Raw genomic sequence first — 51,997 nt, 5'->3', positions numbered from 1 at the left:
CTTTTGCGCGACAGGCTGTAACATTCGGCATCCCCCTCTCCTTCGGCATCGTCGCCGGCGATCATCCGAGCATGGATGACCCGGACGAGCGCCGAAAACTTATCCCGCCTTTCGGCCGGCCGGCGCATTTGCCCGCAAGAGCGCCATCAACATCGGGCCGATCGCGAATTCTCCCTTTTCGCTTCGCCGCGTCAGGTCGCGAAGATAGCCGCCGGCGGAATTGATGTGGCCCCCGCGCTCCAGGATGCACGCCATCACGGTCGCGGCATTTTCCGCGCCCATCACACTTGCCGCCTCCTCATAGGCGGACGGGCTGACGCCCAGCATCGATCGAACTGTGACGGCTGCCGTCATCAGGTCGCGCCAGTTTCGGATCACGCCATCCGGCCCGTAGGCAAGGATCTCGGGGCAGGCCTGCAGAACCAGGCCGAGCGGGAAGGATTTCAATCCGCCGGCATCATCACGGCCGCCGGGTCGTCCAGCCTGCCGTCCCGGCCGATTGTCCGAACGGATCGCCTCGCTCCTCCCCTCTTCCGGCGTCACGACGCCTCGCCCGTTGTCTTGCTCCGGCCTCGCGCCCTGCTTCGTGTCGAAGCTTGGTTCAAGTTCAGAGGTGGAGTCGGAGTTTGAATTCTGTATGTGACGCTCGATATGAGAGGCATTGCCGCGCTGTTTTTTCGATTTAACACGAATTTCCAGCCGGTTAAGGATATCCGTCCGAAGCGCCGTCAATCCGTCCAGCAATTGTTCGAGCTGTGCAGTCGTCGGCGACCGTGGCAGGCCTTCGATCATTTCCCGGAACTCCAGGTGAAGGCTCTGCCAATCCCCTTCAACGTCCTCTTCGATGGCCGCTTCGATCAGCTTGGCGATATCACGACGGCAAAGCGTGATGCGTTCGCGCAGGCGCTGGACATGCAGCCGCTCGGCCATCACCTCGGCGGCCAGTTGTTCGACCTCTTCCGCGCGAGCAAGCAGCGGCGCCAGCGAAAAGCCGAAGGCGTCGTTGACCTCCCCTGCCCTGTCCCTGCGGACATAACGCTTGCCGTTGGGACTATCCTTGCGCAGCAGAAGCCCCGCCTCGACGAGTGCCGCAAGATGGCGCCGCACGGTCTGCTCGGCCATGCCGTGCGTTCTCAGCGAAAGCTGGACATTGGACGGGAATACGATCAACCCGTTTTCCTCGGCCAGTTCGTTCTTGGGATAGAAGCTCAAGAGCGCATTGAGCACCGCTAGCGCCCGGTCGCTGATGCCAAGCAGCGGCTTTGCTTCGCACAGCGCACGAAACAGCTTCCATTTGTCAACCGATTGATCAGGCTTGATCTCACCCGCCATCACCTGGCTTGTGAGCATGCCAAGCGTCATCGGCCGCCGCCCGAAGGGCGTCGTTATACTTCCGGTTTCCATCTCTTCCACCTCGACGAGGCAAAAGAAATCCGCTCGCCAAAACGGCGCCAAAAACTCTTGACAGCGATTCTCGGAAGTGCGATTCTCGGAGGTGTTCAAGACTACGAGGAAAGCTTCCGTGACGGTGACGTTCGGGGGCTTTTTTCTTTTGCGCGTTATCTCCTGTCCGAATTGTCAGCTGACAATCGGTCTAACTGCCTCATTTTCCCTCATTTTCCTCTTCGAACTCAGCGGCGAGGCCTATCAACCGCCGGGCCAGGAATTCCGAAAACGCCGCTGATTTGGCGGCGATGCGAAAGCTCTTGCCCGAGCGGCTCACCGAAGCAAGCGTCCCGCCGCTTTGCGTGCGAAGCGTCTGCTCGACCCGCTGCGGCGCGCTCTTCTCCTCCAGTGCCTTCCAGATGACATCGAAGCGGCTATTGCTCTCCAGCGTCTGGAAAGCGGCGCCAGCGATTGCGGCCTGCACCTTCTTTCGCCCGCCTGTCTCCCTGAATTTCTCGGCAAAGGCCAACCAGCGGGGACGCCCCACCTTCGGCGCCGGTCCGATGGCAAGAATGATCTCGGGATCGATCGTCTGCGCTACCTGCAGCAGCCGTGACGTTTCCGGTTTATCCGTCGCCAGCGCCTGAGCAATCATGTCGCGACTGAAGCCATGTTCATCCATCCGTCGCGCAAACAGCGCCCGTTCGATGAAGCTCAAGTCGACACGCGGGCCGTTCTCCTGACCCTGCGCGAGAATCAGCTCTTCATCCGTGAGCTTGCGGACCACGGCCTTGACGGGAACACCGATCTCCGCGGCCGCACGCAAGCGCCGGTGGCCATAGGCGGCCTGGTAATACCCAGCCTTTACCGGGTCCGGACGCACAAGGATTGGAACCTGCTGTCCGCTTTCCTGGATCGACTGCTTCAATCGCTCGAACTCAGGATCCTTGTCGACCGGGATGCGGTCGCGGATAAAGGACATTTCGACGGCAGCCGCATCGATCTCCAGCACTTTGTCGCCAGAGGCGAGGGACTCACGCAGGGCCTTGGCGGCGGCTGCTTCCTCTCCCAACCGTCCCAGCGACAAGTTCATCGCCTTGACCGCACCCGATGGTCGATGCGGCGGCGGCGCGCTTGGCGTCTCCGGTCGTGCCGGTTCGACAGCGCCAACCATGCTCTTCAGGATATCGCGACCTTTTGGGCTCATGTCCTGCTCCATGCACTGCGGATGAGTTGCTCGACCTCGGCATTGACATTGTCGACGGATTCGACGCCGCGGTCATAGGTCTGGCGATGCATCGTCTCGCGGCCCGCCTCGTAGATCGTCTGCTTGGACAGGCCAGCGTCCGAAACCGCCGTTGACTTCACCATCATCGAGGTCAGCACACGCTCGCCGAACAGGCTGCGCAGGAAGGCGACGATCTGCGCCTGCGGACCGTCATTGGACTCATAACGGGTGATCAGATAGCGCATCCAGTCATATTCGAGATTGCCGCCTGCCTGCTTGACGACGGCCAGAAGGTCGGAGGTCATCGTCAGGAACTGGTTCATCGACGCCACGTCGAGCATCTGTGGATGGACGGTGATCAGCACGGCAGTCGCAGCGCAGAGAGCAGACAGCGTCAGAAAGCCGAGGGTAGGGGGGCAATCGATGATGACGACGTCGTAGCTCTGTTCCAGCGAATGCAGCGCATTGCCGACCCGCATGAAGAACATGTCTTTGTCGTCGCGATTGCTGTCGGCCAGCGCCTTCGGGGTATCGTGCTCAAACTCATGCAGTTCGAGATTGCCCGGAATGAGATCGAGACCGGGGAAATAGGTCTGGCGGACGATGTCGGCAACGTCGCGGCGCGTCTCGTCATATTTGATGGCGCCGTAGAGCGTCTCGTTTTCACCGACATCGAACTCCGGCTGATATCCGAGCATCGCCGACATCGACGCCTGCGGGTCGAGGTCGACCGCGAGCACACGATAGCCGCGCAGCGCCAGGAACTGCGCCAGATGGATCGACGTTGTCGTCTTGCCGGATCCGCCCTTGAAATTGGTGACGGCGATCACCTGGAGGTGGTCGCCCGGCCGGCGCGTCGGCAGATAGGAGGGTTTGGTGCGCCCCAGATGCTGGCGCATCGCATGGATTTCTTCGAGCGAGAAGACACGGCGGCCGGCCGCCGTCTTTTCGGGATTGATGCTTTCCACCTGGGCGGTGAGGTGGCGAACATAGCTGTCGGTGACCCCGAGCAGCTTGGCGGCCTCGGTGCTGCTGAACCGCCGCAGCGATTTGCGGGCATCGGGCGAAAATAACCGCTCGAACAGCACCTGGAGCTGGCTGCTGAGCATCGTCGAGTCCTGCGCAATCGTCTCGTCGATCGAGACTTGACTCGCTCTTCTGGCTTTCTCAACAATCGCGGCCTTGGTCGGCATTCACGCAAATCCTGATAAATCGGGCAATTTTGCGCAAATGATCGTGAGTCTGGCGATTCCGTCAAGCGATTTCTTGGTTTGCCAATATATAACAAACTGAATTCGTCAAAAAAATTGCGTGGAATTCCGGAATCTTAGCGCAATTGTCAGCTGACAACGGCGGCGAACCCGCATCGCCGGCGCCGGCCATTCTCGACGGACGTGAAAGCCACCGCCGACTCGTCGCAGGGTAACTGCGCTTGGCACAGATCGACCAGGCAAATGCCGCTTCTTATTTATAGGCAGAGGAACGGCAGAGGCTTTCGGCCTCCAAGCCGCGGACGGGCTCGACGCCGGAGGCCTTGACATTTCCATCTTGGGATTCGGGATCGCGGCGTGACGGGGCAAGGCCGAGCATTTGTTCGAGACGGCCGGCATTGAGCGGAGCGCTTATTCCCTTGAAGTTCATCTTCCATCTTTCGTCTGCATGTGAGCTTGCGTGAAGGAGAGATAAGCGCAATTTGAACCGGCGGAGAACCGCCCGGCGACTTTATCACCATCTTTTCCATGTGCGGCGAAAAAGGAGAGGGGCTCAATCAAGCATCGGTCCCGAGATGGCGCTTGCGACAGCGACAATGCGACGGCATGCCCGCGAATACGACGGCCGTGTTCTGTCCGGACCATGCGTATTCCAGGAGTCGCGAACAGCGGCCGCAGCTGAGCTGCGCGCAGACGGCAACAGTCGCATGTGACCATCGACTGTAAGGATTGCAGACGCTCGCGCTATGCGAATCATGTCTAGAGAGATATGATCAAAATCGTTGAACGGTCCCATGCCGACCTGCTCCTCCCATCTCCTGCCTAACGGAACCTACGGGGGAATTTGCTTCCGTCTACGGAATTCCTCGTTGTTTACCTGTTGTTTACCATAAGGTGACACAGCGCCCGCCGACTCCATTTTTGCGGTCCACGCGCGCAGGAGGGGCGACATGATCATTGCTTTGCCGGCCGCTTTCCCGCTCTTGGTCGGGGCTACCGCGCTTTCATTCCCTCACGATTGGTAAAATGGGCATTGCCCAACCCTGTTCCGATGGTCAGCACCGCCCATGTCGATACGTCCTCGATGAATGGGATCTGCGACAAGCCCTGCACGACGGCGTCATTGTGCATCATCACGAATGTGCTGTGATCGCCGATTGCGGGAATGGCCTTCATCAGTGCGGCGGGAAGGTTGAAGCTGTCGCTTTCCCAATTGCCGCCTGGCAGGTTCTGTCCGCCGCGTTCGATCGAACCGTCTGCTTTGATGATACCGGGACAGCCGATCCCGATGATCGGGGCCGGCTTCAGATTGGCCTTTTCTGCCTTATCGATCAGCTCCTGCAACATCGCCGCCAGCCTTTCTATCGTCGCACTGCGGCTCGGCTCGTCGTCGGCGTGACGCCAGATGGTCGATTCCCAGACACTCGCATCGGCAAAGTGCGGTTTTTTTTCCTTTCCGAACTCGACGACTCCGGCACGGACGTTCGTGCCGCCGATATCGACGGCCAGCATCGCCTCATAGCCTTTGAACATCCAGGACGGCATGAGGTGGACGGAACCGATCAGTCCAGCCTCGTCGGGATGGTGGACGATCGGGATGACCTCGATATCGATACCGGCCGCCTTGAGCAGAACCATGGTCCTGGCGATCGTCAGCTCCCCGAAGCGGCTTTGCCTGAAGCCGCCGCCGACGACGATGCGCTCGGTCTTGGACCAGCGCTCGTCCTTGAGGAATTTTTTGATGACCTCGGCAAAATCCTGTGCGAAGTCCTCCACCGCGCCCATGATCAGTGCGGCGGCCTCCATGTCGTCTCCCTTCAGCAGAGACTCGATCTTTTTCTTGGAAAGCTTCGTCGTCTCGACCCTGCCGAGCGGATCGTCTCCGAACTTGCGGACATGATTTCTCCAATCCTCAAGCTTCTGCTGAAAGGTCTTCTTGTTGGCGTTGTCGCCAACGAAGCCGTTCTTGTCACGCAGCTCGTTGTTGTAGTCGTCGATCGTTACCAACGGCAGGACCATCGCGCCATGCGCTAATGGGGCACTCGCCCCGTCACGGGGCTCCGAATTGCGTTTGGCCATCGATGTCCCTTTCCGGCCGCGAGGGGTCGAACAGGCGGCAAAATAAAACGCCGACCAGCCTCTGGATGTTCCGGAGCTTATTAACTCATCTTGCCCTCGTCCGCCGGCGACCTAGCTTCAATGATTGCAGAATTTGGAGAATGCCGTGCAGGACGACACCACTACGCAGGAAATGCTTTCATTGGTGCTGGGGGAACCGGAGCACTGGGCGATGTTTCTCGACATCGACGGAACGCTGCTTAACCTTGCGCCTACGCCGGATGCGATTGAGGTCCCAGAAGACCTGCCTGGACACCTTCATCGCCTTTCGAACAAGCTCGGCGGCGCCTTGGCGCTGGTCACCGGGCGCTCGCTTGCCTATGCAGACGAGCTGTTCAAGCCCTTTGCATTTCCAACCGCAGGCCTGCATGGCGCCGAGATCAGGAGCGCCGCCGGAATGCATACGGTCGAGGCGACCCCCGAATTCCAGGCGCTGAAACATGCATTGACCGCCGAAGCCGAACATTACCCGGGTGTTCTGATAGAGGATAAGGGTGCAGCCGTTGCCGCGCATTACCGGCTGGCGCCGGAATATGAAAAAGTCATTGAAGAGCGCATGCACTACTATGCGGAGCTTGCCGGACCGAACTGGGCGCTGCAGCTCGGTAAAAGGGTGTTCGAGCTCCGACCGGCACGGTCGAGCAAGGGCGATGCGCTGGAGCGCTTTTTTCAGTCAGATCCTTTCAAGAACCGCTGCCCGATTACCATCGGGGATGATTTGACCGACGAGTCGATGTTTGCGATCGCCAATGCGCGCGGCGGCGTCTCCGTGCGTGTCGGGGCCATCGGTGCCCCGAGCTGCGCCACGAGCCGGCTGTCTTCGGCTGCACTGGTCAGGAATGTCATTGCCGCCCTTGCCGCCTGAGATGAATTTCAGATTGCCGTCATCTTTGCGCCGCCGGCGTAGCGTCAATCATCAAAAAAGTATCGGTTTTGGCCGGGAATCGTGGTGGCGGGCATGAAGCGAGCCCACTACACTCGTCATAATAATAAAGCCGAAGGGAATTTGGCAGGCGGACGTAGAATCGCCCCTCGGAGGAGGAAACGATGGAACCCGACTTGGAAGTCGTTCAGATCAGACCGGGCGAATCCTTCGCAACGAAGGCGCATGGTTATCCCTATCACACCGTTCGCTGGCACTTTCATCCGGAATATGAACTGCATCTCGTCGTGGCGACCACGGGACGCTATTTCGTCGGCGATTTCATCGGGGAGTTCGAACCCGGCAATCTGGTGCTGGCCGGCCCCAATCTGCCTCACAACTGGATCAGCGACGTCCCGAAGGGATCGAGTATTCCGCTTCGATGCCAGCTCATCCAGTTCAGTGAGAATTTTATCAGCGACACGATGAAGGTGCTGCCCGAGCTCAATCCCTTCGAGCCGGTCCTCGAAGCGTCGCGCCGGGGCGTGCTCTTCGGCACTGAGACCAGCCGGCAGGTGGCGCCTCTAATGAACGAGGTGCAGCAGGCCCAGGGCGTACGTCGCATCGAGCTCTTCATGATGATCGTCGGGCTGCTCAGCCGGGCGCAGGATGCCCAGCTTCTCGCAAGCCCCAGCTATCTGCCCGATCCCTCGGGCTATATGTCGGCCGGCATCAACCAGGCGCTCGCCTATATCAGAGAAAATCTGACGAAATCCTTCGACGAAACCGATCTCGCTGCGATTGCCGGACAGTCCACAGGCGCCTTCTCACGCGCTTTCCGCCGCCATACCGGCATGTCGCTCGTGCAATATGTGAAACGCCTGCGCATCAATCTCGCCTGCCAAATCCTGATGAGCGACGACCATGCGTCGATCACCGACATCTGCTTCGAGGTCGGCTTCAACAATCTGTCCAATTTCAACCGCCAGTTCCTCGCGGAAAAAGGCATGACGCCGTCCCGCTTCCGGCGATTGTTGGGTGACAATATCAACGTGGCAAAGGCGGCATAAGGTCCGCCGAAGACGGCAATAGGGGAGGACAAGGAGGAGGAACGAAAACTGACGCAGGCTTGAACGTGAGCGCGCGAGGAGCGGCTCGCGAGAGGAGACGCTTGTCCTCAGAAACAGCAAACCGCTGGGACAGGCACAGCCGCTCATTCAGCCGAACGGCACAGCAGAACACTGCAATCACGCACTACACGATTTTTTCCAATGGGAGGAGATGGAAATGATGAAATTTTCGACAAAAGCGGCAGGCGCCGCGGCACTTATGCTGTCCTTGCTCGGCGGGACTTCCGCCTTTGCACAAAGCGCGGTTGCGGATGCAACCGTCGCGTTCCTTATGCCCGACCAGGGCTCGACCCGTTATGAAGAGCACGACCATCCGGGCTTCGTCGCCGAAATGACGAAGCTTTGTGCGTCCTGCAAGGTCATCTATCAGAATGCCGATGCCGATATCGCCAAACAGCAGCAACAGTTCAATTCGGCCATCACTCAGGGCGCCAAGGTCATCGTGCTCGATCCGGTGGATTCGGCAGCGGCCGCCTCTCTCGTCCAGCTCGCCCAGAGCCAAGGCGTCAAGGTCATCGCCTATGACCGGCCGATCCCGAAGGGCAAGGCCGATTTCTACGTCTCCTTCGACAACAAGGCGATCGGCAAGGCGATCGCGGAATCGCTGGTTCAGCATCTGAAGGCCAAGAACGTGCCGACCGACGGCGGCGGCATTCTGCAGATCAACGGTTCGCCGACCGATGCCGCCGCCGGACTGATCAAGGACGGCATTCACGAGGGTCTGGCGAGCGGCGGCTACAAGACGCTTGCTGAATTCGATACGCCGAACTGGCAGCCGGCGAATGCCCAGCAATGGGCGGCCGGACAGATCACGCGTTTTGGAAAGCAGATCGTCGGCGTCGTCGCCGCCAATGACGGCACCGGCGGCGGCGCCATCGCCGCTTTCAAGGCAGCCGGCGTCGATCCCGTGCCGCCGGTGACCGGCAATGACGCGACGATCGCCGCGCTGCAACTGATCATATCGGGGGATCAGTACAACACGATCTCCAAGCCGAGCGAAATCGTCGCTGCTGCCGCTGCCGACGTCGCCGTGAAGCTCTTGGCAGGCGAGACGATCAAGGCCGAGATGACGCTTTACGATACGCCGGCGCAGCTTTTCGTGCCGGCTGTCGTGACCGCCGAGAACCTGAAGGCCGAGATCATCGACAAGAAGATCAACACCGCCGAGGAGCTGTGCACCGGCCGTTACGCCGACGGCTGTAAAAAGCTCGGCATTATCAAGTAATCCGCCAGGGAAGCGCGGCCGCCATCGGTCGCGCTTCCGCTTCGCTTTTCGGAAAGGCCAGGCGATGTCTGACACCTCTCACACTTTTGACTCGCACCAGCCGGTCCTCAGCCTGCGCGGAGTTTCGAAGAATTTCGGAGCGGTGTCGGCGCTGACCGACATCGACCTCGACGTGCATTCCGGCGAGGTCGTGGCGCTGGTGGGCGACAATGGCGCCGGCAAATCGACACTGGTCAAGATTCTGGCCGGCGTCCACCAGCCCACCTCGGGCACCATCCTATTCGAGGGTCAACAGGCAGATTTATCGAGCCCCAGCGCTGCGCTCAATCTGGGCATTGCGACCGTGTTCCAGGATTTGGCGCTTTGTGAAAATCTCGACGTCGTCGCCAATATCTTTCTCGGAAAGGAGCTCAACCCCTTCCAGCTCGACGAGGTCGCGATGGAGATCCGCGCCTGGAAGCTGCTGAACGAACTTTCCGCGCGAATCCCAAGCGTGCGCGAGCCCGTGGCCTCGCTATCCGGGGGCCAGCGTCAGACCGTGGCGATTGCCCGGTCGCTGTTGCTCGAACCAAAACTGATCATGCTCGATGAACCCACGGCCGCACTCGGCGTTGCCCAGACGGCCGAGGTGCTGGATCTGATCGAGCGCGTGCGCGAGCGCGGCCTCGGCGTTATCATGATCAGCCATAACATGGAGGACGTGCGGGCCGTCGCCGACCGTATCGTCGTGCTTCGGCTTGGCCGCAACAACGGCACCTTCATGCCCGACGCATCCAACGAAGAGCTCGTCAGCGCGATTACCGGCGCATCCAACAATTCCGTCTCCCGTCGCGCGATGCGCCGCAAGGCGCAAAGCCAAGAGAATGAGGAGGGCAGGCCATGATGAAGACCATTCAGAACGAGCCGGCAACACCCGCGCTTCTCGATCGGCGCGACGAAAGAGTGCGCCATGACGACAGCTTTGCCGGGTGGGTTCGGTCCTTCTGGGATCGCATCCGCTCCGGTGACCTCGGATCGTTGCCAGTCATAGTCGGCCTGGCGATCATCTGGACGGTCTTCCAAGCGCTCAATCCGGTGTTTCTTTCCAGCGCCAACCTCGTCAACATGCTGTTCGATTGCTCGACGGTCGGCGTCATCTCGCTCGGCATCGTCTGCATTCTGATCGTTGGCGAGATCGATCTCTCCGTCGGCTCGGTCAGCGGCTTCGCCTCGGCGCTCACCGGCGTCTTCTGGATCAACCAGGGCTGGCCGGTGGTACTGGCCATTCTTGCCGCCATGGCGGTGGGCGCCTTGATCGGCTCGCTCTACGCCTTCCTCTTCAACCGCTTCGGCATGCCGAGCTTTGTCTCCACCCTGTCGGGACTGCTCGCCGTTCTCGGGCTGCAGCTCTATATCCTCGGGGCGACCGGTTCGATCAATCTGACCTATGGCTCGTGGCTCGTAAATTTCGGGCAGATCATGGTCATGCCGGATCCGGTCGCCTATGCGCTGGTTGCCCTTGCCGGCTTCGGTTTCTTCTTCGCGAGCTACCGCACGGCGGCGCGCCGGCGGGCCGCCGGGCTGTCGTCGAAATCGGTCGGCGGGCTGCTCCTGCGCGCCGTCATCATTACCCTCGCCCTGGAGGCGGTCGCCTTCTATCTCAACCAGTCACGCGGCATTCCCTGGATGTTCGGACTTTTCGTCGGCCTCGTCGCAGCGATGAACTATGCGCTGACCCGCACGAAGTGGGGACGCTCCATGCATGCCGTCGGCGGCAACAGGGAGGCGGCCCGCCGCTCGGGCATCAACGTCTCGCGCATCTATGCGAGCGCCTTCGTCATGTGCGCCCTGCTGGCCGCGACCGGCGGCGTGCTCTCGGCGGCGCGATTGGCGACGGCCAGTCAGCAGGCCGGCACCGGCGACGTCAATCTCAACGCCATCGCTGCGGCGGTCATCGGCGGCACCAGCCTGTTCGGCGGGCGCGGCAGCGCCTATTCGGCCCTTCTCGGCATCATCGTCATTCAGTCGATCGCGAGCGGTCTGACGCTCCTCGATCTGTCGTCGTCGCTTCGTTACATGATCACGGGGGCCGTTCTTGCCGTCGCCGTCATCGTCGACTCGCTGGCACGCCGATCGCGCATTTCGCACGGCCGGGCCTAAATCAACAGGAAAGCAGAGGAAGAAAATGGGACAGGATCTGTCTGGAAAAGTCGCGGCCGTCACTGGGGCGGCGTCGGGTATCGGCCTGGAGTGCGCCAGGACCATGCTTGCAGCAGGCGCCCGCGTCGTGCTGATCGACCGCAACGAAGAGGCGTTGAGGGATGTCTGCTCGAAACTCGGCGAAAAGGCCATTCCCCTGGTCGTCGATCTCTTGGATCCAAAAAGCGTGGCGCAGATGATGCCTGCTATTCTGGAGAAAGCGGGCCAGTTGGACATTTTCCACGCCAATGCCGGCTCCTATATCGGCGGTGAAGTGCTTGACGGCGATCCCGACGCCTGGGATCGCATGCTCAACCTGAACATCAACGCCGCATTTCGCTCGGTGCACGCCGTGCTGCCGCATATGGTCGGACGCAAGACCGGCGATATTATCCTGACGAGTTCGGTCGCCGGGATGATCCCGGTGGTCTGGGAGCCGATCTATACGGCTTCCAAACACGCGGTCCAGGCCTTTGTCCACACCCTTAGGCGACAGGTCGCCAAGCATGGCTTGCGGGTCGGCGCCGTCGCGCCAGGGCCTGTCGTGACCGCTCTTCTCAGCGATTGGCCGCAGGAAAAGCTCGACGAGGCGCTCGCCGCCGGTGGTCTGATGGAGCCGAAAGAAGTGGCCGAAGCGGTGCTCTTCATGCTGACGCGTCCACGCAACGTCACCATCCGCGACCTCGTCATTCTGCCGCAGAGCACCGATATCTGAGGAGGATGTGCCGCCCCACGACCGCAGAAAGGAATCGGCCATGATCTTCGATAGATTTCGCTTGAACGGACAGGTGGCGCTTGTGACCGGCGGCACGCGCGGCATCGGTCTGGCGATCGCCGAAGCGCTCGGCGAGGCGGGCGCCAAAATCTTCATCAGCGGAAGAACCCGCAGCGCGGCGGCGGACGAGCGGCTGGCCAAGACCGGCGTCGATTGCGATTTCATCGCCGCCGACATGACGAAAGATAATGCCGCCGATGCGCTCGTCACTGAGACCCTCTCACGGGCGGGTCGGCTCGATATCCTCGTCAACAATGCCGGCATCGCCATTCATGGCGACAGCGGCGAATTCTCCGATGCCATCTGGCGCGAGATCATGACCGTCAATGTCGACGCCGTCTTCCGCACCTGCCGCGCAGCACTCGCACCGATGCGGCGCCAGGGCGGCGGCGTCATCCTCAATCTCGGCTCGATCTCCGGCATCGTATCTAACATTCCGCAGAACCAGGTCGCCTATAACGCCTCCAAAGCGGCGGTCCATATGATGACGAAGAGCCTGGCAAGCGAAGTCGCCGCCGAGAACATCCGCGTCAATGCCATTGCGCCAGGCTATATCGAGACCGATATGTCGCGCGGCGGCATCGCCAATCCCGACTGGTTCCCGACCTGGCGCAGCATGACACCGATGGCACGTGTCGGGCAGCCGGAAGAGGTGGCCGGGGCCGCCTTGTTCCTCTGCTCGGCGGCGGCAAGCTATATCACCGGCGAGGTGCTTGTTATCGACGGCGGTTATACGACGCGGTAAGCGTCCGAGAGGGGAGGGCGGGTTCCCCGCCCGGCAGCCAAGCGTCTCTCTTTTTGCTCAGAAAATTCAGGTCGCCGTGCCGCAGGCGCTCTGGTAATCGGCCAGCACACGGTCGACCGCGGTAATCAATATAGTCTCGGGATCGCCGACTTCAGCCGCCGAAAGCTGCGGCAGATACTGATGCAGCAGCGTCTCCGGGATCGTCTTTCCGCGCAGCGCGCCGAGCAATCTCTCGAACGCCTTGTCGGCCTCGGGCCTGTTCCAGTAATAGCGGATACGATCGCTGTAGCTGTAGTGCCGCTGCAGACGCAAAGCCGTCTCGTCGCCGTGATAATGGGCCTGCCAGTCGCCCGGTGCTGCCAGCATCAGGGCCTCCATCGCGGCCGCAAGGGGTCTATCGCCGTAACCGGCAACCATCTCCGATGCGATCATATCGAGCGCATAGGCGGCCTCACGCAGCGCAAAGGTCAGGCCGGGGCCGACCTTCAGGATCGGGAAGCCGTCCTGCACCAGCCGCGTCAGCGCATCGCGCGTCTGATAATCAGTGGAATGAGCCTCGAAGACGAATTGCGGTTCCTCGTCGAGCAGTGCGGTCAATTCAGTCGCAAGTTCGGGCCTGTAGCCGATGACGTTCTCGCTGCCGAATTCGACACCCGGCTGGACGACGAAAGCGATGACGCGGGAAAAGGCGTCTTCCAATCCTGCCCGCGAAAAGATCTCGCGATGAATGGCGATCGTCGAGCGGGCTGCATCCGCCGCGGTCGGCCGGAGTTCTTCGAGCGCATGGTCGGCGCCGCCCGGCACCGGAACCTCGGTGCCGAGAATATAAAGCGGCAGCGGCACGCCGCTCGCCTTTGCCGCCCTTTCGCTGACCTGCGCCAGTCGTGCGGCGCGCTCGGCGGTCGTCCGGTCGTTGAGCGCGGCCGGCTCGCCGGCACAACCCATCGATGCATCGAGATGGATCTTGCCGAACCCAGCTCGGACGTAGGCTTCGACCATGAGTTCCGCCTGCGTCAGCGCTGCCTCCGGCGTCTCCTTGCGCCACGGGTTGGGGCCGAGATGGTCGCCGCCGAAGATCATCTGCGCGCGGTCGAGCCCTTCCTCGGCGCCGATGCGCTCGGCGAAGCGGATGAAGTCTTCCGGTGTCATGCCGGTATAACCGCCGACATGATTGACCTGGTTGCAGGTCGCCTCGATCAGGACCGGCCCGCCTTCGCGCACCGCCCGCCGGATTGCGGCCCTGAGGACGAGGGGATGGGCGGAGCAGACCGAGGTGATGCCGAAGGGTCTGCCTTTGCGCCGGGCGGCGGCAAGACGGGTCAATATCCGGTCCATCGTCTATCTCCTCGGGGTTTCGGCGATAAAGGCCGTTAGTTCGGCAAGGGTGGAGACGCCTTCCATGGGCCCGAGCTGGGTCACGTTGCGAGCGCCGGCCGCATTGGCGTGGAGCAGGGCGGCATCCGGCGCCATGCCCTTGCGGCGGCAGGTGAGATAGGCCGCGCCGAAGCTGTCTCCGGCGCCGGTCGGATCGACCTCGTCAACCGCAAAGGCAGCGCAATCGATGCGCGGAAAGCCGCGGGCGAAGAAGGACGCGCCCTGTTCGCCGCGCTTCAGCGCGATTTCACCGATGCCGCTCTCCAAAAGCTTGGCCACAGCGGCAGCTTCGTCTGTGTGGCCGGCGGCGGTGGAAAGCTCCTCGCCGGAGGGTAGCAGCAGGTCGGCAGCGGCAAGCACCTTGCCGAAGCTTTCCAGCGCGCAGTCATCCGTCAGCAGTTCCTTGCGAAGGTTGGGGTCCAGCGACACCGAACCGCCGCGAGCCTGCACCGTCTCGACGGCATAGAGGATCACCTCGCGGGCACCGGGAATGGTAAGAGCCGTTCCCATGACATGCACATGGCCGGCACGCCGAACGAGAGCCTCAGCGGCAGACGTCAAGCCGATCTGGCCGGCCGCGGATCTGGCAATGTTGAAGACGAAATCACGGGCACCATGCGGCCGGTAGCGAACGAAAGCACTGCCTGTCGGCCAGTCCTCATGGATTGCGATGGCGGATACGTCGACGCCGTCTTGGCGCAGGCGATCGACGTTCAAGCGGCCGAAATCGTCATTGCCGACGCCGGCGATGATGCCGGCCGCACCGCCCATTCGCGCAACCTGGTCGATGAAGATGGCCGGTGCACCACTCGGATAAGGCCCCGTCAGGGATTGCGGCTCGAGGAAGCCCGCACCGACCGTCGTCGCCATGATCTCCACCAGGATTTCGCCGACCGTGATCGTCGGCCCAAGCGCTTCCGGCGCAATCGCCCTTTGAGACAACGGCATCTGCAATCTCCTTCATGCGGGCAGCGGCGGCATCCTGCGCTCCGCACACCCGTCAAAAAACCTCGATCCGCCCGTAACTTGGTTGGGAGGACCAGTCAAGAATAATTTGACGCGCGATAATTTCAATATTGCGGCGCAATAAATAGAGGCTGGGTTCATTTTGCGCTGCGAAACGCCTTTCGATCCACGCTTTTCACGCGAAACGATCGAATCCGGACCAATTGCTCTTCCAAAACCTCCTTGACAAGGTTGACCAAGATGATAAAAGTTTACGCATGTAATTTTATGCGTGAACATCCGTAAAGGAGGAGCGGAGACCATGAGCAAGATCATTTGCATTCTATCTGCATCCGTCGCCTGCCTCGCGCTCACCGCCGGGCTGGCGGTTGCCGAGGAACTGACGATCGCCACCGTCAACAATGGCGACATGATCATCATGCAGAAACTGTCGCCGGAATGGGAGAAGGAGACCGGCAACAAGGTGAACTGGGTGGTGCTCGAAGAAAATGTTCTGCGCCAGAAGGTGACGACCGACATCGCGACGAAGAGCGGTCAGTACGACATCATCACCATCGGCGGCTATGAAGCGCCGATCTGGGGCAAGCAGGGCTGGCTGGCGCCCGTTGACGATCTCGGCGCCGACTATGACTATGACGACCTGCTCGCTCCGATCAAGACGGGCCTGACCGTCGACGGCAAGCTCTATGCCGTGCCCTTCTATACTGAAAGCTCCTTCACGCTCTACCGCAAGGATCTCTTCGATGCCGCCGGCATCAAGATGCCTGATGAACCGACCTACGACCTGATCAAGGAATATGCAGCGAAGCTGACCGACAAATCGAAGGAACAGTACGGCCTATGCCTGCGCGGCAAGCCCGGCTGGGGCGAGAACATGGCGTTCCTCGGAACCATGATCAACGCCTATGGCGGACGCTGGTTCGACATGGACTGGAAGCCGCAAATCAACTCTGAGCCTTGGAAGAAGGCAATTACAGACTACGTCGACCTGATGACCAAATACGGCCCTCCCGGCGTGACCGCGAACGGCTTCAACGAGAACCAGGCGCTATTTTCAACCGGCCACTGCGCGATGTGGATCGATGCGACCTCGGCTGCCGGTCGCGTCTATGACCCGAAGCAGAGTACAGTGGCCGATAAAATCGCATTCACACGCGCGCCTGTCGCCGTCACCGCCAATGGCTCGAGCTGGTCATGGTCCTGGAACCTGGCAATCCCGGCCACCTCGACCAAGCTCGATGCGGCCAAATCCTTCCTGAAATGGGCAACCTCCAAGGACTACGTCAAGAAGGTTGGTGAAACAGAGGGCTGGGTCGCGGTGCCGCCCGGCACCAGAAAATCGACCTACGCCCTGCCGGAATATCAGAAGGCGGCCCCCTTTGCCGACACCGTGCTGAAGGCCATCCTCTCGGCCGACCCGTCCAAGCCGACCAAGGATCCCGTTCCCTATACCGGCGTTCAGTTCGTCGCCATTCCCGAGTTCCAGGGCATCGGCACGCTCGTCGGGCAGCAGATCGCCGCCGCGCTGTCCGGACAGCAATCGGTCGATGCCGCTCTCGACAGTGCCCAGAAACAGGTCGAACGCGATATGAACAAGGCCGGCTACCCGAAGTAAGCCTTTCATCCTCGCGGTTTGCCGCGAGTTCCTCCCGGAAAGGTCCCGGCAGCACGACTGCCGGGACCTTCTGGTCAGGCGGTTAGCCGTCATTTCGCACTACCGGCGTCTGCGCCGGCTGAACTGGAGAACGACATGAGACTGAAAGACAAGGTCGCCCTCATCACCGGCGGTGCGCGCGGCATCGGCCTTGGCTTTGCCGAAGCATTCGTCAAGGAAGGCGCCAAGGTCGTCATTGCCGATATCGACATCGAACGGGCAACGAAATCCGCCGCCGCGATCGGCCCGGCGGCCAAGGCGATGAAGCTCGACGTCACGGATCTGTCGACCATCGACACTCTCGTTGCAGAGGTCGACAAGGAGTTCGGCGGCATCGATATCCTCGTCAACAACGCCGCCATCTTCGACATGGCGCCGGTCAGCGAAATCACCCAGGCCAGCTACGACAAGGTCTTCTCGATCAATCTGAAGGGGCCGCTCTTCATGATGAAGGCCGTCTCGAACGTCATGATCAAGCGGGGCAGGGGCGGCAAGATCATCAATATGGCCAGCCAGGCCGGGCGGCGCGGCGAGGCGCTGGTGCTTTTATACTGCGCTTCCAAGGCGGCGATCATCTCGGCGACGCAGTCGGCAGCGCTGGCCCTCGTCAAATACGGCATCAACGTCAATGCCATCGCCCCCGGCGTCGTCGACGGCGAGCATTGGGATATTGTCGATGCGCATTTTGCCAAATGGGAGGGACTGAAGCCCGGGGAGAAGAAGGCCGCCGTCGCCAAATCCGTTCCGATCGGCCGCTTCGCCACACCCGACGACATCAAGGGCCTTGCCGTCTTCCTTGCCTCATCGGACAGCGACTATATCCTTGCCCAGACCTACAATGTCGACGGCGGCAACTGGATGAGCTGATCGCCCTTCCGCAAGAAGTCTGGAGCCAGGAAGATGGAAGCCATCTGCTATACCGAGAAGGGCGTCGCGGTCACCAAGGCGCTGCCGCTGCCGGAGCTGCGGCCCGGCCATGCGCTGGTGCGCGTGCGCGCCGCCGGTCTTTGCCACACCGATATCGACGTCCTCCATGGCCGTTACGGCGAGGGCCGCTTCCCGCTCGTCCCCTGCCATGAATTTGCCGGTGTGATCGAGGCCGTGGCCGGCGATGTCTCCGGCCTCGCCGTCGGCGCCTGTGTCGTCGTCGATCCCAACCTTCCCTGCGGGCAGTGCCGGGCCTGCCGCAAGGGATTGACCAATCTTTGCCGCGACCTGAAGGCCTATGGGGTCACGGAGAACGGCGGTTTTGCCGAATACAGCCTGGTCAGGACCGATCACCTGCACGAAATCGGCGATCTCGACTTCAATCTCGCCGCCCTTGCCGAGCCGCTCGCCTGCGTTTTGAATGGCCTTGGCAACGCCGGCCTGCAGGCCGGTCTGGCGGGAACGGAAACGGCGCTCGTCTTCGGCGCCGGGCCGATCGGACTGCTGCTCGCGCTTTCCCTGAAGGCCGAAGGCGTTTCGTCGGTAACGGTTGCCGATATCAACGAGGGCCGCCTGGCCTTTGCCGAGCGGCTGGGACTGGAGACGGCCGTCTCCGGCTCCGAAGCGCTCGCCGGCCGCCGCCGCTCTTTCGATTTCGTTGCCGATGCAACCGGCATTGCCCGCGTCGTCGAAAGCATGATCGACTTTACCGCCGATGGTGGCACGGTTCTGGTCTTCGGCGTCTGCGCCCCCGACCAGCGCATTTCCATCGCGCCCTTCGAGATCTTCCGACGCCAGATCCGCTTCGCCGGCTCCCACTCGCTGAACCGCAACATTCCCCAGGCGCTCGACGTTCTTAGAAGAGATACCGGCGCCATGGCGCAGCTGGTGTCTCACCAGCTGCCGCTCGGCGAGGTGCTTCCCTTCATCATGAAGAAGTCCGCCGATCCGACAACGATGAAGGTGCAGTTCTCCATAGACTAAAGCACGTCGCGATCTCCCGTGCTTTAGGTCTTTGTTTTTACGCGTGTCGTTAACGCAAAACCGCACACACTTTTGTGCGACACGCTCTAGGTTCGGGTGATCGACAGGGCAGCTTTTCGTCCGGCGATGAGTCATCTAGAAACCGTCGGAGACGCCGCGTCAGGAGAGCAGATGGTGGGAAAGACGATCAAAACCATGGAGGACTTTTCGGAGTTCGCCGGCCTGTCGCGTCCAACCGTCTCGAAATATTTCAGCGATCCGATGTCGGTGCGCCAGAAGACGCGGGAGACGATCGAGCAGGCGCTGAAGAAATCGGGATTCCGGCCGAACATCTTCGCCGTCAACCTCAACCGGCGGCGCAGCAACATTCTCGGCGTCATCATCCCCAATTCCACCGATCCTTTCTATATGGCGCTCACCCGCCGCATTGAGACGATCGCCAACGAGACCGGGTTCCTCGCCTTCGTCCTGTCGTCAGACGGCAAGGCCGAAATGGAGGACCGGGCAATCAAGACGCTGAAATCAATGAATGTCGCCGGCGCGATCATCGCGCCGCTTGGCGTGGAATCTCACCACGCCACGCTCGACGAGCTCGGCCGCAGCGTGCCTCTCATCTACGTCGACTCGCCGCTCGATGAGACCTCTTCCTTCGTCGGCACCAACAACCGCCAGAGTTTCAGCCTGATCGTCGACTATCTCTGCCGCTCTGGCGAACCGCCCTGCTATTTCGGCATGCCGCACGTCAATACCAACGCCTTGACCCGCCAGACGGCCTATCTGGAGGCGATGGAGCAGTTCCGGAAGGAGCCCAGCATTGTTGAGCTTTCCGACAGCAAGAGCTGGGATTTCGAGCGCTTCGGTTTCGAGGAGGCGACCCGCATCCTGACGTCGGGCCAGGGCTTTCCGACGCGCACCGTGCTCTGCGCCAACGACCGCGTCGCCTTCGGCGTCATCGCCGCTGCATTCCAGCTCGGCCTCAAGGTCGGCCACGGCGCCAATTACGACTTGCGGGTCGCGGGACATGACGATCACCCCCTGTCGCGCTACGCCTGCCCCCCGATCACGACGGTGGCACAGAATTATAACGAGATCGGCCGGCTCGCGATCGAAATGCTGCTCGGCAGGCTCGGCGAAGGCGAGGGGCTTGCCACCACGCCGGCGGCCCGTATTCTTCTCAATGCCGAGCTCATGCTGCGGACCTCGGCCTGACATCGCATCTCAGGCGCGGGGCAGTCCCGGCGGCCGCAAATGTTTCCTCAGTGCGGCAATCCTGAAGATGGCGTTCGCGGCGCCATAGCCGCGGTAACCGCGCCGCTCGACGATCTCGAAGAACAGACCCTCGCCATAGGTCGGGCTGTAGAGCTGGAAATATTCGCCGGCCTCGTCACGGTCATAGAGGATGTTGTTGGCTTTGAGGCGCTCAGCGAATTCGGCCTCGAGGCCGAAGCGGGCTTCGAGATCGTCATAATAGTTCGGCGAGATCGCCAGCGAGACGAAGCCGTTGGCGGCAAGGACAGCGGCAGTCGCAAAGATATCGTCGGTCCTGAAGGCGAGATGCTGGATGCCGGAGCCGAAGGTCTCAGTGATAAAGCGGCCGGCGAGCGTATTGCGGTTTTCCGCGCCGTTCATGGTGATGCGCAAAGACCCTTCCGCATTCTCCACCACCTGGCTGCGGACGATGCCGGAGGGATCGACGATATCGACCATCGGCGTCTTCTCGGCCTCGACGAGCGAGGTGTAGAAGAGCAGCCAAGTAAGCAATTCTTCGTATTTCATCGTCTGCGCCATATGGTCGATCGATTGCAACCCGGCCGGCTGCCGTGCAGTATCGTCTTCGATCGCATCGAATTCGATCTCCCAGATGCGGCCAAGCTCACTCTTGCGGTCGAGGAAATAGAGAATGCCGCCGCCGACGCCGCGCACGGCCGGCATTTCGATCTCGCCGGCATCGAGCGATTGCGCGAAGTGTTCCGCCCCGAGTGCGACGGCGCGCTGCAGCGCAGCCTTGGCATCGTCGACCATCAGGCCGGCGGCATAGGCCGAGGTGCCGTGGACGGCATAGGAGGCGCTGGCAAAGCCCTTCTGCTCGGTGTTGATGACGAGATTGATGGCGCCCTGGCGAAACACCGTCACCCGCTTGCTCTTGTGTCTGGCCGCCTTGCGGAAGCCGAGGCCTGCAAACAGCGCCTCGAGCGCCGCCACCTCGTCCTCGTCGGCAGTGAACTCGATGAAGGCGATGCCTTCAACCTTGGCGCGCGGCGGCATAACCGGCACCGGCAGCGCGCTCTCCGGCTGCTGGCGCTTGACCTGATCGCCGAGATAAATCAGCGAGCGGCGGCCATCCACCGCGATCGCATTGGCAGATCCGCCGCGGAACTGGTCATTGAAAATCTCCAGCGAGAGATAGCCGTCATAGCCGGTTGCGGCAACGGCCTTCATGAAATCGAGCACCGGCAGGTCGCCTTCACCCGGCATGTTGCGGAAGTGCCGGCTCCAATAGAGCAGATCCATATCGATCACCGGCGCATCGGCAAGCTGAATGATGAAGATCTTTTCCTTCGGGATCGACCGGATCGAGTTGACGTCGATCTTGCGCGACAGCGTGTGAAAGCTGTCGAGGATCAGGCCGATATTCGGATGATCGGCCCGCCGGACGATCTCCCAGGCATCGCGATGGTCGTGTATGTGGCGGCCCCAGGCGAGCGCCTCATAGCCAACGCGCAGGCCGCGTTTGGCGGCGCGCTCACCGAGTTCACGAAAATCCGCCGCCGCCCGGTCGAGACCGCCGAGTGATGCCGGCGAGACGTTGGAGCAGACCAGCACGAGATCGGTGCCCATTTCCTGCATAAGGTCGAATTTGCGCTCCGCCCGGTCGAAGGTGCGGCTGCGCAGCGGCTCCGGCATGCCTTCGAAATCGCGGAACGGCTGAAAGAGCGTGATCTCCATGCCGAGATCGCGCACCATCCGGCCGACCTCCTTTGGGCTCTCGTCGAAGATCAAGAAATCATTCTCGAAGATCTCCACCCCGTCGAAGCCGGCCTTGGCGATCGCCTCCAGCTTGTCGCTGAGGTCGCCGCTCAGCGAAACAGTCGCAATCGATGTCTTCATCGGCGTGATCCTTCCGGAGTTGCGGCGTTTACGTCGTCATCGTCTCGAAATGCGCGAGCATGCGGCCGGCATCGGGCTCCCTGCCGGTGATCAGGCGAAAGGCGCCGACAGCCTGGAAGACCGCCATGCCGCCGCCATCGAGCGTCCGGCAGCCACGCTGCCTCGCCTGCCGCAGAAGCTCGGTCTCTAGGGGGAAGTACACGATCTCGGCGACCCAATGCCGCCCTTCCAGCAAATCGGGCGGAAGTGGCGTGCCGGGATATTTGGCCATGCCCGTCGGTGTCGCATGGATCAGGCCCGATGCGTCTTTCATCGCGGCGTGCAGGTTACTCCCCGCTGCGATCGACGCGCCGGGAAAGAGCGCGGACATTGTTTCAGCCAGATCGACGGCGCGCTCCTGCTCGCGATCGAAGACGGTCAGCCGCTCAAGGCCGAGCGTCAGGATTGCATAGGCGGTCGCTACGCCTGCCCCGCCGGCACCAAGCTGCACGGCGGAGGAAAGGTCTGCCTGCGGCAGCCCGCGCCGAAAACTCTCGGCAAAACCCCACCAGTCGGTGTTGTGGCCGAAGCGCCGGCCGTCCTTCAGCACGACTGTATTGACGGCGCCAAGCGCTCGGGCCTCGGGCGACAGCTCGTCGAGCAGAGGAATGACGAGCTGCTTGCAGGGATGAGTGATATTAAGACCGGCAAGTCCACGCGCTTCGGCATCACCGATCAGACGCGCAAGATCGGCCGGCAACGCATTCAATTTGACGAGATCGATCAGCTCATAGTCGTAATCCAACCCCTGCGCCGCGCCTTCCGTCATATGCATGGCAGGCGTCAGCGAAGCCTGGATGCCGGAGCCGATCAGCCCGGCCTTCAACGGTTTCAGGAGTGTCTCGGCCATGCGCCAGTTCCTGTCTTGCTCGTGATTGGGAAAGGCCCGCGGCGTCGCCCGCGGGCCCGATCTGCTTACTTGCCGCGAACCGTGTCGAGCTCCTTGAAGAGCTGCGTGACGGTATCGGCGCCGATCTGAGCCGCGAACTTGTCGACCAGCGGCTTGACGGCGTCACGCAGCTTCTGCGTCTCTTCGGGGCTGAGCTCGGCGACTTCCATGCCGGTCTTCTTGATTTCCTCGATCGCCTTGGCGTCCAGCTCCCTGGAAACTTTGCGCTGATAGTCGCGGGCCTCCGTCGCGGCCGCCTCGAAGACCGCCTTTTCCTCGTCGTTCAGACCATCCCAGAACTTCTTGCTGATGAGCACGATCTGCGGATTGTACTGGTGACGGGTGATCGTCATGTACTTCTGCACTTCGAAGAACTTGGCGTTGATAATGTTGGCGGCCGGGTTCTCCTGGCCATCGACGGTACCGGTTTCGAGCGCGGTATAAAGCTCCGTATAGGGCAGCGGCACCGCGTTGGCGCCCAGGCTGTTGAAGAGTTCGATTGGGATCGGCGACTGGATTGTGCGGATCTTCAGACCCTTGATATCCTCGAGCTTGGTGACGGGATGACGGTTGTTGGTGAGGTTACGGAAACCGAGCTCCCAATAGGCGAGACCGACGAGGCCATTATCGGGCAGGAGCTTCATCAGGTCGGTGCCGAAGGCGCCGTCCATCACCTTGTCGGCCTCTTCGCCGCTGTTGAAGAGGAAGGGCAGGTCGACAGCGCCGAACTGCTTGACGTTGCTGGCGAGAATGCCGGCGTTGAGCACCGTCATCTCGATCACGCCGCCCTGCAGCGCCGACACGGTCTGGACGTCGCCGCCGAGCACGCCGCCCGGAAACAGCTTGACCTCGATCTTGCCGCCGCTCTTTTCCTTCATCAGCTCGGCAAACTTCTCCATGCCCATGACCTGGGGATGGCCCTTATTGTTGGCAGCGGCGAATTTGAGGCTGTGTTCGCGGATTTCGGCCATTGCAGGGCCGCTTGCCAGGAGGGCAATCGGCAGGGCCAGCCCCAGAGCCAGTTTCGTCAATCTAGTCAGCATGTTTTCCTCCCAGGATGAGGCCGGCATCTCCCTCCGGCCATGTTGAAATTCAATCGCCGCAGGCGAAGTCAGTGTCCGAACCAGGCGACCGGAGCGGTCACCAGCTGCGGGAAAAGGACGAGCAGAAGCAGAACGATCAGCTCGGCGATCATGAAGGGAATAACGCCCTTCATCAGATCCTCCATCGAGAGCTTCGAAACGCCGCAAATGACGTTGAGCACCGTGCCGACCGGCGGCGTGATCAGCCCGATCGAATTGTTGATGATGAACAGCACGCCGAAATAGACCGGGTCGATGCCCGCCTGCTTGATGATCGGCATCAGCACCGGCGTCATCACCAGGATCGTCGGTGTCATGTCCATGGCGGTGCCGACGACGACGATGAGCACCATGATGGCAAGCAGCAGCAGCGTCTGATTGTCCATCAGCGGTTCGACGAGGGCAGCAAGTTCGCCGGGCACGTCGGCAACGGTGATCAACCAGGCGGAAACGGCGGCGCAGGCGACCAGGAACATCACCACCGAGGTGATTTTCGCGGCCGCGACGAAGACCTCGAACAGCCGCGACGGCGGCAGCTCACGATAGATGACCATCGATACGAAGAGCGAATAGACAGCCGCGACGACACCGGCTTCAGTCGGCGTGAACACGCCGAATTTCAGGCCGAAGATGATGATCAGGGGAAGCATCAGCGCCCAGATGCTCTCGGCGAATGCCTTCATCCGCACCGCGCTGCTTTGCTTCGGCGGAAGGGCGAACTGCTCCTTGCGCGCCACGATCAGCCAGGTGACACAAAGGGCCGCGCCGATCATCAGGCCTGGAAAAATGCCGGCCAGGAACAGCTTGGTGATCGAGACCCCGCCGATGACGCCATAAAGGATGAAGCCGATCGAGGGCGGGATGATCGGGCCGATGATCGAGGCGGAAGCGAGCAGGCCGCCGGCGCGAGCCGGATCATGGCCCGATTTCAGCATCATCGGGAAGAGCAGGGCGCCAAGCGCGGCCGCATCGGCGACGGCCGATCCGGAAAGACTCGACAGCACACAAGCCGCGAAGATGGCTACGAAGCCGAGGCCGCCTCTGATATGGCCAACCATGGCCATGGCGAGATTGACGATGCGGCGCGAAAGGCCGCCTGTGTTCATCACCTCGCCGGCGAGAAGGAAGAAAGGCACGGCCATCAGCGGAAAGCTGTCGGCGCCGTTCAGCACGTTCTGCGCGACGATCTGCGCATCGAACATGCCGAGATACATCATCAGCGCCACTCCTGTAATGATGAGGGCAAAGGCGATCGGAACGCCGAGCGCCATCGGACCGAGAAGGGCGCCGAGGAAGATCGTGACAGTCATGACGCGCTCCTCAGTGCTTCGGCTTGAGAACGGGGAAGGCCGTCTGCGCGGGATCTTCGAGTGCCGCCTGTTCCTCGCTGTCGCGCACAAGCTCGGCGGTCGTCACGTCGATGCGGTCGGTCACGATGGCAAAAGCGTCCCAGAGAAGGATGAAGAAGGCCGGCACGCCAAAGGCGAGCCCCGCGCCGTAGAAGACGCCCATCGAAATGCCGGTCGCCGGGGCCGAGACGTGAAGGTTGATCAGCGTTTGGGCCCAACTGCCGCTGATCATCAGCCAGGTGGCGACCAGCATCATTCCATAGCCAAGGAGCACGGCGAGCTTCGCGAGGGGTTTCGGGAGGCGGACGATGAGGGAGTCGACGCCGAGATGGGCATGCTCGCGCATTGCCACCACCGCGCCGAGGAAAGTCAGCCATATGAAGAAGATACGCGACAGCTCTTCCGACGAGGTGATGCCTTGGTTGAAGGCATAACGCAACACGACGTTCCCGAAGACGAGGACGACCATGCCCGCCAGTAACAGAGCGATCGTTGCTTTCAGCGCGAAGAAATAAAAGTCGATAATACGGGTCATTCGCTCCTCCAAGCGCGGCCTTGTTTAGGCCGTCCGCCGACCATCCGTCAGACATGCGAAAGCGTGCCGTGACCGAACAATTGCCGTCGCGATCAAATCCTCCATTGTCGCACTTCCAAAATGTACTAACTAGTTCGTATGTCAAGCGTCATCTATTGAAACATGCGGCCAAGGTGAATAAGACTGACGAAAAGACAGATGGAGACGTTCGCGTCGAACGCCGGCCATAGTCTGAATTCCTTATGCACGACAATAAGTTAGAGGATCGGCAATCAGGCTCATGGCGGAACGGGGCGAAAACGGCCGGAAGAACGATCCACAGCAGACGAAGGAAGATATCCTCCTCGTCGCAACGGAGGAATTCTCCACCCATGGGCTTGCCGGCGCCCGCGTCGACGCGATCGCCGAGAAGACGCGCACCTCGAAGCGGATGATCTATTACTATTTCGGCAGCAAGGAAGGGCTCTATCTTGCCGTCCTCGAGCAGTCCTACCGCAAGATACGCTCGCTGGAATCCGATCTGCATCTGTCCAATCTCGAGCCGGAAGAGGCGTTGAGGACGCTGATCTCAACGACTTTCGATCATGACGAGGCCAATCCTGATTTCGTCCGTCTCGTCAGCATCGAGAACATCCATCATGCCGCCCATATGCTTCGCTCCGAGGCGATCCGCGATCTCAACGTCTCGGTCATCGAAACCATCGCCGGCATTTTGCAGCGCGGCTTCGACCAGGGCGTCTTCCGGCGGAACGCCGACCCGATCGACATCCATATGATGATCAGCGCCTTCTGCTTCTTCCGCGTCTCGAACCGCTATACGTTCGGCACGATCTTCCGGCGCAACCTATCGGACAGCGACACCATCGAACGCCATCGCGGAATGATCGCCGATGCCGTCGTCAGCTATCTGAAAAGCTGACGGCGCGGTCTCCTCAGCCGCGCTGGGAAAGCAAGGGCATCGCAATCTCGAATTCGGCGCCGGCGCCGGTCGTCTGCCGAAGGTGGATCGTGCCGCCGTGGGAGCTGAGCATGGCATGGACGATGCCGAGCCCCATGCCGGTGCCGCCCTCTTCGCGGCGGGTCGAGAAGAACGGCTGAAAGATGCGGTCGCGGTTTGCCTCGGAAATACCGCTGCCATCGTCCCGGACGAGAATGAGTGCTGTTCGGGCGTCGGCCGACACCGTGAATTCAAGCAGCGTGGCGCCGTGCTGAAGGGCGTTGTCGGCAAGGTTGGCGAAAACGATGATGGCAGCCTCGTCGGGAAGCGCAATCAATGTCTCCGTATCGCCTGTCCCTGAGATATCAAGAGCGGGAAATCGCTGGCGCAGTAGGGCCATGACGCTTGCAATGCTGCTTGCGCCCCCGGTCATCGGCATTTCCGCCTGTGCAAGTTCCCTCAGCCGCTGCAGCAGCGCGTCGAGACGGACAGCGTCGGCGGCGATGTTGTCCAGAAAGTGCAGGCGTTGCGCCTTCGTCATCGCTCTGTCGGCATCATCATCGCGCAGAAGCTCCGCCGCGCCCCGAATGGCCGTCAGCGGCGATTTCAGTTCGTGGGACACATGGGCGGCAAAGGAGCGGACATATTCGGTGCGGTCGACCAGTTTTCCCGCGAGATCGAGGAAACTCTGCGATAACACGGCGATCTCCCGCGTCCCATAGCTTTCAAGCGGACGGATCGCTGCCTTGCCGCCGCGGGCGATCTCATCCGTCCGGGCGATCAGGGCGTCGATGGGACCGGTGATGGTGCGCGTCAGCACGTAGGCGACGGCGAGCGTCAACACGAGGACGACGACGAGGGCGATGATTTCCACCGGCTCCATCCGGTTCGGGCTCGCCTCCGTGGCGCGAAACCAGATGACGATCAGGACAGGCAGCGCCATCACCGTGAGAAGCACCGCGTAGACGATCAGCGCCAGCGGCGGCCGCCATTTCACCCGGACTTTCGGCGCCGGCATCACGCCTTCCTCCCGATTTCACCGCCGAGCTTGAAGCCGATGCCGTGAACGGTTGCGATGACCCCGGAGCCGCCGGCGGCGGCCAATTTGGCCCTGATATTGCGAATATGGCTGTCGATCGTGCGATCGGCGACATAGGTGCCGGCGCCGTAGGCCGCCTCCATCAATTGCTCGCGGCTGAAGACCATACCGGGCCGTGACAGCAATGCGTCCAGGATGGCGAATTCGAGCGCCGTCATCGCAACAGCGCTCTTCTCGAACATAACGGTCCTGCCGGCGCGATCCAGGCTGAGCTCGCCGGCGACGAGCGTGGCGCGGCGCCTGTCAGGCCCCGCTTCATTGCCACTGCGCTTCAGGATCGCCTTCACCCGCGCCACGAGTTCACGCGGGCTGAAGGGCTTCGTTACATAGTCGTCCCCGCCGATTTCGAAGCCCAATATCCTGTCAATTTCCTCGTCCCGCGCCGAAAGAAATAGGATCGGCAGTCCTGACGTCGTGCGGATCTGACGGCAGACTTCCAGACCGTCCATACCGGGCATGCCGACATCGAGAATGATCAGATCGATATTGCCGCGGCGGAACGCCGCTATCGCCTCCGCACCGTTGCGGGCCGCCATCGACGCCAAGTCCGCGCGTTCAAGGGCGAAACAGATCACATCGCGGATGTGAGGTTCGTCATCGACGACGAGAATACGGGGCGCCATTACTAGTCCTGCGTTGGTTTGTCGTGCCTGTTGTTATTGTTCTCGTTCGATCTTGCAATGGTCGCAGGAGCCAGAAGATGGGTCTCCAGCCGCGCTGTCCGGAAAGTCCAGCTTCGCCAGCCGCGCGGGTGCTGTTCAAAATCCCTGACGAGGTCGTATCGGATTGATAGCGCTTCGTTCCTCTTGTCGACCAAGTGGTCCGGCAGCATGCTGAGGTAAAGATCGAGCGCCGGAATGACGGAAGGGCCGAGCGAGGAGAGATAGGCAAGGTCGAGCGGCAGGCCTTCCTGGTTGATTTCCTGGCTATGGATGACATTGAAGCGGGCGATGAATGCCGGGAAATCGATGAAGGCACTGATATAGAGAACCGTCACGAGGGAGGCGAGGTTGGCGGCGATCAGCCACTGGTTGGATAGGTTGAGCAGAATGCGCAGCAGGATGAGCACCAGACCGATGGCGACGAGCCCCATCCAGAGACCGGCGGCGACACGCAGTTCCGTCAGCGAATAAGCTTCGACGTAAAGTCCAAGGCGCAGCATCGACGACAGGCAGAGAAGGACATTCTGGGCAATCCAGGCGTGGACAAGGCCGCGGATGAGCGGACTATAATCGCCGGGCCCGCCGCGCCGCATGGCAACGAGGACAAAGCCGGCGGCCAGAAGCGCCGTCGCAATCAGGGGATAGGCGCCGCGATGTGCATATTCAGCATGACTCATGTGATCCGGCAGATCCGCGCCCCCCCAGAGATAGACGAGATCGAGGAGCGTCTGCACCGCAAAGACGGCATTGAACAAGGCGAGCGACCGCAGCAGCGAGGCGTGGCCGAGCGGTGCATTCCTGGCGGGCACGATCATGAACGTCCTGCCGGCCTGCGACCGCGCAGCACGCCGCTTCAAGCGCGGCCGCAGCATCGCCCAAACCACGATGGCGGTCATCAGCCAGAAGCCGATCCGCCAAGGATCGAGGAACTGCAGCAGAACGCCGAAATCGATGCTCCGCAGCGCAATCTCGATAAGCGGGTTCGCAGCCGCAAAGAGAGACACGAAAACCGCTGCGAGAACAACAGGCATGATCCAAAGACCGATGCCCCGTCGAACGCTGACAAGGGAGAGGCGTCTGCCCGGCGTCGCAAGATATTTATTGATGCTCTCGACAAGTCGCAAAGGAATGACGAACGCGAACCGAAGAAATACCGGGGGCAGGGCTGCTAGCCGACGAGGCATCAGGTCGGCGCTGACGAGAGCGACCGACATCAGCCCACCGACGCAAAAGGCAAGGCCCGTGAGTGAGGGCGCTTCCAGCAGAGGCGCCGAAGCCAGGACCAGAAAGCCCACGAGAAGAGCCGCTGTCGAAGGCGATGGCGGCTTGTGCGCCGAGAACAGAATGCCGATGCAGACCGCAACAGCAAAGAGAAAAAGATTGATCCCGGGCGCGTGACCAAAGATCAGAAAGTCGGCAAGCGCCACCAGCGCAAGCAGCGCGGCGACCCGGCCGCTGCCGCGCCTGATGGGCATCGGTTGTGTCAGGATGTCGGCTGTGTCCATTGCTGCTCCTCTTGCGGATGCCGATTTTCAATCATGATGAGCGTATTTCCCAACCTTGCCTCGATAGGAACCTCGGTCAGCCACCACCCGTCCTTGCGCAGGCGATCCGGCAAGGTTGGCGATGTGAGGCGCGGCAGGGTGTCGTTTTTGCTCATGACGGGAAGATGCCCCGCCGGATTGCAGATTTTGTGCAGAGAGCGAGGAGCAATTCAGGAGATTGTCCGATCGGGAAGTCATGGAGGGTCGCTCCAGCTCGCAGCGGCCGTGACTGCGGGAATTCCCCGATCCCTCCGGAGCGCGACAACGAACGTCACCCGATCCGGTGATGTTTCTGCCGGTTCACGGGAATGGCAAGTCGAAATGAACTAAGGAAGCGGGGAATATCGCCGGTCGGCGAGCGAGGACCTCATCGGTATCGAGGCGCACGCCTGGCATTATGGAGCAACTCGCAGGCTGTCGCGAATGGTCCGAAGAGTTTGAGCAACAACGCTTGCTCCTCGACATCTATCCGATGGCGAGCGCAAAACTCGGTTACGGACCAGACTTTCGTCAGATCGTCCGTTTCGATTTGCTTGGGTTCGATGTGTTCGGTCAAGGGCGTGTCCTCCGAACATCGAGACTACGCCCGCCTCTCTTTTATAAGAACTAGCTAAAAAGGGTTATGTCTGCCACCCTTGCTCCAAGAGCGGAGCATGTACAAAAAAGCCCGCCGATTGCGCGGCGGGCGTCTTGTCTCACTGATCTATTGCTGCGGATCAAACACCGACGCTGTCGGGATGAGCGTCCGTGCCGGTGATGTTGAGCGTCACCAGGGCAGTGTCCGTGTGGCCTTCGCCGTCGGAGATCTTGTAGTAGCGAAGAACTTCCGTGTAGGTCTGACCATCGTTCAGATCGCTCGTCAGATCATAGGTGAACGAGCCGTCGGCCTTGACGTGGAACATGCCGTAGGTGCCCTGAACATCGGTTACGGCATCAGCCTTGGAGTCCACCTTCGTGCTCAGAAACTGACGGAGAAACAGCTTGCCGTTGTCGCCGGCAATGTCGTTGTCGAGAACGTTGCCGGCAATGGGGCTGCCTTCGGTGAAGCTGTAGGTATCGTCGACCGCGATCGGCTTTTGGGTAACGCCCTGTATGTTCAGCGTGAAAAGGCCAACATCGGTGTGACCGCTGCCGTCGGAGATCTTGTACGATACCTTCTCCTGGAGCAGTTCGCCGTTGGTGAAGCCAATCTTGGCAGCATCGCTCAGAACATAGGTATAGCTGCCGTCCGGCTTGACGAAGAACGTGCCGTACTCACCCTGAATTTCGGTGACCTGGCTCATGCCGCTCTTAGCACCAACGCTGGCACCGTCAAAGGCGCGCAGGAACAGGTGACCGTTGTCGGACGAATCGTTGGAAAGCAGATTTCCGGAAATTACGTCAGTTTCTTGAAATGTTGCACTATCATCAGTTGCGTGAATTGGGGAAGCCATTAGTTTCTCCTAAAATTGTATATTATCGGGCCAATTTGACCTTCGAGAGCGGCTTCTTTAACAACTTATTAATACTTCAAGTCAACGGGTTATTTAACGAAAGGTTAAGATTCACCTATAACGTGTGTCGCCGCTTCTTAAAACGACCATTACGTACGCCGTTTCAATCAAATTTGAAGCAATTTAGAACAATTTACACGCGGTAAACTTGAAGGAACTTCTGTGGCGACTGAGTTACGGCGGCGTTTTTCTGGTGCTGCTTTATGGTGCCCGCACACCATTGCAATCCCCGTCGCCGCCACCTATTTTTAGAGCCAAACCCGATCCCATCGGGCACTCAAGCAGTGCCGACTCGTCAAAGAACGTAAAGGATCGGCGGTGGGCGTCATCCGCCCGCTATGGGCAATCCCAGCAACAAACGATGAATCCGGCCGGGGCCGGCAGAGGATTTCTTTTTGAGCGACGAAACACAGCGACTGCGATTGCGGTCGTAGGCCGGCAAGCGCAAAAGGACGACATGTTCCCGAACTTGCCGGAGCCTCAAAGGCATTTCAACCTCTTTAGCCGCGCGAATACAGACGCCGATCGTCGCGCAGTTTGGCTGAAAGACGATCGACACATCATTCAACAAGGAGAATTCGACATGCAGGTACTCGTCAGAGACAACAATGTCGATCAGGCCCTCAGGGCCTTGAAGAAGAAAATGCAGCGCGAAGGGCTGTTCCGCGAAATGAAGGAACGGCGCGCGTATGAGAAACCGTCCGAACGCCGCGTCCGGGAAAAGGCGCAGGCGATCAGCCGGCAGCGAAAGGCTACACGCAAGAAGATGCAGCGCGAAGGGCTGCTGGTCGGGCGCAAGCGGACGGCCGCACGTTAGAATCATGCCCCGGTCTCAGCGGTTACATTTCCCGAAAGGATAGACAATGGACGAATTGAATAGCCTCACCATTTCGGAGGAACGTCTCGAGGATTGCCGCGATGTCGTGGAGCCGGATTTGCAGGAGCTGATCCAGCGCGCACTGACATCGGGCTTTTCACGAGAGGAAATCCTCATAGCAGTCAGCGAATTGGTCGCAGAAGATTTCGCGATGGTCATGGAAACCCCGAGCGTGCATTGAGGAACGAGTGGTGGCCATGATGGCACAGAAGGATCTCTTTGGCGGGGCTGACGACGGCTTTCCCGAGGGTTTCCAATATTCGCGGGATATTGTGCCCGCCGATCTGCAGCGCTCGATTCTCGAAGCAATACCTGTCCTGCCGTTCAAAGCCTTCGACTTCCATGGGTTCGAAGGCAAACGCGGAACCGTCTCCTTCGGCTGGAGATACGACTTCGAGAGCCAGCGCATGAGAAAAACAGAGGAAATACCGTCATGGCTGCTCCCCATTCGAGAGGTCGCCGCACACTTCGCGAATATTGTGCCGGAGGCGCTGGAACATGCTCTCGTGACGGAATACGCACCCGGCGCGCCGATCGGCTGGCACAAGGATAAATCCGTGTTCGGACGGGTCGTCGGCATCTCTCTGATTTCGTCCTGCACCTTCAGGCTGAGGCGCCGGAACGGCAATAAGTGGCAGCGGCAATCGCTCGTGCTTGAACCCGGCTCCGTCTATTTGTTGGCCGGCGCCTCAAGAACGCTCTGGGAGCATTCCATCCCGCCTGTCGATCAACTGCGTTATTCAATCACCTTCCGGGAATTAGCCGAATAGACCGCGGGAACATCGGCTCCAGCAGATGGTTACTCCGTCTTCACACGAATGGAGATGACGATGGCCGACCAGGATGACGCGACACGGGTATGGGAGTTGATCGACAGAATAGGGTTCTGCATGTTGACGACCCGCAACGGCGACAATCTGCGCGCCCGGCCGATGTCCGCCTATAGCGCGCAACTTGAAAACGCGGTCTATTTTCTAACTGATCTCGCTAGCCACAAGGACGATGAGGTCGCCCGTTGGCCGAACGTCTGCCTGGCCTTTGCCGACACCAAGGCACAGAAATATCTTTCCGTATCGGGCATGGACGAGGTGCAGAACGATCGCGAGAAGATCCGTGAATTGTGGGCCACTCCGGCAAAGGCCTGGTGGGACAATCCCGACGATCCCTCCATCCGCATCCTCAAGGTCACCCCGTCTTCGGCCGAATATTGGGACAGCCCCGGCATCATCATCAGCTATATCAAAATGGCGGCCGCAGCGGTCACAAACAGCAAACCGCATATGGGCGACAATGCCGAGGTCACGCTCTGAGACACAGGCGCGGAGGCCGAAGGCATGCCGCTCGCCAACCGACGTCAAGCCCGGTTGGCCGACGCCTTGACGAAATCGATGAATGCTCTGAGCGGCGCAGGCACCAGACGCCGGCCGGGATAATAGAGGAACGGCCCGGAAAAGCGTTGCCACCACGGCTCGAGGATAGGCTCAAGTGCGCCGCTGTCGAAATGCGGGCGCAGCCAATCTTCGAAAATGCAGACGATTCCTGTGCCCGCTATCGCCGCGTCGACGGAAAGATCGGTCGCCCCGCCGACCCTGACGATCAATGGGCCGGCCGGTTCGATCCGCACCACCTCGCCGCCCCGCTGATATTCCCATGGGGTCGTCAGCGCACCGCTGGCAAAACGGCCCAACAAGCAGGCATGATCGAGGAGCTCACTCGGATGTTGCGGCCGCCCGTGGCGGTCAAGATAAGCAGGCGATGCTGCAGTGGCAAAGCGCTGGTGGCGCGGACCAATCGGAATCGCGATCATATCCTGCTCCAGCCGCTCGTCATAACGGATGCCGGCATCACACCGGGCAGCGAGCACATCGACAAAGCTCTCCTCGGCGACGATCTCCACGCGAATGTCGGGATAGGCGGCGAGGAATGGCGGCACGATAGCGGGCAGCACCAGCCTCGCAGCGCTGACCGGAACATTGAGCCGCAGCGAACCAGCCGGCCTGTCGCGAAAACGGTTGACCACGTCGAGCGCGGCCTCCACCTCCGTCAAAGCAGGGCCGAGCCGCTCTAGCAGTCCCTTGCCCGCTTCGGTCGTAACGACGCTACGCGTCGTGCGATTGAAGAGCCTGACGTCGAGATCGGCCTCCAGGCGACGCACCGCTTCGCTCAAGAAGGAGGCGCTGCTGCCACTGGCACGCGCTGCCTCGCGAAAACCACCCGCCCGCGCCACTGCGACGAAGGCGTTGAGATCACTCAGGTCTGCTTTCACTGTTCGTCACTCCGCACAGCCTGTGCACATTGTACCCAATTATCATACGCGCCGCTACGGCGTAAGCTCGACCTCATCTCTTGAAAGGAGTGAAATCATGTCCATCATAGATCAGTCTGGCACATTCAATCTCGGCGACCACAAGGTGAGGCGACTTGGCTATGGGGCCATGCAGCTCGCCGGGCCCGGCGTGTTCGGCCCGCCCAGGGATCATGACGCCGCGCTTGCGGTGCTGCGCGAGGCGGTCGCAAGCGGTGTCAATCACATCGACACCAGCGATTTCTACGGTCCGCACATCACCAACCAGATCATCCGCGAAGCCCTCCACCCCTATCGCGATGATCTCGTCATCGTCACCAAGGTCGGCGCAAGGCGCGGCACGGACGGGTCCTGGATTCCGGCTTTCTCGCGCGATGAGCTGACCGAGGCCGTACAGGACAACCTCCGTAATCTCGGCCTTGACGTGCTTGACGTCGTCAACCTCAGGATTATGTTCGACGTGCATGGCCCGGCCGAAGGCTCTATAGAAGCACCCCTGACGGTGCTTGCCGATCTCCAGCGCCGGGGTCTCGTCCGCCACGTCGGCTTGAGCAACGCCACCTCGCGCCAGGTCGCCGAAGGCCGCGGGATCACCGAGATCGTCTGTGTGCAAAACCAGTACAATCTGGCGCATCGGAACGACGACCGATTGATCGACGATCTTGCCCGTCGGGGCACCGCCTATGTACCGTTCTTTCCGCTCGGCGGATTTACGCCGCTACAATCGTCCACGCTCTCCAATGTCGCCGCACGCCTGAGTGCCACGCCGATGCAGGTGGCGCTCGCGTGGCTGTTGCGCCGCGCACCCAATATCCTGTTGATCCCAGGCACGGCCTCGCTCGGCCATCTCAGGGAGAATCTCGCCGCCGCCGGATTGGCGCTGCCGGATGATGCCGTCGAGGAACTGAACCATATGGCTGACATCGCGGCCTGACGCCTGCCGGTGGTGCGATCGTTACGCCGTGTTCTCGCGCGGCGTGGCGATCTTGCCGGACGTGGTAGCGCAATCTGCAGGTCGGCCGCACCTTGTTGGCTGCGCCAACGGGCCGGTAAACGAGAGCATCAGGAAGGCTTCCGTGTCAGAAGCTCATAAGCCACCAAGGCTCCTGACATCGCCAGAAAAACCACGATTGCCAACGGATAATTGGCACTGGTGTTCGGATCGGTAAGCTTGGGAAGGCCGAGGACAGCGCCGGCCGCCAGAATCGCCGAGAGCACAATCTCCTGAACGATTAATCTCCAAAAACCCGTCATGACCAACCTCCTGTCATCTCCGTATTATCGGCCGATGGGACGCCCAGTCTTTATACTTCACGATGCAGCCGTTGGGAAACACGCATTGACCGCACGGTCCAGTGACCATGCGGTCTCGGTTTCAGCGCTTCGGCTGCCGACTTGTTGCGGCTATGCTTTCAATAGCGCTCCGGTACGTGCATTTCAGGCGGAACCGGCGCCCTGATGTAGTCGGCATGGCGGATACGATCCGGCAGCTGAATCTCAGGCTTCGGGACATCCTCATAGGGAATCTGGTCGAGAAGATGGGCGATGCAGTTCAGCCGCGCCCGCTTCTTGTCGACGGCCTGCACCACCCACCAGGGCGCCTCCTTGGTGTGTGTGCGAGCCAGCATTTCTTCCTTGGCCTTGGTATATTCCTCCCAGTGGATGCGGCTTTCCATGTCCATCGGCGAAAGCTTCCACTGCTTCAGCGGATCGTGGATGCGCATCTTGAAGCGGAATTCCTGTTCCTCGTCGGTGATCGAGAACCAGTATTTGATCAGGACGATGCCGGAACGCACGAGCATCCGTTCGAATTCGGGCACCGAGCGGAAGAACTCCTCGAGTTCGTCAGGGGTGCAGAACCCCATCACGCGCTCGACGCCGGCGCGGTTGTACCAGCTGCGGTCGAAGAGCACGATCTCGCCGGCGGTGGGAAGATGCGGGACATAACGCTGGAAATACCATTGATGGCGCTCCCGTTCGGTCGGCGCAGGCAGGGCCACCGTCCGGCAGACGCGCGGGTTGAGCCTTTGGGTCACGCGCTTGATCGCGCCGCCCTTGCCGGCCGAATCCCGGCCTTCGAAGAGCACGACCACTTTCAATTGCTTGTACTGGACCCAATCCTGCAGCCGCACCAGCTCATGCTGCAGCCGGAACAGCTCGCGGAAATAGATCCTTCGATCGAGCGTCTGCTCCGCCGGTTCGGTCATTCCTTCGACGACCAGATCGTCCAGCCGGTCTTCCTCCATCTGCATTTCCAGCTCCTCATCGAAGCTGTCGGCGATTTCGGCCTTTATCCGGCTGAGCTGGTCCTGATGTGTTTTAGACATGGGCTTTTCCTTCCTGCTCATCTGACAGGAGCATGTCACTGCAAACTTTGTGTGACGGTTGGATAACCCCAAGCTCGTTCACTTGTTCGCTTCTTTCGCCACTCCGCATGCAGGAGGCCTTTTCGACGCCGGTCGCACCGAGGCGAAGGCGTGTCTAGAGCAGTCCCGTCCTGTAGCGCTCGACAAGGTTCCGGCAAGCGCGGATCGTCAGCGCCATGACGGTGAGCGTCGTGCCGGCGATGCCGCTGCCCGGGAAGGCGCTGGCGTCGGTAACAATGACGTTCGCGGCATCCCAGAGCTGGTTGTAGGAATTGAGCACGGAAGCTTCCGGGCTTTCGCCCATGCGCGCGCCGCCGGTTTCATGGATTGCCGCGCCCATGCACATCGTCTTGCGGAACCATGTGCGGAACACGAAGCGGCTGAAGGCGTCGGCGTCGGGAAAGGCGCCCCTGCCCATCTCCCTGAGGCCGGTGGGCGAGCCGATGAATTCGAGATCGCCGCCGACCTCCCTGATTATGGCGATCAACGTCTCCTCCTGCCGGCGGAGCAGCCGCCGCTCCTCCTCCTGCATGACGCAGCGAATGTGCGGCACCGGAATGTTCCAGGCATCCTTTCGCTTGCCATCCAGGGTGATGCGATTGTCGGCATAGGGCAGCATACGACCGAAGCCGAAGAAGGCGAGACGCGCATCGGTCTCCTCTGAAACCGGCGCCCTGCCGATGCTGCCCTGATAGTCGAAATCGCCGCGGGCGGCGTCACCCTCGCCGAAACGCGGGATGAAGATCCCACCGGACGGATTGTAGAAGGGATCGACGGGAGCGGAATCGTCAACGACCCAACCCTTCGCCTTGGAAAAGGAGCCGAAAGCGAGGCATGGAAGCTGATCCATGAAATAGCGTCCGAGCGCGCCCGAGCTGTTTCCGAGCCCATCAGGATGTCTTGCCGATGCCGAGTTCAGCAGCAGGCGCACGCTCTCGATCGGCGAGGCGGAGAGCACCACCGTCGCGGCACGCGCTGTCGATACCTCTCCGCTATTGCGATCGACAAACTCCGCGCCGGTGGCGCGGCCGGTTTTTTCGTCCGTGGTGATGCGGCGAACGACGGCGTCGTAGCGGACCGTCAGCCGGCCGGTCGCCTTTGCGTCCCGCAGCGGTCGCGGCATGCGTTCGGCGTCCGGCGCGATATAACGCCAGGAGACGACGTGCCGTTCCGGCCAGCGGCTTTCCACAGCCTGCTTGAAGATCTGTTCTGCCGGCGTCAGGTTGGCCGGTTTCGCATAAAGGCCGTCCGGCAAGGTCGGCACATCGTCCTTGTTGCCGTAGAGCCCGAGATAGGCCTCCACCTCTTCGTAGAACGGCGTGAGCTCGTCATAGGAAACCGGCCAGTCCACGCCCTTTCCGGTGCGCGATCGGATTTTGAAATCATCGTCGGTCCAGCGCAGCAGCACGCGGCCGAAACTGTGCAGACGCCCGCCGCCCTGGCGGCCGCGGATCCAGAGAAAGGGCTCGCCCTTCGGCGTCGTATAAGGGTTCTTGCGATCGTTGACGAAGAAGTGGCTGAAGCGTTCGGTAAAGAAGGCCGCCCGCGCCTGGATCGGCTGGCCCTTCAGGGTGGCACGTGCGCGCTCCCAGATATTGATACTACTTGCCGGCGCCTTCTTGCGCGCCGGGTCGAAATCCTTCGGCTCGACGGCGGGGCCGGCCTCGAGCAGCAGCACCGACAGCCCCTGAGCCGTGAGTTCTTTGACGGCGAAGGAACCCGCCGCGCCGGAGCCGATCACCAGCGCATCATAAACGATCTCAGACATGTTTTTTTCAAATCCTGTCCTGGGCAATTCCTCAAAGCAGCGCAAAGCGCATCCGAAATTGCGGGAAAGCAAAGGGATGGCGCGTCAAAGCCGCGACCCATCGGCAGCGAAGAGCGACGCCTTGGTGATATCGAGACCTGGAGCCACGGCATCGCCGGGCTTGACGTCGACGTCGCCCATGAAACGAAGCGAAAGGCTTTGCTCCGCCCAGTCGAACCAGACGACGGCATCCGAACCCATCGGCTCGACGACGGAAACGCGGCCAGGAATGGTGGCCAGCCCGCTTGCCACACCGTCGAGCACAAGGTGCTCAGGGCGAAAGCCTAACGTAACAGGCCCTTCCGCCACGGCTGCCCGGAAGGCATAGCCGGAGAGATCGACGGCCAGCCCGCTGTTCCGGAAGAGGGGAGCCTCGCCGTCGTGCTCGATCCGGCCCTCGATGAAATTCATCGCCGGAGCACCGATGAAGCCGGCCACGAAGAGGTTGGCCGGACGGCGGTAGATCTCCGCCGGCGAGGCGAGCTGCTGGATCACGCCGTCACGCATGATGGCGATGCGGTCGGCAAGCGTCAGCGCCTCCACCTGATCGTGGGTCACATAGATCATGGTATTACCGAGGCTCTGATGCAGCTTCTTGATCTCGACGCGCAATTCGTTGCGCAGCTTGGCGTCGAGGTTCGAAAGCGGTTCGTCGAAGAGGAACACATCCACTTCGCGCACCAGTGCCCGGCCGATGGCGACACGCTGACGCTGGCCGCCGGATAGTTCGGCAGGGCGCCGGTCGAGCAATTTGTCGAGATGGAGAAGGGCAGCGGTCCGGGCGACGCGCGCCTCGATCTCTGGCTTCGGCAGACCGGCGACACGAAGGCCGAAAGAGAGATTCTTGCGCACCGACATGCGCGGATAGAGCGCGTAGGATTGGAAGACCATGCCGATGCCGCGGTCCTTCGGCTCTTCCCAGCTGACGTTCTTGCCTGAAATCCAGACCTCGCCCGCCGTAATGTCCTGCAGGCCGGCGATAGCGTTCAGGAGCGTGGACTTGCCGCAGCCGGAAGGGCCGAGCAGCACCAGGAACTCGCGAGGCGCGATATCGATTGACATCTTTTCGATCACCGTGTGGTCGCCATAGGCGATCTTCAGGTCTTTGACGGAGACGGCGGATTGCATCGAAGCCTTACCCCTTGACTGCACCGGCGGCGATGCCGCGCACGAACCAGCGGCCGGACAGGAAATAGATCGCGAGCGGAACGATGGCGGTCAGGATCGTCGCCGCCATGTTCACATTGTAGGTTCGCTCGCCCATCGTGGTGTTGACGATATTGTTGAGCTGCACGGTCATCGGCAGGTTGTCGCGCCCGGCGAAGACGAGACCGAGCAGGAAGTCGTTCCAGATGCCGGTGAACTGCAGCATGGAGACGACGACGACCATAGGCACGGCGATCGGCAGCATGATTTCGAAGAAGATGCGCCAGAAGCCGGCGCCGTCGACGCGCGCCGCCTTGCAGAGCTCCTCCGGCACGCTGACGAAATAGTTGCGGAAGAGCAGTGTCACCAGCGGCAGGCCGAAGATGACGTGGACGAGAATGATCCCGCTGAGTGAATTGTAGAGGCCGATATTCGCCATGGCGCGAACCATCGGATAGAGGAAGATCTGGTAGGGGATGAGACCGCCGGCCATTAACAAGCCAAAGAGCGCATTTGCCCCGCGCGGCCGCCAGAGCGACAGCGCATAGCCGTTGACGGCGCCGATGAAGACCGAGATCGCGACCGCGGGAACGGTGATCGCAACCGAATTCCAGAAGCCGCTGCGAATGCCGACACAGACGGTTCCCATGCAGGCGCCCGACCACGCGGTCACCCAGGCGGAGAAATCGAACCTTGCCGGCAGGGCGAAGATCTGCCCGAGCCGGATTTCGTCCATGCTCTTCAGCGAGGTGACGACCATCGTATAGAGTGGCAGAAGGAAGAAAAGTGCGGCGACGACCAGGAAGGTATAAAGGCCGATACGTCCCGCCGTGATCTGCGCCGGCTTCGGCCCGTTCGGGTGAGGCTGGTTCATCACGCCGCTCCCTTTGCCCGGTTGCGCATGTGCATCGCATAGCGGAACGGCGCGACCGCGATGATGACGCCGAGGACGAGCACCGTCGCGCCTGCCGTGGCAAGGCCGAGATTCTGGCGCCCGAAAAGATTGTCCATGATGAACTTCGCCGGCACTTCGGTGGCATTGCCGGGGCCGCCATTGGTCATGGCGACGACGATGTCGTAAGTCTTGATCACGCCCATGGCGAGCAGCATGCCGGCGGCGGCGAGGGCCGGTCCGAGCTGGGGCAGGATGATCGAGACATAGATGCGCCAGACGGGGATGCCGTCGATGCGCGCCGCTTTCCACTGCTCGGCCTCGATGCCGCGTATGCCGGCGAGCGCAATGACCATGACCAGCCCCGCGCCCTGCCATACGCCGGCGAGCACCAGCGCATAGATCGCCATGTCGCGATTGACCACCCAGTCGAGGACGAAACCTTCCCAGCCGAGCGAACGCACGCTCGCCTGGATGCCGAGCGTCGGATTGAGCATCCATTGCCAGATCAGCCCCGTCACCACGAAGGACATGGCGTAGGGATAGAGAAAGATTGTCCTGAAGGCGCTTTCGAAGCGGATCTTGCGGTCGAGTGCGGCGGCCAGCAGAAAGCCGAGCACCAGACAGCCCGCGACGTAGAGTACGCCGAAGATCAAGACGTTTTGCAGTGAGGCCAGCCATTTGGCCGAGGCGAAGAGCTTCGAATATTGCGCGAAGCCGACATAGGTCGAAGACGGAAAGAGCGTGGAATTGGTGAAGGACAGCCTTATCGACCAAGCCATGGTGCCGATGAAGACCACGACCGCGGCAAACCATGTCGGCAAGAGGGCGATGGTCGCGGAAAAATTGCGCTTGCGTTTGACGGACATCGGCCAGCTCGTTGACGGATGGAAAGCGGAACACGCGCCGCCGCGGAGCACGCAGCGCGGAAGCCGTGGCGCCGGAGGCAGTCCGACGCCACGGACACGATCCTACTCGAAGATGGCGAAGAAATTCTCGGCCGCAGCCGCCGCGTCGTTCGAGCCGCCGCTCCAGTATTCGTCGACGAAATCATCGAGCGCGCCGACCTGCTGTGGTGTGAGCACGATCGCCTGATCGGGCACAATCGCGCCGGCGCTCATCAGCTCGACGCCCTTCTGCGCGCAGACGTCGAGTTTAGACTTGTCGACGTCGGAGCGCATCGGGATAGAGCCCTTCTTACGGGCGAATTCGACCTGGACGGTCGGGTCCATGACGACCTCGGCGAGAAGTTTCTGCGCCTTGTCGGTCTGGGCATTGCCGGTCTTGGGGAACCAGAGGGAGTCGGCGATATAGACCATGCCCTTGGATTCGGGAGCGATCATGCAGCCATAATCCTTGCCAGGCTCTTTGCCGGCAACGGTGAATTCGCCCTTGGCCCAATCGCCCATGAACTGCACGCCGGCTTTGGCGGTGATCAGCATGGCGGTCGCATCGTTCCAGTTGCGGCCCGCCGCACCCGCGTCGACATAACCGCGCAGCTTGCCGAGGATTTCGAGAGTCTTCTTTACGCCGTCGACGGATGCCTCGCTCTTGTCCTTGTCTGCATAGATCTTCAGAAAGCCGTCGCTCCCCACCTGCGAGAGCAGGATCATGTTGAAGACCTTGGTCTGCTGCCAGGGCTGGCCGCCCCAGGCGATCGGGATAAGGCCGGCGGCCTTCAGCTTGTCGAGATCAGCGAAAAACTCGTCCCAGCTCTTCGGTTCCTGCGCAATACTGGCCTTGTCGAAGGCCTCCTTGGAATAAAAGACCCAGCTTTCGCCATGGGCTCCGGTCGGAGCGAGATAGACCTTGCCATCATAGGAAATGAGATCGCTGATCGATTTCGGCAAGACGTCGGCCCATTTGCCGGCGGCAGCAACGTCGTCGATCGGGTTGAAAAGACCATGGCTGACGAAATCGGCGGCAGCAAGACCGATGACGCCCTGTTTGGCGCCGGGCGCGTCGCCGGCGACGATGCGGTTCTGGAAGGCGGCATCGGCAGCGCCGAAGCCGGCAATGGAGGAATCCTTCCAGATGCCGCCGCGCTTTTCGAATTCCGTCTTGATGACGTTCAAGGCCGCGGCTTCGCCGCCCGACGTCCAGGACGACATGATCTCGATCGTCGGTTTGTCCTCGGCATGCGCCGCGGCGAAGAGACCGGCGACAGCCACGCCGGCAAGAAAAAGCTTCATCATGGTCTTCATTGTTCCACCTCTTGAAAATGCCCTCTTGGCGGGGCGTTTATCGTCTTCGGAATTGATATCAGCGGTAGATCGGCAGGAGCGCCTGCCGGACGAGCGTGAGCCCGTTGGCGATGTCGCGGACGGGATCGGGCGCGGCATCGAGTTCGAGGATCGCCCAGCCTTCATAGGCCCGGTCACGCAGCAACCGGATCCAGGCCGGCCAGTCCACCCGCCCGAGGCCGAAGCCGCAGAAATAGGGCTGGTGGCGTTCATGGATGTGCTTGTCGATCGGGGTATCGGCTGGCATAGGGCCGACCGCATCCTTCCAGTGGGCGATGATCATGCGCTCGTGATGACGGTCAACCAACTGGACGGGGTCGGAGCCGGCAACGATGATGTGGGCCGTGTCCGGGCACATATGCACATAGGCTGGATCGGTCAGCAGCATCATCAGATCGACGTCGCGCGCGGCGGCAAAGATCGAGTGAGCCTCCGTGTGCAGCGCGAGCCGGACGCCTGCGGCATGGAGGGTCGCGCCGAGCCGGTTGAGGAAATCGGCAATCGTCTTGGCGCGATCGAAATCGTGGAACTGCACCGGCTGGGCGCCGAGGGTTTGGCGTAACGGGGCTCCTATCACCATGATGTCGCTGCCGCAGGCTTTCAGGAAATCGGCATATCGTTCCGCCTTGTCGATCAGCGCGCGCTGGGCTTCAGCGTCGGTAAAGTCTCCCGCTGCCTCGAGCTCTGCGAAGAAGCCGCTGCAAAGCGTCAGCCCGCGCCTTGCCAGTTCGGCGGCAAAGCCATCGATCGAACCGTAGGTCTTGATCGCGTCCTGCCAGTTGAAGGGAGAAAAGGTCAACTCGACACCGGTGACGCCGGAAGCTTGGACGCTGTCGAGGATCATGTCCCAGAAGGCGCGCGGCGCGGCGCGTGCATGGTCGACGATCGCATCATGGCTGCCGACGCCCCAGAAGCCGGGATGGAAGAATGTCACGAGATCGACGCCGAAACGCAGCCTGTCGCCAGCCATAACCTATCCATTTCTCAAGGCATGACCTACCGCGTGCGGAACGAGAGTTCCACATCCAAGAAGCCATGGATTTCAATGCATTAAGGAATGGCAATCGTTTGCCATACCCAGATGATAACCAAGCTGGTTTTTTAAGCAAGCGATTTTTGGCAAACGTTTGCTATAAACCGCCACCTGCCTTAGAGTTGCAAATCGAAGCATCCGGGAGCGGAACTAAAGGTGAATAAAAACAAAGGCGTGGCGGGAGAAGAGCCGTCTGGCGCGTTGATGGCTGACGTTGCGCGGCTCGCCGGCGTCGCGATATCGACGGTCAGCCGGGCGCTTGCCAATCCCGGACGGGTCAACGAGAAGACCCGCGCCAAGATCAATGCGGCCGCCAGGCAACTCGGCTACACGCCGAACGCAATGGCGCGCGGCCTCAGGGTCGGAAAATCCAATACCATTATGATCATTTTGCCGGGTTCGCCTTATTATGGCGCCTCGCAGATCATCCCGCAGGTCCTGCAAAGCATCAATAAATCCCTGATCCAGAGGGGGTATAACTTGATGATCGCCAATCTCGATCGCGAGGAAGCTTCCGAACGGCACATACTTGATCTTGCCTTCAGCGGCACGGTTCGGGGAGCCATTATCTTCTCGTCGAAACTTCCGGAGATCGAAGGGCGTTCGCCTGCGGGGGCAGGCCTGCCGATCGTCTCGATGTTGTTCGACATGAGTGATGCCGGTTTGCCGAGCGTCGTCACCAACGACCGGGAGGCGATCCGTGACGCGACGATGGAATTGATCCGTTCGGGTCATCGGCGCTTCCTCTATATAGCCGGCCCCGAGGGAAACTACCACGACGTCGAGCGCTACGCCGGGGTCCTTGAGGCTCTACGCGCAGGGGGACTTTCCGAGGAAGCCGTGTCGAGATCTGGCGGCGACCTCGAATACCAGCATGGCTTCGAGATCGGCATTCGCGCCGCCGACGATTTCATGAAGCTCGCCGTCAGGCCGACGGCTGTCATCGCAACGAGCGATGACATGGCAATCTCGTTCATGAGCATCATTCAACGCGCAGGCCTTGTTATTCCAGAGCACGTGTCCGTCGTTTCCTTCGACGGCTCCCCGGTCTGCGAATTCTGTTCGCCGCCGCTCTCGACGATCAAACAGCCCGTGGAAGAGATGGGACGCGCGGCCGTGGAACTTCTGCTCGGCGCCATCAGCCAGACGCAGAATGCGGCAACGACGCGCACCGTCATCCGCAGCCAGCTTATCCTGCGGGAGAGCATTGCCCCTGCGAGGGATTGACGGTGGCGGAACCAACCACACCAGAAGCACATGACCGTAAGAATAAGCGCTGCGCGATGGGTAAATTCATTCATAGACATATACCGCAGGGAAGCCTAAGTTAGCGCCAGGTATTACCTGTAGCTAAGGAAAGCCTTATGGCATCGCCAACCTCGCTCAAGCTCGATGACGAGCTGAAGGGCCGCGTCCAACAACTGGCCGAGGCGCGCCGCCGATCGTCCCACTGGATCATGCGTGAAGCCATTGCGCAATATGTCGAGCGCGAGGAGAAGCGCGAGGCGCTGCGGCAGGAGACGCTTGAGGCCTGGAATGAATTTGAAGCGACGGGACTGCATGTCACCGGCGCCGAGGTCGAAAAATGGCTTTCGACATGGGGAACTGACGACGAGTTGTCCGCACCCGAATGCCACAAGTGATCTTCTCCCCGGCCGCAATCCGCGATCTTGAGCGGCTTCGGGAATTCTTGCGACCGAAAAACCCGTCAGTCGCCAAGCGGGCAGGCGAAACTATTCTCAAAGGCGTGAGCGTCCTCGGTGCGCATCCCCATATAGGACGCCTCATCGAGGATATGCCCGAGCAATACCGGGAATGGCTCATCGATTTCAGAGATAGCGGGTACGTCGCTCGTTATCGTATGGATGGCGACATTTTGACGATCCTCGCCGTGCGGCATCAGAAGGAAGCCGGGTTCTGACCAGGATTTCGAGGGTCCCGCACCTGTCGGTTGGGGAATTCGCAACCGACAGGCGAGATGCCCCATAGGGTACAGACTGCGCTCCATCAAAACTTCGTCTGACCCCATCAATCCGCCCGTCGTGCTACGAAATCACAACACCGGGCGATCTGAAACTTCGGCTATGCGCGGTGGGATTTTGAAATTCCGAGCACGCACATGGACCTCTCGAAGATCAAGACGCTGATCGACTTTGTCGGACGATCTAATATTACCGAGCTGACCGTGACGGAAAAGGACGTGACGGTTCGGATTTTCCGAACGGCGGCGGGCCAGGAGGCTGTCGCCGAACCCGAGCAAAAGCCGAGACCGATCGCCGATGCGCCCTCGGGCGTCGAGCAAACCTTCCATGCGGTGACGGCGCCTGTTTTCGGCGTTCTACACAAGGCCCCGGCGCCCGGGGAACCGCCATTTGTCGCGATCGGAGATGCGGTGGAGGAGGGGCAGACGCTCTTCATCATCGAGGCGATGAAGGTCTTCAACACGATCACCGCACCGCGGGCCGGGCGCATCATGCGCCTGACCGAAATAGACGGCGGAGAGGTCGAGACCGGCGATCTGCTGGCGGAGATTGTCTGATGCCGGAAACATTTGAACAATCCGCTGTCTCAGGGCGTCGCTTCGATACCGTCCTCATCGCCAATCGCGGCGAGATCGCAGCACGGATCCAGCGTGCCTGTCGCGAGCTCGGCCTTAGGACGGTCGCCATCTGCTCCGAGGCGGACAGGGAAGCGCCCTACGGCAGCACCGCTGACGGCTTTCTCTGCATCGGCCCGTCGAGCACGGCGAAAAGCTACCTCAATCAGGATGCCATTCTTCTCGCGGCGCGCCTGACCGGTGCGGGCGCCATCCATCCCGGTTACGGATTTCTATCGGAACATGCGGCATTTGCCGACGCCGTCGAAAAGGCAGGGCTGGTCTTCATCGGTCCGACGGCTTCGTCGATCGCGACCATGGGCGACAAGATCGCGGCGAAGCGGGCGATGATGGCGGCGGGCGTGCCCTGCGTTCCCGGGCCGGACACAGCACTGCCCGACGATCCCGCATCGGTGGAGCGGCTCGCGCTGGAGATCGGCTATCCCGTCATCATCAAGGCATCAGGCGGCGGCGGCGGGCGCGGCATGCGCGTCGTTCCGAAGGCCGGTGAGTTGCATGAAGCGATCGCGCTGACCCGGGAAGAAGCCCGCAAGGCTTTCGGCTCACCCTCGCTCTATATGGAGAAGTTCCTCCAGCATCCGCGCCATATCGAGATACAGGTTCTTTGCGACGACCACGGCAATGCCGTGTGGCTGGGTCACCGGGACTGCTCGATGCAGCGCCGCCATCAGAAGGTAGTGGAGGAGGCACCGGCGCCAGGGATTGCGCCCGAGATCATCCGGCCGGTCGGCATGGCCTGCGTCGAGGCCTGTCGGCAGATCAGCTACCGCGGCGTCGGAACCTTCGAATTCCTCTATGAGGACGGTGCTTTCTATTTCATCGAAATGAACACACGGCTTCAGGTCGAGCATCCCGTCACCGAACTGACGAGCGGGGTCGATATCGTCCAGGCGCAGATAAAGGCGGCCCGGGGTGAGGTTCTGAACCTCATCCAAAGTCAGGTGATCTGCGAAGGCCACTCTTTCGAATGCCGCATCAACGCCGAAGATCCCGACACCTTCCTGCCGTCGGCCGGTGTCGTCACCCATCTGACTTTGCCGCAGGGGCCGGGCATCCGCGTCGATACGCATATCCATGCCGGCTATAAGGTCTCGCCCTATTACGACTCGCTGATCGCCAAACTGATCGTGCATGCGCCGACGCGGGCAAAAGCGATGGCCAGAATGTGCGAGGCGCTTGCCGGCACCGAAATCGAGGGCATCGCCACCAATATCCCCTTCCTGCGCGCCCTGTTCGAGGATCATGCTTTCGCCCGTGGCGAGACGGACATTCACTATCTCGAACAATGGCTGAAGCTGCGGAGGGCGGCGGCATGAGCGCGATCGATTTCAGCGATCCGGCCACCATCGCGCTGCTGACCCAAGCACTGACGGCCGCCGGAGTGGACGGGCTGGAGATCTCCCGTCCGGGCGCACAGCTTCGCATCATCATTTCAGGCGAGGGAGAGGCGCGGATCAGCGCGACGGAAGCAGCGCCGCGCGCGCCGGGCTCTGCACGGACGGTCGTGACGGCGCCGATGGCGGGCCGCTTCTGCGTCGAACATCCGGCCGCCTCCGCCGTGCCGCAAAATTTGCCGCGGTCCCTGTCCGACACCGATATCCTCGGCTTCATCAGGGTCGGGGATGTGCTGCTTCCCCTTCGCGCCGGCGGTTCCGGCGTTATGACCAGGCTGCTCGCCGCGCCCGGCGCGCTGGTGGGCTACGGCGATCCTCTTTTCGAAATCGAGTTTCCATCATGATCGTCACGACAAACAGGCACGCTTCGCAACGCGAGATCGTTCCGGCCACCAAAAGCCGGGCACGGGTTTCCTCGATCGGCGCTAGAGCCTTCCTGCTCGAGGCGCCGGGTGAATTCGACGTTGCCGCGCAGCGGCGGATCTGGGCTCTCTCCCAGACCGTGAGAGGCTGGGCGGACCTCGCGGAAGACATTCCGGGGATGACCAATCTGCTGGTAATTTTCAAGGAGACGCCCGAGGACCCCGATGCGGTGGTCGCACGGCTGCTGGAGGCATGGGCGAATGCTGAGAGCATCGATCTCGATGGCAAGACCATCGAGATCCCCGTCCATTACGGCGGCGAACACGCGACGGACCTTCCGGCCCTTTGCGATCTCTCGGGCTTAAGCGACCGCGAAGTGGTGCGCATCCATCATCAAGCGATCTATCGTGTTTTCGCTTTGGGAAGCGCTCCCGGCTTCGGCTATCTGCATGGTCTCGACCCACGTATCTACATGCCACGGAAGACCGTCCCCTCGCTGAAGATGGCGAAGGGCTGCGTGACCATCGGCGGCATGCAGACCGGCGTCGCCATGCTGACAGGACCGAACGGCTGGAATTCCATCGGTTTTGCCACACTTGAAATGTTCGACCCCACCTCGCCGATCCCGGCCATGATGGCGCCGGGAGATACGGTCCGGTTCCTGCCGGCGAGGATCGAGCTATGATCGAGATCTTGGAAAGCGGCCCTTTCAATACGGTGCAGGATCTCGGCCGTTCCGGCTATCGCGATATCGGCGTATCGGCGAGCGGCGCGATGGATCCGCTTGCCGTCCGGATCGGCAATATTCTCCTCGGTAATGACGAGAATGCGGCCGCAATCGAGGTGCAGACCTTCCCGTTCAGCCTGCGTTTCCAGCGACGCACCGTGTTTGCCGTAACCGGCGCCGACGGCAATGCTCATCTCGACGGATCGGAACGGCTTGCCTGGTGCGCCCATATCGCCGAACCCGGACAGGTTCTCGAGCTGAGGCAGCCGCCGCGGCTGGCACGCTCTTACATTGCACTCGGCGGCGGGCTGGACGTTCCTGTTATCATGGGCTCGCGCAGCACGTCGCTACGCGGCGGCTTCGGAGGCAATGCAGGCCGGCCACTGGCGAAAGGCGATCGGATCGCGGTCGGCGAGGACGCGGAGATTGCCATGCTGCCGGCCACGGGCCTCGCCGTCGTCGAACCGGCGACAGCGCTCAGCGATGTCTTCCCCGCCCCGGTCGACGGCGTATTGCCGATCCGCGCCCTGCCGGCTGGCGAGCATGAGCTTTTCGCCGGAGACGGCGAAGCCTTCTGGAGCCAGATGTGGAGGATTTCCTCCCGAAGCGACCGGACCGGCTACCGCTTGTCAGGCGAACCCATCAAGCCGGTGGCATCGATCGAGATGCGCTCCCACGGTGTCGTGCCCGGCGTTATCCAGGTACCGCCCGGCGGCGAACCGATCGTGCAGATGAGCGATGCGAACACCGCCGGCGGATATCCGAAAATCGCCGGTGTGATCGAATGCGATCTCTGGCGGCTGGGACAGGCCCGCATCGGCACCCGCCTGAGCTTTGTTCGCTCGACACACGCCGAAGCGCGCGCTGTCGAACAGGCCGTCACCCGCTATGTCGACGACGTCAGACGGACGTCCCGGATGGTCAAGCGCGCGTTGAAGGCGATGGCCTAGGACCCTCACGAGGAGGAACTCATGAAGATCGATCTGAATTCCGATATGGGCGAAGGATTTGGTCCCTACCGGCTGTGCGACGACGAAGCGATGATGAAAATCGTCTCCTCGGCCAACATCGCCTGCGGTTTCCACGGCGGCGATCCCGATACGATGGGGCGCATGGTCCGGCTCGCAAAGCTGAACGGCGTCGGCATCGGCGCTCATCCCGGTCTGCCCGACCGGCTCGGATTCGGCCGGCGCGAAATACCGTTTTCGGCGGACGAGCTTCGCCAGCAGATGCTCTATCAGCTCGGCGCCCTAATGGCGATCGCCAGGAGCGAACGGGTCGCCGTCTCCCATATCAGCTTCCATGCGGCGATGGGCAATATGGTCAACCGCGATCCCGTCCTCTCCGACCTGATGATGGATGCGATCGCTACTGTGGACCCCGGTCTCGTCGTCTTCGTCACGTCGGGCAGCGAGATCGAATTGGCGGCCAGACGTGCGCGGCTGAAGACGCTGGCGCTTTTCCTCGCCGACCGTGCCTATGATGCCGACGGCAAACTCGTCGCGCGTGGGCTCCCGGGCGCTGTCATCAAGGATGAAGCCTCGGTGCGCGCCCGCGTGCGGCAATTCCTGCTCGGCGGGACCGTCCGGACGATCGACGGCGCCGTGATCGCCATGCCGGCGCGCTCCATTCTCGTTCACAGCGACACACCCGGTGCCCTCGAACTCGCCGGCGTCGTGCGCGGCGAGATCGAAGCCACCGGCGCGGCGCTCGCTCCCGCCGCCGAACTCGCCGAATGACACGATCCCGATCGCCCGCGGGCGGTCCATAACTCCAATCCCTCACCGAAGGACCATTCCGATGTCCATCAAAGCCGACCGCCTGAAAAACGTCTCCATATCAGCATCCGCCGCCATGACCCAGCGGGCCAGAGAGCTCGCCGCCAAAGGGATCCAGGTCGTCAGCCTCTCCTCCGGCGAGCCGGATTTCCCCACGCCGGCGCACGCCGTCGAAGCGGCGCATGCGGCGGCTCTCGCGGGTGACACGAAATATCCGCCGATGGACGGGACGCCGGCCCTCAAGGCCGCGATCATCAGGAAGTTCAAGCGCGACAATAATCTCGACTATGACGGCAGCCAGATCGTCGTCTCGGGCGGCGGCAAGCAGGTGATCTTCAATGCGATGCTCGCAACCTGCAATCCGGGCGACGAGGTCGTCATTCCGACACCCTCCTGGGTCAGCTATGCCGATATCGTCAAATTCGCCGGCGGCGTCCCGGTCGCCGTCCCCTGCCACGAACAGACCGGCTTCAAGCTGCGCCCGGAGGATCTGGAGGCGGCGATCACACCACGCACCAAATGGCTCTTCCTGAATTTCCCGAATAATCCGACCGGCGCGGCCTGCTCCCGGGCCGAGATGGCCGCCATTGCCGAGGTCATGCTGCGCCATCCCCACGTCTGGATCATGACCGACGACATTTACGAGCACCTGGTCTATGACGACTTCCAGTTCTGCACCATGGCGGAAGTCGAACCCAGGCTCTATGAGCGCGTCCTGACGATGAACGGCGTCTCCAAGGCTTACGCGATGACGGGCTGGCGGCTCGGTTTCTGCGCCGGCTCGAAAGAGTTGATGGCAGCTATCAGCAACGTCAACGGTCAGAACGGCGGCGGCATCGCGACGCTCACCCAGGCGGCCGCGACCGCAGCACTCGACGGACCTCAGGATCTCCTGAAGGAGCGGGCGGCGATCTACAAGAAGAGACGCGACTTTGTCCTCGAGAGATTG

General features: G+C 61.3%; 53 protein-coding genes (1 of these 53 running past the window's edge). 27 read left to right on the top strand and 26 right to left on the bottom strand.

What is annotated here, in order from left to right; genetic code table 11:
- Positions 1-99 precede the first annotated feature (99 nt).
- From repC to AMK02_RS23265, 4 genes are all read right to left on the bottom strand, one after another.
- Positions 100-1,404 (bottom strand): plasmid replication protein RepC, encoded by a 1,305-nt coding sequence (repC, locus tag AMK02_RS23280; protein WP_064807161.1) that lies wholly within the window; start codon positions 1,402-1,404, stop codon positions 100-102.
- A gap of 199 nt (positions 1,405-1,603) precedes the next feature.
- The gene (repB, locus tag AMK02_RS23275) at positions 1,604-2,593 is read right to left on the bottom strand and encodes a plasmid partitioning protein RepB (protein WP_064807159.1); all 990 of its coding nucleotides are present in this window, start codon (positions 2,591-2,593) and stop codon (positions 1,604-1,606) included.
- Positions 2,590-3,807, bottom strand: a complete 1,218-nt coding sequence (gene repA / locus AMK02_RS23270; protein WP_064807157.1) for a plasmid partitioning protein RepA — start codon at positions 3,805-3,807, stop codon at positions 2,590-2,592. Before repA ends, repB begins: the two co-directional genes overlap by 4 nt.
- Positions 3,808-4,818: 1,011 nt before the next feature.
- Positions 4,819-5,904 carry an ROK family protein gene (locus AMK02_RS23265; RefSeq protein ID WP_064807155.1) on the bottom strand — a complete coding sequence of 362 codons (1,086 nt, stop codon included), beginning with the start codon at positions 5,902-5,904 and terminating at the stop codon, positions 4,819-4,821.
- Between the two features lie 124 nt (positions 5,905-6,028).
- Between AMK02_RS23265 and otsB the strand changes: the two genes are divergently transcribed.
- The 7 genes from otsB to AMK02_RS23230 all read left to right on the top strand — a co-directional run bounded on the left by otsB (position 6,029) and on the right by AMK02_RS23230 (position 12,858).
- Entirely contained in the window at positions 6,029-6,808 is a 780-nt protein-coding gene (gene otsB, locus AMK02_RS23260) for a trehalose-phosphatase (RefSeq protein WP_170965873.1), read from the top strand.
- A gap of 182 nt (positions 6,809-6,990) precedes the next feature.
- Positions 6,991-7,875: an AraC family transcriptional regulator gene (locus AMK02_RS23255; RefSeq protein WP_064807153.1), complete on the top strand. Its 885-nt coding sequence runs from the start codon at positions 6,991-6,993 to the stop codon at positions 7,873-7,875.
- 211 nt (positions 7,876-8,086) lie between these two features.
- A complete protein-coding gene (locus tag AMK02_RS23250; RefSeq protein WP_189637032.1) occupies positions 8,087-9,160 on the top strand; it encodes an ABC transporter substrate-binding protein in 1,074 nt (357 codons plus the stop codon).
- Between the two features lie 64 nt (positions 9,161-9,224).
- A complete protein-coding gene (locus tag AMK02_RS23245) occupies positions 9,225-10,043 on the top strand; it encodes an ATP-binding cassette domain-containing protein (RefSeq protein WP_064807152.1) in 819 nt (272 codons plus the stop codon).
- Positions 10,040-11,299 carry a sugar ABC transporter permease gene (locus tag AMK02_RS23240; protein ID WP_064807150.1) on the top strand — a complete coding sequence of 420 codons (1,260 nt, stop codon included), beginning with the start codon at positions 10,040-10,042 and terminating at the stop codon, positions 11,297-11,299. Before AMK02_RS23245 ends, AMK02_RS23240 begins: the two co-directional genes overlap by 4 nt.
- 25 nt (positions 11,300-11,324) lie before the next feature.
- Positions 11,325-12,053 carry an SDR family oxidoreductase gene (locus AMK02_RS23235; RefSeq protein ID WP_064807149.1) on the top strand — a complete coding sequence of 243 codons (729 nt, stop codon included), beginning with the start codon at positions 11,325-11,327 and terminating at the stop codon, positions 12,051-12,053.
- Positions 12,054-12,093: 40 nt separating this feature from the next.
- Positions 12,094-12,858, top strand: coding sequence for an SDR family NAD(P)-dependent oxidoreductase (locus AMK02_RS23230; protein ID WP_064807202.1), 765 nt, complete (start codon positions 12,094-12,096; stop codon positions 12,856-12,858).
- Between the two features lie 66 nt (positions 12,859-12,924).
- Here the strand turns inward: AMK02_RS23230 and AMK02_RS23225 are convergent, their stop codons facing one another.
- Both AMK02_RS23225 and AMK02_RS23220 read right to left on the bottom strand, forming a co-directional pair.
- Positions 12,925-14,193 carry a D-tagatose-bisphosphate aldolase, class II, non-catalytic subunit gene (locus tag AMK02_RS23225; RefSeq protein ID WP_064807147.1) on the bottom strand — a complete coding sequence of 423 codons (1,269 nt, stop codon included), beginning with the start codon at positions 14,191-14,193 and terminating at the stop codon, positions 12,925-12,927.
- Between the two features lie 3 nt (positions 14,194-14,196).
- The gene (locus tag AMK02_RS23220; protein ID WP_064807145.1) at positions 14,197-15,180 is read right to left on the bottom strand and encodes a tagatose kinase; all 984 of its coding nucleotides are present in this window, start codon (positions 15,178-15,180) and stop codon (positions 14,197-14,199) included.
- 319 nt (positions 15,181-15,499) lie between these two features.
- Here AMK02_RS23220 and AMK02_RS23215 point away from each other — a divergent pair, with 319 nt between their 5' ends.
- The 4 genes from AMK02_RS23215 (at position 15,500) to AMK02_RS23200 (ending at position 19,972) form a co-directional block, all read left to right on the top strand.
- The gene (locus AMK02_RS23215; protein WP_064807143.1) at positions 15,500-16,813 is read left to right on the top strand and encodes an ABC transporter substrate-binding protein; all 1,314 of its coding nucleotides are present in this window, start codon (positions 15,500-15,502) and stop codon (positions 16,811-16,813) included.
- A gap of 135 nt (positions 16,814-16,948) precedes the next feature.
- Positions 16,949-17,719, top strand: a complete 771-nt coding sequence (locus AMK02_RS23210; protein ID WP_064807141.1) for an L-iditol 2-dehydrogenase — start codon at positions 16,949-16,951, stop codon at positions 17,717-17,719.
- A 33-nt stretch (positions 17,720-17,752) separates the two neighbouring features.
- The gene (locus tag AMK02_RS23205; protein ID WP_064807140.1) at positions 17,753-18,763 is read left to right on the top strand and encodes a zinc-dependent alcohol dehydrogenase family protein; all 1,011 of its coding nucleotides are present in this window, start codon (positions 17,753-17,755) and stop codon (positions 18,761-18,763) included.
- A 195-nt stretch (positions 18,764-18,958) separates the two neighbouring features.
- Positions 18,959-19,972 (top strand): LacI family DNA-binding transcriptional regulator, encoded by a 1,014-nt coding sequence (locus AMK02_RS23200; protein WP_064807201.1) that lies wholly within the window; start codon positions 18,959-18,961, stop codon positions 19,970-19,972.
- A gap of 9 nt (positions 19,973-19,981) precedes the next feature.
- On the opposite strand, the gene AMK02_RS23195 is transcribed toward AMK02_RS23200, so the two are convergent.
- The 5 genes from AMK02_RS23195 to AMK02_RS23175 form a co-directional block, all read right to left on the bottom strand.
- A complete protein-coding gene (locus tag AMK02_RS23195) occupies positions 19,982-21,871 on the bottom strand; it encodes a bifunctional sugar phosphate isomerase/epimerase/4-hydroxyphenylpyruvate dioxygenase family protein (RefSeq protein WP_064807138.1) in 1,890 nt (629 codons plus the stop codon).
- A 28-nt stretch (positions 21,872-21,899) separates the two neighbouring features.
- Positions 21,900-22,760 (bottom strand): shikimate dehydrogenase, encoded by an 861-nt coding sequence (locus tag AMK02_RS23190; protein WP_064807137.1) that lies wholly within the window; start codon positions 22,758-22,760, stop codon positions 21,900-21,902.
- A gap of 65 nt (positions 22,761-22,825) precedes the next feature.
- Positions 22,826-23,842 (bottom strand): TRAP transporter substrate-binding protein, encoded by a 1,017-nt coding sequence (locus AMK02_RS23185; RefSeq protein WP_064807199.1) that lies wholly within the window; start codon positions 23,840-23,842, stop codon positions 22,826-22,828.
- 68 nt (positions 23,843-23,910) lie between these two features.
- Positions 23,911-25,191 carry a TRAP transporter large permease subunit gene (locus AMK02_RS23180; protein WP_064807135.1) on the bottom strand — a complete coding sequence of 427 codons (1,281 nt, stop codon included), beginning with the start codon at positions 25,189-25,191 and terminating at the stop codon, positions 23,911-23,913.
- A gap of 10 nt (positions 25,192-25,201) precedes the next feature.
- Positions 25,202-25,765, bottom strand: a complete 564-nt coding sequence (locus AMK02_RS23175) for a TRAP transporter small permease (RefSeq protein WP_064807134.1) — start codon at positions 25,763-25,765, stop codon at positions 25,202-25,204.
- 280 nt (positions 25,766-26,045) lie between these two features.
- Here AMK02_RS23175 and AMK02_RS23170 point away from each other — a divergent pair, with 280 nt between their 5' ends.
- Positions 26,046-26,684 (top strand): TetR/AcrR family transcriptional regulator, encoded by a 639-nt coding sequence (locus tag AMK02_RS23170; RefSeq protein ID WP_064807132.1) that lies wholly within the window; start codon positions 26,046-26,048, stop codon positions 26,682-26,684.
- 13 nt (positions 26,685-26,697) lie between these two features.
- Here the strand turns inward: AMK02_RS23170 and AMK02_RS23165 are convergent, their stop codons facing one another.
- The 6 genes from AMK02_RS23165 to AMK02_RS23145 form a co-directional block, all read right to left on the bottom strand.
- The gene (locus AMK02_RS23165) at positions 26,698-27,720 is read right to left on the bottom strand and encodes a sensor histidine kinase (protein ID WP_064807130.1); all 1,023 of its coding nucleotides are present in this window, start codon (positions 27,718-27,720) and stop codon (positions 26,698-26,700) included.
- Positions 27,720-28,424 carry a response regulator transcription factor gene (locus tag AMK02_RS23160; RefSeq protein WP_064807128.1) on the bottom strand — a complete coding sequence of 235 codons (705 nt, stop codon included), beginning with the start codon at positions 28,422-28,424 and terminating at the stop codon, positions 27,720-27,722. The genes AMK02_RS23165 and AMK02_RS23160 overlap by 1 nt, the downstream gene beginning before the upstream one ends.
- A 2-nt stretch (positions 28,425-28,426) precedes the next feature.
- Entirely contained in the window at positions 28,427-29,968 is a 1,542-nt protein-coding gene (locus AMK02_RS23155; RefSeq protein WP_064807127.1) for a DUF4153 domain-containing protein, read from the bottom strand.
- On the bottom strand, positions 29,947-30,123 hold the full coding sequence (locus AMK02_RS31855; RefSeq protein ID WP_189637031.1) for a hypothetical protein: 177 nt from the start codon (positions 30,121-30,123) through the stop codon (positions 29,947-29,949). The genes AMK02_RS23155 and AMK02_RS31855 overlap by 22 nt, the downstream gene beginning before the upstream one ends.
- 251 nt (positions 30,124-30,374) lie before the next feature.
- Entirely contained in the window at positions 30,375-30,563 is a 189-nt protein-coding gene (locus AMK02_RS23150; protein WP_020922905.1) for a hypothetical protein, read from the bottom strand.
- Positions 30,564-30,723: 160 nt separating this feature from the next.
- Positions 30,724-31,440 carry an Ig-like domain-containing protein gene (locus tag AMK02_RS23145; protein ID WP_064807121.1) on the bottom strand — a complete coding sequence of 239 codons (717 nt, stop codon included), beginning with the start codon at positions 31,438-31,440 and terminating at the stop codon, positions 30,724-30,726.
- 643 nt (positions 31,441-32,083) lie between these two features.
- Here AMK02_RS23145 and rpsU point away from each other — a divergent pair.
- From rpsU to AMK02_RS23125, 4 genes are read left to right on the top strand one after another with little or no spacing between them, the layout of a single operon-like run.
- Positions 32,084-32,317, top strand: a complete 234-nt coding sequence (gene rpsU / locus AMK02_RS23140) for a 30S ribosomal protein S21 (RefSeq protein ID WP_064807120.1) — start codon at positions 32,084-32,086, stop codon at positions 32,315-32,317.
- A 46-nt stretch (positions 32,318-32,363) separates the two neighbouring features.
- Positions 32,364-32,558 carry a hypothetical protein gene (locus tag AMK02_RS23135; RefSeq protein WP_064807118.1) on the top strand — a complete coding sequence of 65 codons (195 nt, stop codon included), beginning with the start codon at positions 32,364-32,366 and terminating at the stop codon, positions 32,556-32,558.
- 19 nt (positions 32,559-32,577) lie between these two features.
- Positions 32,578-33,147, top strand: a complete 570-nt coding sequence (locus tag AMK02_RS23130) for an alpha-ketoglutarate-dependent dioxygenase AlkB (protein ID WP_082929714.1) — start codon at positions 32,578-32,580, stop codon at positions 33,145-33,147.
- Between the two features lie 60 nt (positions 33,148-33,207).
- Entirely contained in the window at positions 33,208-33,687 is a 480-nt protein-coding gene (locus AMK02_RS23125) for a pyridoxamine 5'-phosphate oxidase family protein (protein WP_064807115.1), read from the top strand.
- A gap of 44 nt (positions 33,688-33,731) precedes the next feature.
- Here AMK02_RS23125 and AMK02_RS23120 read toward each other — a convergent pair whose 3' ends face one another.
- Complete coding sequence (locus AMK02_RS23120) at positions 33,732-34,643, bottom strand: LysR family transcriptional regulator (protein ID WP_064807114.1); 912 nt, start codon at positions 34,641-34,643, stop codon at positions 33,732-33,734.
- Between the two features lie 97 nt (positions 34,644-34,740).
- Here AMK02_RS23120 and AMK02_RS23115 point away from each other — a divergent pair, with 97 nt between their 5' ends.
- Positions 34,741-35,616, top strand: coding sequence for an aldo/keto reductase family oxidoreductase (locus AMK02_RS23115; RefSeq protein ID WP_064807112.1), 876 nt, complete (start codon positions 34,741-34,743; stop codon positions 35,614-35,616).
- A gap of 128 nt (positions 35,617-35,744) precedes the next feature.
- Here the strand turns inward: AMK02_RS23115 and AMK02_RS23110 are convergent, their stop codons facing one another.
- The 8 genes from AMK02_RS23110 to AMK02_RS23075 all read right to left on the bottom strand — a co-directional run bounded on the left by AMK02_RS23110 (position 35,745) and on the right by AMK02_RS23075 (position 44,106).
- A complete protein-coding gene (locus tag AMK02_RS23110; RefSeq protein WP_020922900.1) occupies positions 35,745-35,936 on the bottom strand; it encodes a hypothetical protein in 192 nt (63 codons plus the stop codon).
- Positions 35,937-36,094: 158 nt separating this feature from the next.
- Positions 36,095-37,009, bottom strand: coding sequence for a polyphosphate kinase 2 (ppk2, locus tag AMK02_RS23105; protein ID WP_064807110.1), 915 nt, complete (start codon positions 37,007-37,009; stop codon positions 36,095-36,097).
- Between the two features lie 154 nt (positions 37,010-37,163).
- The gene (locus AMK02_RS23100; protein WP_064807109.1) at positions 37,164-38,816 is read right to left on the bottom strand and encodes a GMC oxidoreductase; all 1,653 of its coding nucleotides are present in this window, start codon (positions 38,814-38,816) and stop codon (positions 37,164-37,166) included.
- A gap of 84 nt (positions 38,817-38,900) precedes the next feature.
- Positions 38,901-39,983, bottom strand: a complete 1,083-nt coding sequence (locus tag AMK02_RS23095; RefSeq protein ID WP_064807107.1) for an ABC transporter ATP-binding protein — start codon at positions 39,981-39,983, stop codon at positions 38,901-38,903.
- 7 nt (positions 39,984-39,990) lie between these two features.
- Entirely contained in the window at positions 39,991-40,875 is an 885-nt protein-coding gene (locus AMK02_RS23090; protein WP_064807106.1) for a carbohydrate ABC transporter permease, read from the bottom strand.
- Positions 40,875-41,762: a carbohydrate ABC transporter permease gene (locus tag AMK02_RS23085; RefSeq protein WP_064807104.1), complete on the bottom strand. Its 888-nt coding sequence runs from the start codon at positions 41,760-41,762 to the stop codon at positions 40,875-40,877. The genes AMK02_RS23090 and AMK02_RS23085 overlap by 1 nt, the downstream gene beginning before the upstream one ends.
- A 102-nt stretch (positions 41,763-41,864) precedes the next feature.
- Positions 41,865-43,097 carry an ABC transporter substrate-binding protein gene (locus AMK02_RS23080; RefSeq protein ID WP_064807102.1) on the bottom strand — a complete coding sequence of 411 codons (1,233 nt, stop codon included), beginning with the start codon at positions 43,095-43,097 and terminating at the stop codon, positions 41,865-41,867.
- Positions 43,098-43,155: 58 nt separating this feature from the next.
- Positions 43,156-44,106 (bottom strand): sugar phosphate isomerase/epimerase family protein, encoded by a 951-nt coding sequence (locus AMK02_RS23075; protein WP_064807101.1) that lies wholly within the window; start codon positions 44,104-44,106, stop codon positions 43,156-43,158.
- Positions 44,107-44,325: 219 nt separating this feature from the next.
- Between AMK02_RS23075 and AMK02_RS23070 the strand changes: the two genes are divergently transcribed.
- From AMK02_RS23070 to AMK02_RS23025, 10 genes are all read left to right on the top strand, one after another.
- The gene (locus AMK02_RS23070; protein ID WP_064807099.1) at positions 44,326-45,396 is read left to right on the top strand and encodes a LacI family DNA-binding transcriptional regulator; all 1,071 of its coding nucleotides are present in this window, start codon (positions 44,326-44,328) and stop codon (positions 45,394-45,396) included.
- A gap of 137 nt (positions 45,397-45,533) precedes the next feature.
- Positions 45,534-45,812, top strand: coding sequence for a CopG family ribbon-helix-helix protein (locus AMK02_RS23065; protein ID WP_064807097.1), 279 nt, complete (start codon positions 45,534-45,536; stop codon positions 45,810-45,812).
- Positions 45,800-46,090, top strand: a complete 291-nt coding sequence (locus AMK02_RS23060; protein ID WP_064807096.1) for a type II toxin-antitoxin system RelE/ParE family toxin — start codon at positions 45,800-45,802, stop codon at positions 46,088-46,090. Before AMK02_RS23065 ends, AMK02_RS23060 begins: the two co-directional genes overlap by 13 nt.
- Before the next feature lie 198 nt (positions 46,091-46,288).
- The gene (locus AMK02_RS23055; protein WP_064807094.1) at positions 46,289-46,708 is read left to right on the top strand and encodes an acetyl-CoA carboxylase biotin carboxyl carrier protein; all 420 of its coding nucleotides are present in this window, start codon (positions 46,289-46,291) and stop codon (positions 46,706-46,708) included.
- The gene (locus AMK02_RS23050; protein WP_064807093.1) at positions 46,708-48,102 is read left to right on the top strand and encodes an acetyl-CoA carboxylase biotin carboxylase subunit; all 1,395 of its coding nucleotides are present in this window, start codon (positions 46,708-46,710) and stop codon (positions 48,100-48,102) included. The genes AMK02_RS23055 and AMK02_RS23050 overlap by 1 nt, the downstream gene beginning before the upstream one ends.
- Positions 48,099-48,524 (top strand): hypothetical protein, encoded by a 426-nt coding sequence (locus AMK02_RS23045; protein WP_064807198.1) that lies wholly within the window; start codon positions 48,099-48,101, stop codon positions 48,522-48,524. The genes AMK02_RS23050 and AMK02_RS23045 overlap by 4 nt, the downstream gene beginning before the upstream one ends.
- Complete coding sequence (gene pxpB / locus AMK02_RS23040) at positions 48,521-49,228, top strand: 5-oxoprolinase subunit PxpB (protein ID WP_064807091.1); 708 nt, start codon at positions 48,521-48,523, stop codon at positions 49,226-49,228. Before AMK02_RS23045 ends, pxpB begins: the two co-directional genes overlap by 4 nt.
- The gene (locus AMK02_RS23035; RefSeq protein ID WP_064807089.1) at positions 49,225-50,220 is read left to right on the top strand and encodes a biotin-dependent carboxyltransferase family protein; all 996 of its coding nucleotides are present in this window, start codon (positions 49,225-49,227) and stop codon (positions 50,218-50,220) included. The genes pxpB and AMK02_RS23035 overlap by 4 nt, the downstream gene beginning before the upstream one ends.
- A 21-nt stretch (positions 50,221-50,241) precedes the next feature.
- Positions 50,242-51,009 carry a 5-oxoprolinase subunit PxpA gene (locus tag AMK02_RS23030; protein WP_064807087.1) on the top strand — a complete coding sequence of 256 codons (768 nt, stop codon included), beginning with the start codon at positions 50,242-50,244 and terminating at the stop codon, positions 51,007-51,009.
- A gap of 61 nt (positions 51,010-51,070) precedes the next feature.
- A protein-coding gene (locus AMK02_RS23025; protein WP_064807085.1) for a pyridoxal phosphate-dependent aminotransferase crosses the window boundary here: on the top strand, positions 51,071-51,997 show its 5' portion. 276 nt of this gene lie beyond the right edge of the window; 927 of the gene's 1,203 nt are visible here — the first part of the coding sequence; it begins with the start codon at positions 51,071-51,073; the stop codon falls past the right edge of the window.

The organism is Rhizobium sp. N731, from assembly GCF_001664145.1.
Lineage (GTDB): Bacteria > Pseudomonadota > Alphaproteobacteria > Rhizobiales > Rhizobiaceae > Rhizobium > Rhizobium esperanzae.
The sequence above is the reverse complement of the archived record's forward strand: the minus strand, read 5'-3'. Positions and strand labels throughout refer to the sequence as shown.

Coding starts and splice junctions, on each gene's coding strand:
- repB (WP_064807159.1), bottom strand. CDS start 2,593: ATGAGCCCAAAAGGTCGCGATATCCTGAAGAGCATGGTTGGCGCTGTC.
- AMK02_RS23245 (WP_064807152.1), top strand. CDS start 9,225: ATGTCTGACACCTCTCACACTTTTGACTCGCACCAGCCGGTCCTCAGC.
- AMK02_RS23235 (WP_064807149.1), top strand. CDS start 11,325: ATGGGACAGGATCTGTCTGGAAAAGTCGCGGCCGTCACTGGGGCGGCG.
- AMK02_RS23195 (WP_064807138.1), bottom strand. CDS start 21,871: ATGAAGACATCGATTGCGACTGTTTCGCTGAGCGGCGACCTCAGCGAC.
- AMK02_RS23145 (WP_064807121.1), bottom strand. CDS start 31,440: ATGGCTTCCCCAATTCACGCAACTGATGATAGTGCAACATTTCAAGAA.
- AMK02_RS23045 (WP_064807198.1), top strand. CDS start 48,099: ATGAGCGCGATCGATTTCAGCGATCCGGCCACCATCGCGCTGCTGACC.
- AMK02_RS23065 (WP_064807097.1), top strand. CDS start 45,534: ATGGCATCGCCAACCTCGCTCAAGCTCGATGACGAGCTGAAGGGCCGC.
- AMK02_RS23050 (WP_064807093.1), top strand. CDS start 46,708: ATGCCGGAAACATTTGAACAATCCGCTGTCTCAGGGCGTCGCTTCGAT.
- AMK02_RS23110 (WP_020922900.1), bottom strand. CDS start 35,936: ATGACGGGTTTTTGGAGATTAATCGTTCAGGAGATTGTGCTCTCGGCG.
- AMK02_RS23035 (WP_064807089.1), top strand. CDS start 49,225: ATGATCGAGATCTTGGAAAGCGGCCCTTTCAATACGGTGCAGGATCTC.
- AMK02_RS23240 (WP_064807150.1), top strand. CDS start 10,040: ATGATGAAGACCATTCAGAACGAGCCGGCAACACCCGCGCTTCTCGAT.
- repA (WP_064807157.1), bottom strand. CDS start 3,807: ATGCCGACCAAGGCCGCGATTGTTGAGAAAGCCAGAAGAGCGAGTCAA.
- AMK02_RS23170 (WP_064807132.1), top strand. CDS start 26,046: ATGGCGGAACGGGGCGAAAACGGCCGGAAGAACGATCCACAGCAGACG.
- AMK02_RS23220 (WP_064807145.1), bottom strand. CDS start 15,180: ATGCCGTTGTCTCAAAGGGCGATTGCGCCGGAAGCGCTTGGGCCGACG.
- AMK02_RS23085 (WP_064807104.1), bottom strand. CDS start 41,762: ATGTCCGTCAAACGCAAGCGCAATTTTTCCGCGACCATCGCCCTCTTG.
- AMK02_RS23100 (WP_064807109.1), bottom strand. CDS start 38,816: ATGTCTGAGATCGTTTATGATGCGCTGGTGATCGGCTCCGGCGCGGCG.
- AMK02_RS23055 (WP_064807094.1), top strand. CDS start 46,289: ATGGACCTCTCGAAGATCAAGACGCTGATCGACTTTGTCGGACGATCT.
- pxpB (WP_064807091.1), top strand. CDS start 48,521: ATGATCGTCACGACAAACAGGCACGCTTCGCAACGCGAGATCGTTCCG.
- AMK02_RS23130 (WP_082929714.1), top strand. CDS start 32,578: ATGGCACAGAAGGATCTCTTTGGCGGGGCTGACGACGGCTTTCCCGAG.
- AMK02_RS23030 (WP_064807087.1), top strand. CDS start 50,242: ATGAAGATCGATCTGAATTCCGATATGGGCGAAGGATTTGGTCCCTAC.
- rpsU (WP_064807120.1), top strand. CDS start 32,084: ATGCAGGTACTCGTCAGAGACAACAATGTCGATCAGGCCCTCAGGGCC.
- AMK02_RS23185 (WP_064807199.1), bottom strand. CDS start 23,842: ATGCTGACTAGATTGACGAAACTGGCTCTGGGGCTGGCCCTGCCGATT.
- AMK02_RS23155 (WP_064807127.1), bottom strand. CDS start 29,968: ATGGACACAGCCGACATCCTGACACAACCGATGCCCATCAGGCGCGGC.
- AMK02_RS23225 (WP_064807147.1), bottom strand. CDS start 14,193: ATGGACCGGATATTGACCCGTCTTGCCGCCGCCCGGCGCAAAGGCAGA.
- AMK02_RS23160 (WP_064807128.1), bottom strand. CDS start 28,424: ATGGCGCCCCGTATTCTCGTCGTCGATGACGAACCTCACATCCGCGAT.
- AMK02_RS23210 (WP_064807141.1), top strand. CDS start 16,949: ATGAGACTGAAAGACAAGGTCGCCCTCATCACCGGCGGTGCGCGCGGC.
- AMK02_RS23060 (WP_064807096.1), top strand. CDS start 45,800: ATGCCACAAGTGATCTTCTCCCCGGCCGCAATCCGCGATCTTGAGCGG.
- AMK02_RS23090 (WP_064807106.1), bottom strand. CDS start 40,875: ATGAACCAGCCTCACCCGAACGGGCCGAAGCCGGCGCAGATCACGGCG.
- AMK02_RS23200 (WP_064807201.1), top strand. CDS start 18,959: ATGGAGGACTTTTCGGAGTTCGCCGGCCTGTCGCGTCCAACCGTCTCG.
- AMK02_RS31855 (WP_189637031.1), bottom strand. CDS start 30,123: ATGAGCAAAAACGACACCCTGCCGCGCCTCACATCGCCAACCTTGCCG.
- AMK02_RS23125 (WP_064807115.1), top strand. CDS start 33,208: ATGGCCGACCAGGATGACGCGACACGGGTATGGGAGTTGATCGACAGA.
- AMK02_RS23215 (WP_064807143.1), top strand. CDS start 15,500: ATGAGCAAGATCATTTGCATTCTATCTGCATCCGTCGCCTGCCTCGCG.
- AMK02_RS23095 (WP_064807107.1), bottom strand. CDS start 39,983: ATGCAATCCGCCGTCTCCGTCAAAGACCTGAAGATCGCCTATGGCGAC.
- AMK02_RS23190 (WP_064807137.1), bottom strand. CDS start 22,760: ATGGCCGAGACACTCCTGAAACCGTTGAAGGCCGGGCTGATCGGCTCC.
- AMK02_RS23165 (WP_064807130.1), bottom strand. CDS start 27,720: ATGCCGGCGCCGAAAGTCCGGGTGAAATGGCGGCCGCCGCTGGCGCTG.
- AMK02_RS23250 (WP_189637032.1), top strand. CDS start 8,087: ATGGAAATGATGAAATTTTCGACAAAAGCGGCAGGCGCCGCGGCACTT.
- AMK02_RS23135 (WP_064807118.1), top strand. CDS start 32,364: ATGGACGAATTGAATAGCCTCACCATTTCGGAGGAACGTCTCGAGGAT.
- AMK02_RS23075 (WP_064807101.1), bottom strand. CDS start 44,106: ATGGCTGGCGACAGGCTGCGTTTCGGCGTCGATCTCGTGACATTCTTC.
- ppk2 (WP_064807110.1), bottom strand. CDS start 37,009: ATGTCTAAAACACATCAGGACCAGCTCAGCCGGATAAAGGCCGAAATC.
- AMK02_RS23180 (WP_064807135.1), bottom strand. CDS start 25,191: ATGACTGTCACGATCTTCCTCGGCGCCCTTCTCGGTCCGATGGCGCTC.
- AMK02_RS23115 (WP_064807112.1), top strand. CDS start 34,741: ATGTCCATCATAGATCAGTCTGGCACATTCAATCTCGGCGACCACAAG.
- AMK02_RS23265 (WP_064807155.1), bottom strand. CDS start 5,904: ATGGCCAAACGCAATTCGGAGCCCCGTGACGGGGCGAGTGCCCCATTA.
- AMK02_RS23230 (WP_064807202.1), top strand. CDS start 12,094: ATGATCTTCGATAGATTTCGCTTGAACGGACAGGTGGCGCTTGTGACC.
- AMK02_RS23205 (WP_064807140.1), top strand. CDS start 17,753: ATGGAAGCCATCTGCTATACCGAGAAGGGCGTCGCGGTCACCAAGGCG.
- repC (WP_064807161.1), bottom strand. CDS start 1,404: ATGGAAACCGGAAGTATAACGACGCCCTTCGGGCGGCGGCCGATGACG.
- AMK02_RS23175 (WP_064807134.1), bottom strand. CDS start 25,765: ATGACCCGTATTATCGACTTTTATTTCTTCGCGCTGAAAGCAACGATC.
- AMK02_RS23255 (WP_064807153.1), top strand. CDS start 6,991: ATGGAACCCGACTTGGAAGTCGTTCAGATCAGACCGGGCGAATCCTTC.
- AMK02_RS23080 (WP_064807102.1), bottom strand. CDS start 43,097: ATGAAGACCATGATGAAGCTTTTTCTTGCCGGCGTGGCTGTCGCCGGT.